This is a genomic window from Streptococcus oricebi (genome assembly GCF_017883985.1).
Taxonomy (GTDB): Bacteria; Bacillota; Bacilli; order Lactobacillales; family Streptococcaceae; genus Streptococcus; species Streptococcus oricebi.
Genome location: NZ_PRDG01000001.1, coordinates 432510 through 488941, shown reverse-complemented (window position 1 = coordinate 488941; position 56432 = coordinate 432510). Strand labels below are relative to the sequence as shown.

Sequence of the window (56432 nt, the reverse complement as noted above, 5' to 3'; positions counted from 1 at the left end):
ATTTAGGTCGTGCTTATCTGGCACGCCCGGCTGCAGAAGGCGACTTTGAGCTCTATAGCGACCTTGACTCACAAATCAAGCAGATTAAGCTAGCACGAACACCGATTTTAGTGTCTACTTATTCGACGGTGGTTTTCCTGCTAATGGTAATCCTCCAGCTTATCGTTTTTATTCCACCATTTAGTCCTGCTTTCTGGGCCTTAGTGGTTAGTAGCCTTATCTTTCTAATCGTTCTCATTCTTAGCATTCGTTTACTAATCGCCTATAGTAGGAGAATGAAAGAACTAAAAGCAGCGCAGGTCTGTGAGGGGTGAGGAAATCAGATGTTAGGAAGATTTTTAAGCTATTTCTTGCTTATATTAAAGAGGAAGACTGGTTGAATGAATTAGGAGCGCAAGGTTTCAAATTGATTGATTGTAAGAATAGCTATTATTATTTTGAGCAAGATGAGCAATCCTATCAGTATAAAGTCGACTTTCCTAGCAATCCTTGGAAAAGTCTGTTCAGTCAGTAGGAGCGGCAAGAATTTTTGAATTTTCTGCAAGATTTGGATGTTGATTTGGTTGCGCAGCCTCAAGGAAAAGCCTATCTTCGGCGGCCAGCTAAAGCGGATGAGTTCAAGATTTACACAGACCTGCCCTCACAAATCCAGCAATTAAAACCAATCTATTATACTCATTTGTTATTTACTTTTGCTCCGCTACCGCTTGCTTTCGTTTCTTATTTTAAAGGACTACAGTTTTTGAGCTATAATGGCCTTGCGGCTGCTGTCATGTTTGTAACTGCTAGCTATCTCATGTTTTTCGTCTTCTTTTTTGGACGTTTTGCTTGGGCTTATAGGCAAAGGATTGCTCAACTGAAGAAAAGTAGCTTTGAATAAAGAAAAACGCAGGAAACTGCGTTTTTTTGATTTTTATTTATGGATATTTATTGGCTTCCTTTTTTGATAGAAGTTAGATAGGAAATCGCTGGTCAAAACAACAAAAATGAGTAAAAGAAGGAATGGAGATAAATTGAGGTTGGCACTGGAGCTAGGGAAGAACACTTCAAACCAGGCGAGAATAATCCAATGAATGAAATAAATAGTGGTTACGTTTCTGCTCCAACGAATGATAGTCGAATGAAGGAAGTGAGGAAGGTAGCTAGCTAGAAAATGGAGCAGGGCCAGCTCGATTAGAACCATGCTAGTAAAAACCAGATTATCTGCCAAATGGTGATGATAGTAAGCATAGTCGCTAGATAATCCATGCTGGAGTTTCAGAACATTGTAAAAAAGATAAGAAGCTAGGAAATAGAAGAGAATAGAAGAGAATAGAAGATGCTGCGACTAGCCTATAAAAGCGATTTTTATTGGTGCAACGGATGAGGAGGTTGCCAAAAAGGTAACCGACTAAAGGGTAAAAAATCCAGCTCAGAAAGGGGAAATAAGATAAGGAATTGGTTCCCCAAAAGAGACCGAGAAAGGTTGCAAGAATAGGATTTGAAGGAACAAGTGGTGAAATAAGGAAATTTAAAAGACCAAATCCCAAAGCTAAGAAAGCAACATGGTAATTTTTTAGATTAAATTGCTTGATAAGCCCAAACGTTATCATGGCAAGACCTGCAAAGGGCAAAATATCTATTTCAAATAAATTCATGATAGCTTGTGTGAGAAAGGTTTGGGAGGATTGTGGGGACAGAAAGGCTTGAACGAGATTTGGTAAAAATCCGCAGAGAACATTGAGAATAAAACCCGATAGAAATAAAAGAGCCCCACGCTTGTAGTAGGTGGCGGGGTCGTTTTTTCGAGAATAGACAATTCCTAGACCCATTAAAAACATAAAAACGGGTGCAGCTGGTACTGTTCCAACGAAATCATTGAATTGTCCAAACAGGCTTTCTTGGACGGCTTGATTAGCCAAGTTTTCTTGAGCGTGAATAAAAATCATAAACAAAACTGCTAGTCCGCGAGCAATGTCTAGCTCCACTTGTCTACCTGTATTTACTTTTTCACTTGAAAACATAGTTCTCCTTTTTGGTCTGGTAAGCAGTACCTACAAGGGTCTTTTATTGGGCAGGCCGGCTTTTCTGGGATACTTGTTGGGGGTTTCTTTTTTCTTGATGACGACTGTTATGTAGCGAGGATCGCCGTTGGGCAGCTGATAGCTGATATTGTCCTCGACCTTGCTAAAGAGGAGGGTGAGGGCATTTTTGGCTTCTAGTAATTCCTCGGGGGCGTTACTAGCCTTGAGGGCCAGGAGCTGGCCACCGACTTTTAGATAGGGAATGGTCAATTCAGCTAGCACCTGCATGCGGGCTACAGCGCGGGCCGTGACCAAATCAAACTGGGCCCGAAAGGCCTTGTCCTGGGCAAAATCTTCTGCGCGACCATGATGAAAATGGACCTTTTCCAACCCCAGTTCTTCTGCCAGAAGATTGAGAAAGTTGATACGCTTGTTGAGCGAATCGATAATGGTGACGTCTAGCTCGGGAAAAAGGATTTTCATGGGAAGGCTGGGAAAGCCTGCCCCTGCTCCAATATCAAGCAGTTTGACCTTTTCGTTTTTTATCAGTCCCTGCAAAATCGGCGCCAAGGAATCGTAAAAATGCTTGAGATAAACCTCATTTTTTTCGGTGATGGCGGTCAGATTGATTTTTTGATTCCACTCGACCAAGAGCTCAAAATAGCGTTCAAATTGCGCTTTTTGCTGGTCGGTCAAGGGGAGGCCCTGCTCCTCTAAGGTCTGGTAAAATTCTTGGGGTGTCATAATTTGTCCTTGCTAGTAGATTTCTATTTTTGACTATTATACCACAGAATGCTTTTTTTGAGCCAGTCCGATCCGAGGCTTTTCTACTAGCAAGTTTTGCTTTTAAATCCCTAGAGCGACTAGTTGAGCCCTTAAAGTGTCTTGCCTTTCTTCTAGGTTTGCCTTGGCTTCAAAGAGAACCTCTTTTTGAATTTGGCCATCGACAATCAAAAGGACCTTTTGAGCATAGCTAGCAACGTGAGCATCGTGGGTAACCAGAAAGACACTACTTCCTTGTTGGTGGAAGTGCCTCATCAATTTCATAGCATCTTGACTAGCTTGGGAGTTGAGGGCACCAGTCGGCTCATCCGCAAAGATCAGTTGGGGTTGGTTGATAAGGGCTCGACAGATTCCTGCTCTTTGCAGTTGTCCGCCAGAGACCTGATGAATTTGCCTCTGGGCTACTTCCTTGATACCTGTAATTTCCATCAGTTCCAGGGCCTTTTGATAGCTAGCCTGCCTCTCCTTTTTACTGCTACCAATTAGGCTTGGCAGGCAGATATTGTCCAGGATATTTAGGTGCTTGAGAAAGGTCGCCTCTTGAAAGACAAAGCCAAATTCCCGTCGGCGTAATTGGTCTAAGCGACTAGCTGGCATCTGCTGGATGGCTTGCCCTTGATAGAGAATCTCTCCCGAGTCGGGCTGGTCAATGGTTGATAAGAGATTGAGCAGGGTGGATTTTCCACAGCCAGAAGGCCCCATGATAGCAAGAAATTCACCTTGGTCAATTTGGAGCGACAAATCTTTGATGATTGTTTGTTCTTGATTTTGGTCATAACTTTTGAATAAGTGTCTAGCTTCAATCAGCATAATTACTCCTTTAAATAACGAGGGATTTCCAGTTTTTGGATAAGGGACAGACTGAAATAGGCAGCCAATAGTCCACTTGCCAAAAGGGCCAGAGGAATCATGAGGAAGGTTTGAGATGGATTGAGCAAAAGCTCTAGCTGACTAAGACCAAATCCGCTGAAAAGTAGGTTGCAAAGGCCCTGTCCCAGACTGATTAAGGCTAGGAAAGAGCAGCCCAAAGCCAGCAGAATAATCAGTCCCAAAGCCAGTAGGTAGTGGGATTTGATTCTAGCTTGAGGAAAGCCTAGCATGCGCAAGAGAGCAATATCTGTCCGGTCCTTGGTCATAATCATATAGACAAAGAGGGTCATGAGAATAAAGAGGATAAGGATTCCGACCCAGAAGAGTCCCTGTTGAATATTTTGGATAGTGGTGATGGTGCTACCCAGTGTTTGCTCGATAAAACCGTCAATATCGGTTATTCGATAGTTAGGGTAGGTCTTTTTCAGCTCTTTTAGGATTTGCTTTTTATAAGTAGCAGACTTGACGGTCAGGGTGATAACGCTATTGAGGCTTTCAGCCTCTTTGGTCTTAAAAGTGGCCTTGGCAGTCTTGCCACCATAGGTTAGGTCAGAATAAACCCCGACCAAGGTCAGTTTTTTAAGCTGGCCATCAATTTTTAGGGATAGTTGGTCGCCGACCTTGACCTTCAAGTCTTCTGCATTTAACCTAGATAGGGCAATTTGCTTGGCCTGGACGGGAGCCTGACCTTCTATGTATTTGATAGGAAAGGTACTGTGGTCACCTAGGCTAACCCTCAGCTTTTCTTCCTTTCCCTTGCTGTCTTGGGCCAGGATATTTTTACTAGAGCTGCTACTAATTTTATCAACTCTTTCGTCCCCTTCGAGTTTTTGGACCAGCTCCTGAGCCTTTTGTTCTATCTGGCTAGTCTGGGAAATATCGAGTCGGATATGAGCCTGGCCCACTCCTAAGTGTTGGACAAAGGACTTATGGCCCAGTGTGTGAGCTAGATTGGCCGGTAGTAGTACCAGAAATCCCGTCAGACTGACAATAAGAAACATGGTCAAATACATTTTTTTGTGACTAAAAATCATTTTTAGACTGAAAAAAATCTGATCCAAGTAAGGATTTTTAGGTAGGGACAGGTAGTTCTTAGATTTTTTCTTTCTTGCTTGACCTGCCTTGGCCAGAGTCAAGACCTGGGCAGGGGTCATTTTCTTGAAAACCTTGAGTGGTCGTCCTGCCAGCCAGACTACAATCAAGCAAAGCAGGCTAGCCAGGCCAATTTCTAAGAAGCTACTGTAAAGAGGTATTTGGCTAACCCCTGTCGAGAGAAAGATATTTTGGCTGAGTGGTTGACTGATGAGAAAGGACAGTCCCCAGGCCAGGATAATACTTGCTAGGCAGAGGAAATAGTACTTGGCCAGATAAATCTTTTTTATAAAGGAATAGGGCAGGCCCATGACCTTCATAATGGCAATCTGTTGCAAGTCTTCCTCGATTTTGGTTAAGAGGGCAAAGTGCATGCAGAGAAAAGTAATGAAAATAAGGGCCAGGCACAGACCGACCAGTACTAGGATAAGCAGGGCATCGTTAATCCCGTTGATAATTTGGATGGTCGCAAAAGAAATCATAGGTGGCCCATTGCTTTCAAGACCAGCCTTGATATAGGCCTGCTCCACAGCCTTGGTTTGAGTTAGCTTTTTTACCTGAAACTCAATCAAATATTCCAGGGAAGCAGCAGGAAGTGTCTTTAATTTTTCAAGGTCGGCTGGATGAAGCAAAAAGCGCTTGGAGGAAACCAAACCAGCATTCATTTGCGGATCGCGGACAAAGCCCTTGACCTTGAAAGTCAAGCCCTTAATCGAAATATCATCACCCAGTCGGATAATATGATTACTATAGTAAAAGAGGGGAATATAAATCTCCCCCTTTTGGACTTGAGCAGGCTGATTATGCTCATTTAAAAGCAGGTCAAAAGCTCGATTTTGGCTGGAAAATCCATTGTCTTGAACGCTGTCTTGCAGCTTTTTTTGGCCGTTAACCTTAATATCGGCATTTTCGATATTGACAAAGTCCACGATTTGATAGTGGCTGATAGCAGTCTGCTTTTTGACAAAGTCGGCCAGGCGCTTGCGGTCAATCTCCCCCTTGTGCATTTGCAGCAGGTGGGGACTTTTGCTGACTTGGAGGAAGTGACTGATAGAGCTAGTTAGGCCTGTTGTTAAGCGTGTAGCAGTCAGGCTAAAAGTCATGCTTAAGAGTAGAAAGATAGCGATGACAGAGACAGTCACCTTGTTATAGGCTAGGTCATTTTTGATTAGTCGTTGAAACATCTTTTTCGAGCTCCTTGACAGAAGTTTGCCTTGAAAGAATGAGTGCGCTGAAACTGAGGCCTAGACCGGCTAGGATAATCAATAGGGCATAGCCCCGACCATTACCTACCCCAATCAAGCGACCGACCGAGTTTGCTAAATTACCGCCCTTTATCAGTAGGGGTTTAAAGACTTGATCCCCAATCCAGCCCATGCTGGCATAGGCAATCAGATAGCCCAACTGGGAGATGATACCAATGGTGCCCCAGGCCTTGCCCTGGACCTCCTTGGCAATATGGAGGCGGACTAGACAGTCCGAAGCCGTGTTGACAAAGGGCAGCATGGCAAAGAGCAGAAAGCCCCAGACATACATCCAGATAAGGTTTTCCCTCATACTCATTAGGGCCATAAAGATACCCAGAAGAAAGAGGGCGACAGACAGGACCAGGTGCAGGTGTTTTTTTAAGGGGAAAAAGCCTAAAACCAAGCCCGCAACCAGCATGCCGCTGCTAGAAATGGTCATGACAAGCCCAACTTCCTTACTGCCTGAAAAGCCTAGAATCATAGGAGAAAGGAGAATTTCGGCCGAACCGATGATAAAGGAAACAACTGTCCCCATCAAAACCAGTAGCCAAATCCCCCTTTTTTCTCTAACCAGACGAAAACCAAAGAGAAATTCAGTCCAAAAATGATTATTCTGCTTGATAGGAGGAGTCTGAATGTAATGTCTAGCAATCAAGCTAGTCGCTACGGTGACAAAAATCGTTGAAAAATCTAGCAAGAGAATGGTCGAAATCGAACTATTGGCCAGGATAAGACCAGCTAGGGCGGGAGAAATCAGATAGCGGGCAATCCCATTGATTTGCGAGAGACCGCTAGCCTTGGAAATCTCCTCTTCATCGACCAAGTCAGAAATAGTTGCCCGAAAGGCTGGGTGGACCAGGGCAGAAAAGAGGGAACTGATAGCTGCCCCTAGGCAAATCAAGGCCAGGGAAGGTTGAGGGCTCTTAAGGGTAAAATAGATCCAGAGAACTCCCAATCCAGAAAGCCCATCGCCAATGGCCATTAAGAGTCTACGATCGTGGCGGTCAGCCAGAACCCCAGCCCAAGGATTGGCTAAGAGCCCTGGCAGGAAGGCACAGAGGGCAATGAGGGAGGAGGCACTGGCCTGGCCTGTCAGTTGATAGATATAGATAGCTAGGGCAAAGGAAGTCATGCCTGACCCAATTTCTGAAATCAGGCTACCAAGCCAAATGAGTAAAAAAGTTTTAAAACCGGTCTGCTTCATAGTATTTCTCCATTTATCTAGTAAAGTATTTGCTTTAAGCCGTCAAAGCAGCCTTTTTGGCTTTGAAAGACCCGCTCCACGAGGTAGATAAAAGCCTCAACTCTCTCTTCTTGCTCCTTGGAGCTCAGTCTTTGGAAATCTTGATTAAAGACCTGCAAGGAATAAGTCAGCAACATCTCCAAGCTTTCAAGAGGATAGTCGGTTTCCATCAGCTTGGAAGTGATTGCGTCCTCAATGATAGGGAGCAGAATGAGGGGAGCCCGCTCCAGTAAAATTCGATTGCTCTTTTCATAGAGTAGGGCATTTTGAGGTGCCTCTAAATGGGCCATGATTTCAGGTCCCTGGTAGCGACTGAGGTTAAGGGCCAAGAGACCTCCGAACAGCCGATCGAAAATCCCTAAACTCTTGTTTTGAGCAAATTCGCTGGATTTTTGGAAGGCCTGTTCAAGAGAGCGCTCGATAATGGCGTCCATAATTTCTTCCTTGGAGGTGAAATAATAGTAGAGGGTCCCTCTGGCAATGCCAGTCGCCTCTAGGATATTAACGATTGATGTTTTATCAAAGCCTTGTTGAACAAATAAATCTTGAGCCTTGTCTAAAATAAATTCTTTCTTATTAGCCATGATATTTTTCCTTTTCCTTCATCATAAACCGACCGTCGGTCGAATATTTCTAAATATAGGATAACGCTTTCAGTTGAAAATGTCAAGCAATACACTTTTTCATATTTTTTGTTATAATAGGTCTAATAAGATGTAAAGGAGATAACTTAGATGAACATTTTGATTATTATTGCTATCCTCGTAGTCTTAGTCTTGTTTGTCATTGCAGCTTATAATGGACTAGTTAGAAGTCGCATGCAAACTCAAGAGGCTTGGAGCCAGATTGATGTGCAACTCAAAAGACGTAATGACCTCCTGCCCAATTTGATTGAAACGGTCAAAGGCTATGGTAAGTATGAGCAGGCTACCCTAGAAAAGGTGACCCAGTTGCGGAGTCAAGTAGCCAATGCAGCCTCACCAGCCCAAGCCATGAAGGCCAGCGATGACCTCAGTCGACAAATTTCAGGAATTTTTGCCGTGGCTGAAAGTTATCCAGACCTCAAGGCCAATACCAACTACTTACAACTGCAAGAGGAGTTGACCAATACGGAGAATAAAATTTCCTATTCTCGTCAGCTGTATAATTCAGTAACCGGTAATTACAATGTCAAACTTCAAGCCTTTCCAAGCAACATCATCGCTGGTCTCTTTGGCTTTAAAGCAGCCGACTTCTTGAGCACACCAGAAGAAGAAAAGGCTGTACCCAAAGTTGATTTTGGTAGCAATGGCCTAGGTGACTAAGATGCTATTTGAACAGATTGCTAGCAATAAAAGAAGAACCTGGCTCCTCCTTTTTGCCTTCTTTGTCCTTCTTGGTTTGCTGGGAGCAGCAGTTGGTTATCTATGGTTGCGCTCTCCTATCGGAGGCTTGGTTCTAGCCTTGATTATCGGAGCCATCTATGCCTTTAGTATGATTTTTCAATCAACTGAGGTGGTTATGGCCATGAATGGAGCCCGACAAGTAGGAGAGGAAGAGGCGCCAGAACTCTATCATATCGTCGAGGATATGGCCTTGGTTGCCCAAGTACCCATGCCTCGGGTCTATATCGTAGAAGATACTTCTCCCAATGCCTTTGCTACCGGTTCAAAGCCTGAAAATGCGGCTGTTGCGGCAACCACAGGTCTACTTGCTATGATGAATCGTGAGGAGTTAGAAGGTGTGATGGGGCATGAGATTAGCCATATTCGCAACTACGATATTCGGATTTCAACCATAGCCGTGGCGCTGGCTAGCGCTATTACCATGCTGTCTAGTCTTGCTGGACGGATGATGTGGTTTGGCGGCGGAGGTCGCAGGCGTGATAGTCGTGATAATGACGGTGGTCTGGGCGTGATTATGCTAGTTTTATCGCTCCTAGCGATTATGTTAGCTCCCCTAGCAGCGACCCTGGTTCAGTTGGCTATTTCTCGCCAACGGGAATTTTTAGCCGATGCTTCTAGCGTTGAGCTGACGCGTAATCCGCAAGGTATGATTAACGCACTCTCAAAACTGGACAATAGTGAGCCCATGCAGCACAAGGTAGACGATGCCAGCGCGGCCCTCTATATCAGTGATCCTAAAAAGTCAGGTGGTCTGCAAAAATTATTTTACACCCACCCTCCAATTTCGGAGCGGATAGAGCGTTTAAGACAAATGTAAAAAGCCGACTGGTTCGGCTTTTTATTTTGACTTTTAAAGTTATCTAAATTATGTTATAATGCAAATAATTACTAATTAACGATAAATACCTGCTCGCTTTGGGTCCGAAAGGAGGACAAGCATGGAAAAGTCTCATTCATCCCGCAATGTCTTACTGGCTTTTTTACTCAATTTCTGTTTCGCCATTATTGAGTTTATTTTTGGAGTCATCCTTAATTCTAGCGCGGTTTTAGCTGATGCTGTTCATGATACAGGAGATGCTATCGCCATCGGTTTATCAGCCTACCTAGAAAAAGTTTCTAACAAGAAGACCGACCTGCACTATACCTTGGGCTATAAACGCTTTAGTCTTCTTGGAGCCATGATTACCTCGACCATCTTGATTACAGGTTCTAGCATGGTTATCTTTGAAAATATAGGCAAGGTCTTTCGCCCTGAGCCCGTCAACTATAATGGTATGCTGGTTTTGGGAATCCTGGCCATCATCATTAACTTGCTGGCTGCCCGCCTGGTCCACCATGGTCATACGGCCAATGAGTCCATGCTCAGTCTTCATTTCCTAGAGGATATTCTAGGTTGGCTCGCAGTTATCCTAGTAGCCTTTATCTTACGCTTTACCGACTGGTACTTTCTGGACCCCCTGCTTTCGCTTGCCATTTCTATTTTTATCCTAAGTAAGGCTCTGCCTAAGTTTTTTGCAAACTTGCAAATTTTTCTAGAAAAGGCTCCGGAAGATTTGGACTTAAAAGCCTTAGAAACTGAGATTTTATCCCTGCCTAAGGTCAAGCAGGTCTGCCAGCTCAATGTCTGGTCCATGGACGGCCTAAAGAATGTTGCCATGGTCCATGTCCTGGTCGATAAGGGAGCCGATGAGCCCTTCATCAAGGACTCTGTCCACCATATTTTGGAAAAGTATGCCATCATCGAAAGTGCAGTCGAAATAGACGAAAGTCTTTTGGAGCACTACCACCATTCAGAAGAACCCTGATAAAACAAAAATGAAACCGCCCAGCCGATAATAAAAGGGGAGAATATTATCAAACTGAACGATTTCATAGGGTTAGTATAAAATATATTAAATAGGAAGTCTACTTAATATAATTGACAAGATTGTGGGATTACACCATAAGGATGAAAGTGTTTGGGCCTGCTACAAGACCCATACCGCATTTCTTTTCCAAATTTATCTTGCTTAACTATATTATAATGCAAATCATTTAAACAAAAATATTTGTTACATATCTGCAATTTGAGGTCAAAAATGGAACAACTGCCCGGGAAAATCTTTAAAGTAATCCGAGAATCAAAAAATATGTCCCTAAAAGAGGTGGCTGACGAAGATATTTCAGTTGCTCAATTGTCGCGTTATGAACGGGGCATCAGTGGCATGACTGTTGATGCTTTCTATCGTTGTTTAAAGACCATGAGTGTCTCTCTGGACGAATTTGAATACGTTTTTAACAATTACAGCCAGCCCGATGACTTGGTCTTTTCAACCAGCCTGGCTGACGCTTACCTATCCAATAATGTCTTGAAGCTGGAAAAGATGTTTAAGACCTGTCAGAAGTTGGAAAAAGAGCATCCCAATAAGAAAAATTACCGGCTCAATCGGATTGTTGTCAGGGCCGTCTTATCCTACTGTGAGGACAGTATCAAGGTTTCTAAAAAGGACATTGAATTTCTAACCGACTACCTTTTTTCTGTGGAGGAGTGGGGACGCTACGAGCTCTGGCTCTTTACCAACAGTGTGGGCTTATTGACGGTGGCTACCCTGGAGACCTTTGCCAGTGAGATGATTAGTCGGACCCAGTTCTACCATAAGCTACCGGAGAATCGCAAGCGGATTTTACAGATGTTACTGGATGTTGTCAATGTTTGTATCGAACAGGACCACCTGCAGGTGGCCATGAAGTTTCTCAATTACATTGATAATACAAACATTCCCGAAACAGATCTCTATGAGCGCATTCTAACCAAGTATCACAAGGCCTACTATCTCTTTAAGGCAGGGAAGTCTACGGCCCTAGAAGACATGAAGGAATGCTTGAATATTTTAGAGTATCTGGAATGTTATGGAGCTGGTCAAAAATTAAAAAGGCAGATTGCAGACTTGGAAGTTCAAGTTGCAGATTCGCAAAAAAAATAAACTTTTTTTGGAAATGAATTAAAATGATGTTGTTATTTTAATTTATTTCGGAAGGAGTTTTTTTATTATGAATGAAAAAGTTCATTTTAAAATGCACAAGGTGAAGAAGAAATGGGTGACGATTGGTGTAACAGCTCTCTCCCTAATTGTTTCTTCTAAAGGCTTTGCTTCAGGAGAGGCAGTTGTTCAAGCAGATGAACAAAAGAATCCGACTGAGGCGGTTGGTCAGGGACAGTTAGAGGAGAAAAAGTCCTCAGAACAGGTCACCCCAGCAGCGCCAGTAGCAGCAAATGCTCAAGAAGAGAAGGCTCTTCAAGCTCCAGCTCAGGCTGAAGCCAAAGAAGGACAGCTTCCTGCTAAGGAAGAAGCCAAGGAAAAGACTCCTGCCCAAGCAGAAGAAAAACCAGCTCCGGCAGCTACTGACAAGGAAGCTAAGGAGGCTCCAGCAGTCCCTCAAGCTAACCCACAGGCTAAACCTCAAGCAGCAGCGGCCAAGGAAGAAGGAGTTATTGAAGAAACCGAGGACAAGGCTGTTGACCACATCAAGACTATTGATGGTAAGCAGTACTATGTCGAAAACGACGGGACTATTCGGAAAAACTTTGCCCTTGATTTAGGTGGCAAGACCCTTTATTTCGATGCTGAAACAGGGGCTCTGACCAATGCCAATGAATACAAATTCAAACAAGGTTTGACCAGTTTGAATACCGAATATAGCAAGAAGAATCAATTTAATGGAACCAGCGAAAAGGATGTTGAAACAGTTGATAACTTCTTGACGGCTGACACCTGGTACCGTCCTAAGGAAATTCTCAAGGGAGGAAAGGACTGGACTCCGTCTACGGAGACTGATTTGCGTCCCCTCTTGATGGCATGGTGGCCAGACAAGCAAACTCAAATCAACTACCTCAACTATATGAACAAGCAAGGCCTGGGAACAGGAACTGTCTTTGCTAGCGATGCAGAGCAAGCTATTTTAAACCTTGCTGCTCAGGAAGTTCAAAAGAAGATTGAGGAAAAAATCGCGCGTGAGGGCAATAGCAACTGGCTGCGGACAACTATTAGTCAGTTTGTCTCTACCCAGCCCAACTGGAATATCTCCAGTGAGTCAGAAACCTTTGGTGACAATAAGGACCATCTCCAAGGAGGAGCCCTACTTTACACCAACAACAAGGAAACTGCTCATGCAGACTCTCGCTACCGTCTCTTGAACCGGACCCCAACCAATCAAACCGGTAAACGCAAGTACTTTACTGATAATTCCAATGGGGGCTATGAGTTCCTCTTGGCCAACGATATTGACAACTCCCACCCTGCTGTTCAGGCCGAACAGCTCAACTGGCTCCACTTTATGATGAATTTCGGTTCCATTGTGGCCAATGACCCAACTGCTAACTTTGATGGTGTGCGGGTCGATGCAGTAGATAATGTCAATGCCGACCTCCTCCAAATCGCTTCAGACTACTTTAAGTCCTACTATGGAGTGGGTGAGAGTGAAGAAAAAGCCATCAAGCACTTATCTATCCTGGAAGCTTGGTCTGATAATGACCCAGAATACAACAAGGATACCAAGGGAGCCCAACTGCCAATCGACAACAAGCTTCGTCTTTCCCTCCTCTTCTCACTCATGCGTCCTCTTGACATTCGGAGTGGTATGGACCCAATCATTACCAACAGCTTGAATGACCGTTCCAGCCAAGGTAAAAATAAGGAAAGAATGGCTAACTATGTCTTTGTTCGGGCCCATGATAGTGAAGTACAGACGGTTATTGCGGATATCATCAAGAAGAATATCAATCCAAATACAGATGGTTTGACCTTTACCATGGATGAGCTCAAGCAAGCCTTCAAGATTTACAATCAAGACATGAGGCAGGCTGATAAGAAATATACCCAATTCAATATTCCTGCTGCCTATGCCCTCATGCTCTCTAACAAGGACTCCATCACTCGGGTCTACTACGGAGACCTCTATACAGATGACGGTCAGTACATGGCTGAAAAATCTCCTTACTACGATGCCCTAGACGCTCTGATGCGGGCTCGGATTAAGTATGCAGCCGGTGGTCAGGATATGAACTTGACCAATGGTCTCTTGACCTCTGTTCGTTATGGTACAGGTGCTAATGAAGCAACAGATGCAGGTACTGCAGCTACCCGTACCCAAGGGATGGCTGTGGTTGTCGGCAACGACCCTAAACTCAAACTAGCTGATGATGCCAAGGTTGTCATCAACATGGGGGCAGCCCATAAGAATCAAGCCTATCGTCCTCTACTTTTGACAACCAAGGACGGGGTGAGCCGCTATCTGACAGACAAGGAAGTCCCAGCCAACCTCCTTCGCTATACAGATGCCAATGGAAACCTGACCTTGACTTCTAAGGATATTGCTGGTTACAGTAATGTGCAGGTATCTGGTTACCTAGGTGTTTGGGTGCCAGTTGGGGCAGCTGATAATCAAGATGTCCGCGTGGCAGCAAGCCAAACAAAGAGCAAGGACGGTCAGGTTTATACCTCAAGTGCAGCTCTCGACTCACAATTGATTTATGAAGGATTTTCAAACTTCCAAGACTTTGTAGAAAAAGACGAGCAATACACCAATAAGGTCATTGCTAAGAATGTTAAACTCTTCAAAGAGTGGGGAGTGACTTCCTTTGAATTGCCACCACAATACGTTTCCAGTCAAGACGGTAGCTTCCTAGACTCAATCATTGAAAATGGTTATGCCTTCGAGGACCGTTATGACATGGCCATGAGTAAGAACAATAAATACGGTTCCCTCAAGGATCTCTTGGACGTTTTACGGGCCCTTCATGGGGAAGGCATTCAAGCCATTGCTGACTGGGTGCCAGACCAAATCTACAACTTACCAGGCAAGGAAGTAGTAACTGCTACTCGGGTCAACAACTATGGTGTTTATCGCCAAGGGTCAGAAATCAAGGAAAAACTCTATGTTGCCAAGACCAAGACCGACGGTAAGGACTATCAAGGTAAATATGGTGGGGCCTTCCTAGACGAACTCAAGGCTAAACACCCAGAAATCTTTGAACGGGTACAAATCTCTAACGGTCAAAAGATGACCACCGATGAAAAGATTAAACAATGGTCAGCCAAATACTTTAACGGAACCAATATCCTGGGGCGCGGAGCCTACTATGTCATCAAGGACTGGGCTAGCAACAAGTACTTCAAGCTATCCAAGGATGCCAACTTCCTGCCTAAGCAACTGCAGGGTCAGGCAGCGGGTACAGGTTTTGTTCGAGATGTTAATGGAATGACCTACTACTCAACCAGCGGTTACCAAGCCAAGGATAGCTTTATCCAAGATGCCAAGGGAAATTGGTACTACTTTGATAGCCGAGGTTACATGGTAACGGGTAGTCGTGAGATTGAGGGTAAGAGATATTACTTCTTAGGTAACGGTATCAATCTCCGCGGGGCTATTCGTGAGGACGAGCAAGGAAATCAATACTATTACAATAAATTGGGTGAACAATATTTAAACAACTACTATTCAGAAGACGGTAAGAACTGGCGCTACTTTGATAAGAATGGTGTCATGGCTAGAGGTTTGACCACCATCAATGGTAAGGTTCAATTCTTTGACCAAAACGGCTTCCAAGTCAAGGGCAAGGTAGTCAAGACCAAAGATGGCAAACTTCGTTACTTTGATGGTGACTCTGGTGAGATGGTTGTCAATAAATTTGGTAAGGATCTCACAACCGACAAGTGGTACTATTTCGGTAGTGACGGAATTGCGGTTACTGGCCAGCAAAAGATTGGCAATCAAACTCTCTACTTTGACAGTGAAGGAGCCCAAGTCAAGGGACAAATCATTGAGGATCAAAGCAAGGCCAAGCACTATTACGATGCTGACTCTGGTGAGCTAGCAGTTAATAAGTTTGTCGGTCAACCAGAAAACAAATGGTACTATTTCAACCAGACTGGAACAGCTGTAACTGGCCTGCAAGTAATCAACAATCAGACCCTCTACTTCAATGCCGATGGTGTACAGGTTAAGGGGCAGTTGGTTGTAGATGCTCAAGGGAAACGTCGTTACTTTGATGCCGACTCAGGAGCTATGGCAGTCAGCAAGTTTGTTGAGCTATCACCAAATGTTTGGTACTACTTCGGTAGTGACGGAGTTGCGGTGACCGGCCAGCAAAAGATTGGCAATCAGACCCTCTACTTTGGCGCTGATGGCGTTCAAGTCAAGGGTAAATTAGTCACTGAAGCAGGTAAAACTTACTATTACGATGCCGACTCAGGGGCTATGGCGGTCAATAAGTTTGTCGAATTAAAACCAAATGTTTGGTACTATTTCGGAGCTGCAGGTGCTGCTGTAACTGGTGCTCAAGAAATCAATGGCCAAAGCCTCTACTTTAATGAGGACGGTAGCCAAGTCAAGGGTAAACTAGTCACCCTTAACGGAGTAAAACGTTACTATGATGTTCGCTCTGGTGAGTTGGCTAGAAACAGATGGGTCCAATTAGATGATGGAACCTGGATGTACTTTGACCAATCAGGTAAGGGACACTCTTTCGGAGCCTAATCCCTTCTTAGATAAATTTTTAAAGGCTGAGCATACTGCTCAGCCTTTTTACGGTTTAAGAGCCTGCCCCAGCTGTCGTCCTTACTTGCCTTAGAGGTCAGGTCAATCCTTCTTTGGATAGTTTTTCCTCCAGATAAATGGTATAATAGGCAAAGAGAAGAAATAAAAGTAGGTTAAAAGATGTTAAAAATTCAAGAAATTCGTAAAAATCCAGCTGGTCTGTCTTTTGAGCAGTCTTTTGATTTGTTGTCTGACTTGCAGGAGCGTAATAGGGAGATATTAGACTTGAAAGAAGTCTTGGCTACGGGGAAGGCTGGTTATGAGGATGGCCTTTATCTCCTAGATTATCAGTTGTCCTATGTCATTACGCTGGCTTCTAGCCGGAGCATGGAGCCTGTTGAGCTTAAGGAAAGCTATCTAGTCCAAGAAGTCTTTGTTGAAGAAGGAAATCAAAAGTCCCAGGACTTGCTTGATGAAGAGCTGGTTATGCCTCTAACCGGAGATGAGATTGACTTGCAGGAAAGTGTGGCTGATAATATCTTGCTACAAATTCCCCTGAAAGTTCTGACTGCCCAGGAAGAGGCGGAAGAGAGCTTGCCGTCTGGTCAGGACTGGCAGGTCCTGTCCGAGGAAGATTACCAAAGGCAACAGGCAGCGGCTAGGGAGGAAAATAACCCCTTTGCAGGTCTTAAGGGGCTGCTGGATGATTAGTCATCAGTAATCTTGAAATATTTTTGTAAAATTATTGTAATGATTCTGAAAATCTGTTATACTTTTTAGTAGCAGATTTTTTATCTGACCAAAAATATTTTTTATCAGAGAGGTGGATTTATGGAAGCTGAAGTTTTTCCAACTTGGATTTTTCCAGTGATTATTGGTTTTGTGGTCTTGATTATTCTTTTAGTCAAGGGTTATGTCAATGCCAAGCCTAATGAGGTAGTTGTGATTACAGGTCTGCGTAAGCAGCGGCATTTGCGAGGCAAGGCAGGTTTTATGATTCCCTTTGTGGAACAGCGCTCTTATCTGGATATTGAGCAATTCTCAACAGATGTTCGGACCTCAGAGTCAGTACCAACTTTGGACTTTATCAATGTCCGGGCCGATGCAGCGGTCAAGCTAAAAATCGGGACAACCGATGAGATGATTGCTAGGGCGGCGGAAAACTTCCTTAACTGGAAAACAGAAGATATTTCTAACTCGGTCCAAGATGTCCTGGAAGGAAATCTTCGGGAAGTGATTGGGCAGATGGAGCTGCGCAAGATGGTTAACGACCGGCAGGAATTTGCCTCTAAGGTCCAGGATAATGTGGCACCCGACTTGGCCAAGATGGGACTCGAAGTCATCGCCTTTACCGTCCAATCTTTCTCAGATGAGGGGGGTGTCATTGATAATCTGGGGATTGAAAATGTTGAAACCATTAAAAAGGATGCCCTGATTGCCAAGGCCAAGGCCGAACGTGAACGCAAGGAAGTAGAGGCTGAACAGGACAAGCTGGCCAATGATAAGCGGGTAGCAGCCGATTTGGAAATTGCCCAAAAGCAAAATGAGCTGAAACTTAAACAGGCTTCCTTGAAGCAGGAGGCGGATATTGCCCAAGCCAAGGCAGATGCGGCCATGGGTATCGAAGCGGAGATTCAAAGACGGGAGCAAGAACGGGTAGCGGCGGAAGCCAATATCATGAAACAAGAAAAAGAAGCCGAAGTCAAGGAGCGCGAGGTTAAGGTTCGTGAGCAAGAGCTGGACGCCAATATCCGTAAGCAGGCCGAAGCTGAAAAGTATTCACGTCAACAAGCGGCAGAAGCCCAGTTGATTGAGCGCCAACGTCAGGCTGAGGCCGAACTCTTTGAAAGTCAGAAAGAGGCCGAAGCACGTAAAGCTCAAGCTGAGGCTGAGAAATACGCCCAGTTGCAAGAAGCTGAAGCTATTGCAGCCAAGGGGCGGGCAGAGGCAGAAGCAATCCGCTTGAAATTAGAGGCTGAGGCCAAGGGTCTGGACCAAAAGGCCGAGGCGATGAAGAAGATGCAAGAAGCAGCCATTACTGAAATGGTGGTGGACAAGCTGCCAGAAATTGCAAGGGCTGTTGCTGAACCTCTGACCAAGGTAGACAAGATTACCATGTACGGTGAGGGCAATACAGCCAAGATGGTGGGCGACATCATGCAAAGCATCGACCAGGTTTCCCAGGGGGCAGGATTTGATATTCGTCAACTTCTAACCGGAGCCCTAGGAGTCAACCTAGCAGTCAATAAGGCCAAGGAAGAAGAAAGCCCAGTCATTGAAGCCCAAGATGACTAAAGTCAAAGAACTCCCTAGCGGAGTTTTTTTGACTTAGAGCGATTACAAAATACTTTCATTTGTGCCTATAAAATGATAAAATAAAACAAAATAGATAGGAGTATGACATGACACAAGCAAACTTTGGCGTCGTGGGTATGGCCGTTATGGGTCGTAACCTCGCCCTCAATATTGAATCTCGTGGCTATCGTGTAGCCATTTTTAACCGCAGCAAGGAAAAGACAGAAGACGTAATCGCTTCTCACCCTGATAAGAATTTTCTGCCTAGCTATGACATCGAGTCTTTTGTAAAGTCAATCGAAAAGCCTAGACGGATTATGCTCATGGTCCAAGCCGGTCCTGGTACAGATGCGACTATTCAAGCCCTCCTTCCTTATCTGGATAAGGGAGATATTCTGATTGATGGTGGAAATACCTTCTTTGAGGACACCATTCGTCGGAATGAAGAGTTGGCAAACTCAGGGATTAACTTTATCGGAACAGGGGTGTCCGGTGGTGAAAAAGGAGCGCTTGAAGGGCCTTCTATCATGCCTGGTGGACAAAAAGAAGCCTACGAATTGGTGGCAGATGTCTTGGAAGAAATTTCAGCCAAGGCACCTGAGGATGGGGCTCCTTGTGTGACCTATATCGGTCCAAATGGGGCAGGCCACTATGTCAAAATGGTCCACAATGGGATTGAATATGGGGATATGCAGCTTATCGCCGAAAGTTATGACTTGATGAAAAACCTTCTAGGTCTATCAGCTCAAGAAATGGCTGAAATCTTTACCGAGTGGAACCAGGGTGAGCTTGACAGCTACTTGATTGAAATTACCTCTGATATCCTTACTCGCAAGGACGATGAAGGCCAAGAAGGTCCAATTGTAGATTATATCTTGGACGCTGCTGGAAATAAGGGGACAGGTAAGTGGACTAGCCAGTCTGCCCTAGATTTGGGAGTTCCTTTGTCTCTGATTACCGAGTCTGTCTTTGCCCGCTATATCTCAACCTATAAGGAAGAACGTCTCCATGCGGCCAAGGTCTTGCCTCAGGCTAACTACAAGTTTGAAGGAGACAAGGCAGAATTGATTGAAAAGATTCGCCAGGCCCTCTACTTCTCAAAAATTATCTCTTATGCTCAAGGTTTTGCCCAACTGCGCGTGGCTTCCAAGGAAAATAATTGGGACCTTCCATTTGCTGATATTGCTTCAATCTGGCGGGCTGGCTGTATCATCCGTTCGCGCTTCCTGCAAAAGATTACGGATGCCTACAATCGGGATGCGGACCTTCCTAACCTTCTCTTAGATCAATACTTCTTAGATGTAACTAGCAAATATCAACAAGCCGTTCGTGATATTGTTGCTTTGGCTGTTCAAGCAGGAGTGCCAGTACCAACCTTCTCAGCTGCCATTACTTACTATGACAGCTACCGCTCAGCTGATTTGCCAGCCAACCTTATTCAGGCTCAAAGAGACTATTTTGGAGCGCATACCTACCAACGTAAGGATAAGGAAGGAACCTTCCACTATTCTTGGTATGACGAAAAATAAGCTCTAAGTAAGGCTTAAGATAAAAAGCAAGGACTTTTAAAGCTAGGCTTAAAAGTCCTTGGTTTCTAGTTTGATAGCGAGTAAGAGAAAGACTATGGCAAAGCGAATTTTATTGATTGAAAACGAGAAAAATCTGGCACGATTTGTCAGTCTAGAATTGCAAAAGGAAGGTTTCTTGGTTGATTTAGTGGAGTCAGCCCAGGCTGGGCTCGACTTGGCTAGTGAAAATGATTATGACCTCCTTCTTTTGAACTATGACTTAAAAGATTGGACAGCGGCTGAATTTGCTGAGCGACTGGGAGTCATTAAACCGGCCTCGGTCATCATTGTCATGGCCAGTCGAGAAGAGATTGAATCTTCGGCCGAGCGGATTCAGCGTTTCGCAGTTTCTTATATGGTTAAGCCCTTCATCATCAATGATTTGATTGAAAAGGTCTCAACGATTTTTCGGGGGCGGGATTTTATCGACCAGCATTGTAGTCAGATGAAGGTGCCGACTTCTTATCGCAATCTGCGAATTGATGTTAAAAACCATATCGTCTATCGTGGGGAAGAGGTCATTGTCCTGACTAGGCGGGAATATGACCTTCTCGCAACCCTGATGGGAAGTAAAACGGTACTTAGTCGTGAGCAGCTACTGGATCGGGTCTGGAAATATGAGACCAGCATGGAGACCAATGTGGTGGATGTCTATATCCGCTATATCCGCAGCAAGATTGATGTAGCAGGACAGCCCAGCTACATCAAGACAGTACGCGGTGTAGGCTATGCCATGCAGGATTAGGGCTGATTTTATCTAGGAAAAAAAGAAAGATCTAGACTGGCTTGCTGGTCTAGGTCTCTTTTCTGTCTGGGGCTATTTAGTTGCCTAGAATTGAAAAAGTTTTGGTAAAAGGGCCTATCCAGCCAATTTTATAGTATAATAGAGGAGTTAGATTAGAACGAGGAAAGAGAATCTTATGCGTAAAGAAATTGCAGCTGAATTATACAATTATAATAAATTTCCTGGACCAGAATTTAAACAAGTCGGTAGTCAAATCATGACTGACAAAATCGAATTGCAGTTGGTTGATAACTACCGTGAGGGCTTTGATTTGACAGCCTTTAACCAGCGTTTTTCAGAAATTTTGACCAAGTTTGACTATATTGTCGGAGACTGGGGGAATGAGCAACTCCGCCTGCGTGGTTTTTATAAGGATGAGAGGGAGCAAGCGACTAGCAACAGGATTAGCCGTCTAGAAGACTACCTGCTGGAGTATTGCAACTATGGTTGTGCCTACTTTGTCCTGAAAAATCCTAATCCGAGACGGGCTAGCTTTGATAAGAAGTCGCCAGCCAAAAGGGAGCGTGAGGCCAAGCCCAAACGGAATAGACAGCCCCGCTTTAACCGAGAGAAAGACTGGGACAATCGGCGGGAGCAAAAGAAGGCAGGCAAGCAAACCAAAAAGCAGGGAAGAAATCAAAAGCCTAAGCAGCCCAAGGCCAAGGAGGGCAATCGCCATTTTGTCATCCGACAAAAATAAGAAGGAGAAGCGCTTAGTTTAGGCGCTCTTGTCCTACTCTGACTTTACGGAGTCAGGCCTGGACTAGAAAGGAGGAGCGATGAAAAAAGTAGACTGGAACTTGGAGGAAGATGCTCAGTTAACTAGCAAGGCTGGCCTCCTTTTAAGAGGGGGGATTATTCTTTACTTGGTGTTGCTAGCTCTGATGTGCTTCTTGCCGCAAGTATCAGATGGTATGGAAACACCAGGTATCCAGCACTTTGGCCGGTTGGTGGTCCTTTTAGTCCCCTTTAATTCCCTGGTTAATCTGGGCCAGGTCACGACGGGTCTCCAACTCTTTAAAATCATCATTCAAAACTTGATGAATATCTTTTTGCTTTTCCCCCTAATCCTCCAGCTCCTCTGGATCTATCCGGCCCTCAGGAGGCTCAAAAGAGTTCTAGTTCTCAGCTTTTCCATCAGCCTTTTTATTGAATGTAGTCAGCTGCTTTTGGACTTTTTCCTGGATGCCAATCGAGTCTTTGAGTTGGACGACCTTTGGACCAATACCCTGGGAGGCTATCTGGCCTGGCTGGTCTTTCAAAAGAGCTATGCTTGCTGGCAAAAAACAAAAAAATCTTCCTAATAATCGATAAAAGTTCGGATTTTGCTTGGATTTCATCTTTAAAAGGCTCCTTTTACAGAAAACTATTGACAAATAAGGAATAAGGTTCTATAATAGAGGAAATCATCAGAAAAGTAATAGATTTCTTATTTTCAGGGAGCTTGTGGTTGCTGCGAACAAGTAATAGGAATCTAGGAAATGGGCTGATGGAATGAAGATGAATTTGAAACAATAAGAATTCGGTGAGCACACCTTACAGTGCAGCTTGTTGCTCGACAAGACAAAGAGATGGAATTTTCCATGAATGAGGTGGCACCGCGTTGCTTATCAGACGCCCTCGCACAGTTTTTCTGTGTGTGGGCTTTTTTGTAGCCTGGTGGGGAGCCTCTTGCTTAGTAGTTGACGCTAGTGACAAGGTAGAGAGATGGAGTTTCTCCATAAATGAGGTGGCACCGCGGCTATCGCCCTCACACAGTTTATTTGTGTGTGGGCTTTTTGCTTGGCCTGCTCCTTGGCTTGATAGAAAGGAAGAAAGATGCAGAAAGTTTTACCAGCAGATATTTTAACCCCGATTCTTGCTTATATGCGAATCAAGGGAGAGCATAAGGTGATTTTGGAGAGTATTCCTCGCGATAAGGAGAATGCCCGCTTTTCCATTTTAGCCTATAATCCCGTCTTTGAAATCAAGTATGAGGATGGCCAGCTCTGGAAAAATGGCCAAGTCCTTGAGGCGGATCCCTTGGACTATCTCCACCAACTGACGGTTAAAAAGAAGGAGGCTAGTCAGCTTCCCTTTAGTGGTGGGGCTATCGGCTTTGTGGGCTATGATATGATTGCCCTCTATGAGGATATCGGAGAGCTTCCACCAGATATTATCGGAACACCAGATATGCACTTTTTTGTCTATGAGAGTTATCTCATCTTTGACCATAAGAAGGAGAGGATTTATCTGGTAGAGGAGTCTCTTTATAGCCAACGGACAGAAGCCGACTTAAAGGCGAGTTTAGAGGCTGTTTTGGAACAATTAAAGGAGCCTAGTTCTGCGGAATTTTCAGAGCAAGACTTGGAAAGTCTCCACTTTAAAAATCATCTGGAGGCCCAGGCTTTTGAGGAGATGGTTGATCAGGCTAAGGCCTTGATTCGGCAAGGGGATATGTTCCAGTGCGTATTGAGTCAGCGCTTTTCAGCCGATTTTAGCGGTCAGCCCTTGGATTATTACCGCAATTTAAGGGTGACCAATCCTTCCAACTACCTTTACTTCTATGATTTTGGTGATTACCAGGTTATCGGAGCCAGTCCAGAGAGCTTGGTTTCCGTCAAGGATGGTCTGGTGACGACCAATCCCATTGCGGGAACTAGACCTAGGGGAAAGGACGAGCAGGAAGATCGCCTGCTGGCTGAGGATCTCTTGGCAGACGAGAAGGAAGTGGCTGAACACCGGATGTTGGTGGACTTGGGTCGCAATGATTTGGGTAAGATTTCCCAAATCAATAGTGTTCAAATCAGCAAGTATATGGAGGTGGAGCATTTTCGCTATGTCATGCACTTGACCAGTGTCGTTCAGGGCCAGCTCCTGCCTGATTTGACGGCCATGGATGCCCTCAAATCAACCCTGCCTGCGGGGACAGTCTCTGGAGCACCCAAGATTCGGGCCATGAAACGAATCTATGAATTAGAAAAGGAGAAAAGAGGTATTTACGCTGGGGCTATCGGTTATCTGTCTGCTACTGGAGACATGGATTTGGCCATTGCCATCCGGACCATGATTTTAAAGGCTGGCCGGGCCTATGTCCAAGCTGGGGCTGGTATTGTCTATGATTCCCTTCCAGCCAATGAATACCAAGAAACGATAAATAAGGCCAAGGCTATGACCAAGATAGGAGACCGTTTATGATATTATTGATTGACAACTATGATTCTTTTACCTATAATTTGGCCCAATATATCGGGACCTTTGCTGAGGTCAAGGTTTTGCGCAATGATGATCCGGCCCTTTATCAAGCGGCCCAAGAGGCTAAGGCCCTGGTCTTTTCACCCGGTCCAGGCTGGCCAGCCGACGCGGGGGAAATGGAGCAGATGATTAGAGATTTTGCGGAGAAAAAACCGATTTTAGGGATCTGTCTGGGCCACCAGGCTATTGCTGAAGTTTTTGGGGGTAGGCTGGGTCTGGCTCCCAAGGTTATGCATGGAAAGCAAAGTAAAATTCAATTTGAAGCGGAATCCCCTCTTTATCGCGGTCTAAGCGACCAACAGGAGGTCATGCGCTACCACAGTCTCTTGGTGGAGGAGCCGCCGGCTGACTTTGAAGTGACAGCCCGCTCGATGGATGATGGGGCTATTATGGCGATTCAACACTCTAGCTTGCCCATCTATGGTTTTCAATACCATCCAGAAAGCATTGGAACGCCAGATGGTCTGGCCTCCATTAAGAATTTTATCGACCTAGTAAAGGAAGGGTAGGCTTATGAAAGAAATCATTGGAAAATTAGCCAACTTTGAAGATTTGACAGGGTTGGAAATGAGGGCAGTTATCGAGAAAATCGTAACTGGCCAAGTCAGCGAATCCCAGATTACGGCCCTCTTGCTGGGCTTGAAGATGAAGGGAGAGACGGTTGAGGAGCGGACTGCCCTAGCCCAGGTGATGAAAGAGCATGCCCTGTCTATTCCTACGACAGTAGAAGGGGTCATGGATAATTGCGGGACGGGCGGAGATCAGTCTGGTAGCTTTAATGTCTCAACCACAGCAGCCTTTGTCCTTTCGGGTGGAGGAATTCAGATGGCCAAGCATGGCAATCGCTCCATCTCTTCCAAGTCTGGTTCGGCCGATGTTCTAGAGGCTCTGGGTATCAACATCAATATGTCGCCCCAAGAATTAGGAGAGATTTTTGCCAAAACTGGCCTCATCTTTCTCTTTGCTAAAAACATGCACCCAGCCATGAAGTACATTATGCCAGCCCGTCTAGCCTTGGGTATCCCAACTATCATGAACTTGACTGGCCCCCTGATTCACCCTATGAATCTGGATAGTCAGCTTCTGGGTCTCAGTCGGCCGGACTTGCTGGAGAGTACCGCCCAGGTCTTGAATAATATGGGCCGGAGGCGGGCCCTGGTTCTGACTGGTCCTCAAGGGATGGATGAAGCTGGCCTGCATGGGAGGACCCAGCTGGCCCTCCTTGAGGCAGGAGAAATTCATCTCCAGAGCTTTGAGCCAGAGGATTTGGGAATGGAGCGCCAGTCCTTGGAGGCGATTCGAGGAGGAGATGCTAGGGAAAATGCTGAAATATTAGAGGCGGTTCTCAAAAATCAGGCTAGTCCCTATCTAGAAATGACGGTCCTCAATGCTGGTCTTGGCTTTTACGCCAATGGTAAGGCTAGCACAATCAAAGAAGGCCTTGCTCTGGCTCGTGAGGTGATTGCAGACGGTCGGGCCTATGAGAAATTAAGACGCTTACAGGAGTACCAAAGATGACAAAAGATTTCCTAGAGACCATTATCCAGCAAAAAAAATTGGAACTGGCCCAAATGCCGACCGAAAGACTAAAGCCCCTCAGGCAGACCTATTCCTTTTATGACTATGTAAAGAGTCATCCAGAAAAATTACAAGTCATAGCCGAGGTAAAAAAGGCTAGTCCTAGTATGGGAGACATCAATCTTGATTTGGACTTGGTCCAGCAGGCCAAGCTCTATGAAGGAGCCGGGGCAGCCATGATTTCTGTCTTAACCGATGAACTTTTCTTTAAGGGCCATCTGGATTATCTGCGGGAAATTTCTGCTCAAATCAAGATTCCGACTCTCAATAAGGACTTTATCATTGATGAAAAACAGATTATCCGAGCAAGAAATGCAGGAGCTAGCGTGATTCTCTTGATTGTGGCGGCTCTGACTTTTGAGCGGCTCAAGACCCTCTATGATTTTGCCTGTGGTCTGGGCTTAGAGGTTCTGGTGGAGACCCACAACCTGGCCGAATTAGAGCAGGCCCATCGTTTGGGAGCTAAGATTATCGGGGTTAATAACCGCAATTTAATCAGCTTTGAGACCGATATCAATACCGGTCTCGGGCTATCGCCCCACTTCCAGTCTGAACCTATTTACATCTCGGAGTCAGCCATCTTTGACCGAGAAGATGCTGCCCTAGTCGCCCCTTATTTCCAAGGGATTCTAGTGGGAACGGCCCTGATGCAGGCAGGAGATGTCCCAGCCAAGGTAAAGGAGTTAAGGATTGACAAAGGTTAAGATTTGTGGTCTCAAAGACCCCCTAGCCCTTGAGGCAGCTCTCCAAGCAGGAGCAGACTATGTTGGCTTTGTCTTTGCTAAAAGCAAGCGCCAAATCAGTCCGCAAGAGGCTAAGGACTTGGTCCGCCAGGTTCCTAGCCAGATTAAAAAGGTTGGAGTCTTTGCTTCTCCTAGCCTGGACCAGATAGAAGCGGTCTTGAAAGAGGTAGAGCTGGATTTTATCCAGATACATGGTGACTTTTCCAACCAGCATTTAGCCAAGTTGCCTTTGCCAGTCATTCGGGCCTATCAAATCGGTAAGGAAATGGAGGAGGTCGGCCATAGTCCGGCAGCTTATCTCCTCTTTGATGCCCCTCTAGCTGGAAGTGGCCAGACCTTTGATTGGCAAAAGCTGGATAGCAAGGCAGTGACCAAACCCTTTTTTATCGCAGGTGGTCTAAATGTAGACAATGTTCTAGAGGCGATTGAGCATTTTTCGCCCTATGCGGTAGATGTGTCAAGCGGAGTCGAAACAAGGGGGCAAAAAGACCCTCTCAAGATAAAAGAATTTATAGAAAGAGTGAAATATGGCCTATAATCAACCAAATCAAGAAGGATTTTACGGTGATTTTGGTGGACGCTTTGTCCCCGAAACCCTGATGACTGCTGTTTTAGAGCTGGAAGAAGCCTATCGGGAGAGTCAGAAAGACCCGGCCTTCCAAGCGGAGTTAGCAGACCTACTCAAGCAATATGTGGGGCGGGAAACTCCCCTCTATTTTGCCAAAAACCTGACGGCCTATGCAGGTGGGGCCAAGATTTACCTTAAACGCGAGGACCTCAATCATACCGGGGCCCACAAGATTAACAATGCCCTAGGCCAGGTGCTTTTGGCCAAGCGAATGGGTAAGAAGAATATTATTGCTGAAACTGGGGCTGGCCAGCATGGAGTGGCCACAGCTACAGCTGCTGCTCTTTTTAATATGGAATGCACTATCTATATGGGAGCAGAAGATGTCAAGCGCCAGGCTCTCAATGTCTTTCGGATGGAGCTTTTAGGAGCCAAGGTTGAGGCAGTTTCTGATGGCTCAAAAGTCCTTAAAGATGCGGTTAATGCTGCCCTAAGAGCCTGGGTTGCTAAGGTGGAGGATACCCACTATGTCATGGGCTCTGTCCTAGGTCCCCATCCCTTCCCTGAAATCGTAAGGGATTTTCAAAGTGTCATTGGTCGGGAGGCCAAGGAACAATTTGCCCACTTGCATCAAGGGGCCCTACCAGATGCCCTCTTGGCCTGTGTAGGTGGTGGTTCCAATGCTATTGGTCTCTTTTATCCCTTCGTTAATGATTCCTCTGTGGCCATGTACGGGGCTGAGGCAGCCGGTCTGGGTCTAGACACCCAGGAGCATGCAGCTACCCTAACCAAGGGGCGGCCAGGCGTCCTTCATGGAGCCCTGATGGATGTTTTGCAGGATGAGCAAGGTCAGATTTTAGAAGCCTTTTCTATCTCAGCGGGGCTAGACTATCCAGGAATTGGTCCTGAACATTCCCACTTTAAGGCGATTGAAAGAGCCCAGTATGTGCCAGTGACTGATGAGGAGGCCCTTGAAGGCTTTCAAATCCTCTCACGAACAGAAGGCATTATTCCTGCCCTTGAGTCCAGCCATGCGATTGCCTATGCAGTCAAGCTAGCCAAGGAGCTAGGACCGGACAAGAACTTAATTGTTTGTCTATCGGGTCGTGGAGACAAGGATGTGGTACAGGTCAAGGAACGCTTAGAGCGTCAAAATGAAAATAAGTAGGAGGGCCAGATGACAAGTAAAACATTGACAGAGACACTAGCGAAAATCAAGGCAGACAAAAAGGGGATTTTTGTCCCCTATATTATGGCGGGTGATCATGAGCAAGGCTTGGCTGGCCTAGCCGCAACGATTGAGCACCTAGCTGACTTAGGTGTTTCAGCAATCGAGCTGGGGCTCCCTTTTTCGGATCCAGTCGCAGACGGCCCGGTCATTGAGGCAGCTGGTCTAAGAAGTTTGGCCCAAGGAACCTCGGTCAAGGACTTGCTTAGGACCTTAAAAACTATCAAGAGTCGGGTTCCTTTGATTATCATGACCTATTTTAATCCCATTTACCAGTATGGCTTGGAGCAGTTCTTTAGCGATTTGCAAGAGACTGCAGTCAAGGGCTTGATTATTCCCGATTTACCCCATGAGCATGAAGATTTGGTCCAACCCTTCTTAGAAAATCGTGATTTGGCCCTGATTCGTCTCATCAGCCTAACCACTGGCCTTGAGCGCCAGCAAAAGTTGTTAGAAGGGGCGGAAGGCTTTGTCTATGCCGTTGCGGTCAATGGGGTGACCGGTAAGTCAGCGGCCTATGGCCAGGATTTGGACCAGCATTTGAGGAAACTGAGAGACCTGGCCGAGATTCCTGTTTTAACCGGCTTTGGGGTCTCTAGCCTAGCTGATGTGGAACGTTTTAACCGAGTTTCAGACGGAGTTATTGTCGGTTCCAAAATTGTCCAGGCCCTGACAGAAAAAGATGCCACCATTGATGATTTTATCCGGCAAGCAGTTGCCCAGAAAAAATGAGCAGAAAGCTAGCCAGAAAGAGGCAGGGAACAAAGGGAATCCTGTCTCTTTTTCTTTGGAGAAAAAAGTAGACGAAACCAAGACAGCTGGCTATTTGAATCAGCCAGAGAATTTGAAGGAGGGAAAAGATTAGCGAGTAGGAGGCTAGAAGAAAGAAGTCCCCCGTTCCAATCCCTAAGGGAAAGAAATAAGCCAAAAGGCCCAGACAGAGAAAGACCAGGGTCAGGGGATTAAGACTGGTCACAAAGAGCAAGGGAAGCTGAAAAAAGAGCCAGACCAGGAAGGGATAGCTGAGCGATTTGAAGTCATAGATGGCTAGGACCAGGCCCAAGGTTAAGAGGAGGAGCTGGCTGAAACTTAAACTTCCTAGGGAGTAGAGATAGAAGAAAGTGGCTAGGACCAGCTCAAAAAGGGAGTAGAAGGGGGAAATCTTTTGCTGACAAAAACGGCAACGAAAGCGATTGATTATCAGCGAAAAGATGGGAACCAAGTCACGCCAGGCCAACCTATGACCGCAGGCTTCACAATGACTGCCTGGTCTAATGATAGAGCGGTGGGGGAAGCGGTCGATAACCAGGCCCAAAAAGGAGGCCAGGCTAGCGCCCAGAATAAAGAAATATAGTTCAATCATATCTATTTATTCGTAGAAAAGTCTGAAATTTTGCAACTTTTCTAATCTAAGTTCAATCAGTTGATTTTCTTATTTAGAATCGTTATAATTTATTTAGAATAAAGAAAAGAGGAAATAGATAATGACTCAAAAGAAAAATGAAGCAGCTAAGGATGTTGCAAACTTTGCTACCGTAAAGAGCATCCATGGTTCCCTACCAAAGACCAAGGCCTTGTTAAACCAAGCAGTGGCAGACCTCTATACCGCCCATGTGGCCCTGCACCAAGTGCACTGGTATATGCGGGGACGGGGCTTTATGGTTTGGCATCCAAAAATGGATGAGTATATGGAAGCCTTGGATGGCCACCTAGATGAAATCAGCGAACGCTTGATTACCCTTGGAGGAGCCCCTTACTCTAGCCTAGCAGAATTTAGCCAACACACAAAAATCCAGGAAACAGTTGGTAGCTTTGATAAGACTATGGAAGAAAACTTAGAGCGCGTGTTGTCTATCTACCGTTACCTAGCAGGTCTTTTCCAAGAAGGTTTGGATGTGACTGATGAAGAAGGCGACGATGTGACCAACGATATCTTCAACGGTGCCAAGACCGAGGCAGAAAAAACCATCTGGATGTTGGCAGCCGAGCTTGGACAAGCTCCTAATTTATAAGCCGCAAAAAGAAGGAAAGTTAAATTTAACTTTCCTTCTTTTTTGTATTGAAAATGGGCTGAAAATCTGATAGAATAAGCTCATGAAAACACTTTACGATGTCCAGCAATTCCTCAAGGGTTTTGGAATTATCATCTATATGGGCAAGCGCCTCTACGATATTGAGATGATGAAGATTGAGCTTGAAAGGATTTATGAGGCCGGCCTCATGGACAAGCTCCTCTACTTGGAGGCAGAACTAATCCTTAGACGGGAACATCGCTTAGAGTTAGAATATTTAAAGAAAAAAGAAGGAGAATAAATGTCTTTATTAGTTAGTGCAGGAATCGTAATAGGAGTGGCGGCGGCTTGGATGGGCTTCAACTACTGGCGGTTGCGTCGGGCAGCCAAGTTGGTTGACAATGAAGAGTTTGCAGTTTTGATTCGTCAGGGGCAGCTAGTCGACTTGCGTGAGCCCAGTGAATTTCGTCGCAAGCATATTTTAGGAGCGCGCAATATCCCAGCTAACCAGCTCAAGGAAAGCCTTCAAGCCCTGCGCAAGGATAAGCCAGTCCTGCTCTATGAAAACAGTCGCGGTCAAGCGGTCATGAATGCGGCCATTGCCCTAAAAAAAGCAGGCTTTACCCAACTCTATATCCTCTCTTTCGGTCTGGATAGTTGGGACGGAAAAGTAAAGATAAGATAGGCCCCAGGGCTTATTTTTTTAGCTAAAAAGTTCTGGTAAAGACCGTCGAAATGGAGGGGGATGTCTAAAAAATCGCTTTCAGGTAGATATAAAATAGAGTATAATAGAAAAAGAATAGGAGTTTATGTATATGAATAAGAAAATGAAATTACTAGCATTATTATTAGGAGTGATGGTTATGATGTTGGGTTTGTCAGGTTGCCGTTATTTAGGGGAGAGGAAGTTTTCGGATTTGGAAAAGGTTTATCCAACTCGGAATGCCTACGATTTGTTTAAAGTCTTTCCGAAAGGATTTCATATTTTGAATACTCAGGAATTTGACGAAAAAACAATTTATTATTTAAGTTTAGATGGAAATGCTTCTGCGCAATCAATTTCTGGGGAGCTAGAAATTACTGAAGATAATCAAAAGGTAGAAGAGGTAGAGATTGAAGTAAAGAAAACAGGGGAATTAGTTGCTAATAAACCACTATCAGAAAAATACCAGGATTTTTTAGATAAATTTCAATTCTTATTTCAATTATTTGACTTAAAACAGAATCAATTGGGTTCTTTTAGAAGTAATGATACTTGGGATAATGCCAACGGAGACTATATCCGATTTTATAAAATAAATGATGTAAAGGTTGCCAACTACTTGGAAACTGGAGGACAAGAGCTCAGCTTAGGGGTTCAAGGAAATACAAGCGATGATAAAGAACATGATTATTCTAGAATAGTAGATATTGGATGGAATAATAAAAATATTAGAGAATTTATTTTTGATAAAGGAGAAAAATAATGACCAGTGAAAAACGGCTTATGCCGCAAGGTTTGTATTATGAAAATAAATAGGAGGTTGATATGAGCAAGAAAATGAAATTACTAGCATTATTATTAGGAGTGATGGTTATGATGTTAGGTTTGTCAGGTTGTCGTTATTTAGGGGAGAGGAAGTTTGCGGATTTGGAAAAGGTTTACCCAACTCAGAATGCCTACGATTTGTTTAAAGTCTTTCCGAAAGGATTTCATATTTTGAATGTTGCCAGTTATAATAGCACGTCATATTATTTAGATTTAGAAGGGGATTATGCCAATAAGTTAATTACTGGTACTTTAGAAGTGAATGAAAATGATCAGATGGTAAAAAGAGTTGATGTAGAGTTGAAAGAAAGTGGAGAATTTATTGTCCATCAACAATTAGAAGAAAAATATCAGGATTATTTAGAACAATTTCAATTTTTATTTCAGCTCCTAAATTTAAGTCAAGACCAGTTACATTCCTTAAAAAGTAAGAAAACTTGGGATAATGCCAATGGGGACTATATCCGATTTTATGAAATGGATAATAAAATTGTCGCAAATTATTTGAAAATAAAAGGAACAAATTTTGGCATAAATATTCAAGGGAATTTGGAAGAAGATAAAAGATTTGGTTATTCTAGAGAGGTAGAAATTGGTCGAGATGATAGTTCAATCAGTGAATCAATTTTTAGTAGAGGTGAAAAATAATGACTAGTGAAGAACAGCTGCTGCAAGGTTCGTGTTAGGAAAAAGAATAGGAGTTTATGTATATGAATAAGAAAATGAAATTACTAGCATTATTATTAGGAGTGATGGTTATGATGTTAGGTTTGTCGGGTTGTAATAAAAATAGTCGAGCGCATGTCGAAAAACAATTTGCGGATTTAGGCAAAATCTATCCAACGAAAAATGTTGAGGACTTGTTTAAAGTATTTCCTGAGGGGTTTCAAATTATATATACTCATTCAAAAGATTCAGACGGGAAAGATATATCGTATTTTATAAATGTCTCAGGTAATCCAGAAAATAAGAGGATAAAAGGGATCGTAGAGAAAAAAATAACAGTTGTAAATAATGGTATTTCTGATATGAAAATGCTATACAAACATAACATCGAATTAACAAAAGAGGGATGGAAAAGCTTAGATAAAGACTATACCTTAGATGATATAGTTAAGGAAACACAATTTTTATTTCAAAAAAATACTTTTAATAAAAATATACTATCTAGTTATAAAATAATAGAAAGTAATTATAATTCAAATATTTCAGCTTATCATATTGCTTATTATCTGAACAATGATTTATTATCATTAAACAACTTGGATATTTCTAAAAAAGATGAAGCAAAGAATTTTATCCTTTCTTTCACCAGAAACAATGAATCAAATAAATATATTGAAATAAATATGTCTACCCCCCTTTCTTTTAAATCAGAAACTATAATAGAAAAATTTAAGGAGTAAAACTATGAAAAAATCAAAATCAATCATATTACTCGTTATATTTTCCATATTGATACTAATCGGAGGTCTAATCGTGACAAGAGTAATTCAGCAAGTGACTAGCGGAGGCTTTGACCGTGCGAAGATTGAAAAGCAACTTGACTATATGTCGGAGGTCTACCCAACACCTAAGGTGTCGGACTTATTTAAAAAGTTTCCGAAGGGGTTTGAGATAAAATATGTCTTATCAGACCATTCAAAGGCAGCTTATACTGGAGGAAAAGATATAGACCATTTCATTATTCTAACTGGTAAGTCAGAGACAAAAGAAATTCAAGGAGTTTATTATCAAGAAGAAAGAAAAGTGGACGACGAAGTTAGGACAGAAGAGATCTCTATCCGCTATACTGAGGATGGAGGGATAGTAAAACTTGATGGAACGCCTGTAAATGAAAAGGTGTCGCAGATAAAGTTTTTATTTACAAATCTAACTTTAAATAAGGAAATTTTATCAACATTTAAAATTAGAAGTTATTTTAAAAATCCAGTTTCTGGAGATGATGAAATTACATATATATTCAAAGACTCTTGGGTTAGTAAGCAACTTAGCGCTTCAAAGGAAACAGAGTTAGATATAAATTTTACATATTTACAGCCTTCGTCTCCCTATTTGAGTATGATATCACTTTCGAGTGGCGATGAATCTTTATTTGAAATTATTGATGCGAAATGACGAATGATAACAATATAAAGAGAAGGAGTCGCTATGGATTACACAACTTATGTCATGATAACTAGTTACTTGATTGAAAACTTATTGATAGATGGTAAGAAGAAAAATTTGAGGAGATAAGTACTCATGATTAGCGAAGAACGGCTTATGCCGCAAGGTTATTTAAGCATTCTCCTGTTTCCTCCTTGCTAGCAAGCTATTTTTACCGGGTCTTTTCTAGTAGGAGCTTGATTGTTTCTAGCTCTTGCGAGTGAAAGGGGCGATAGCTCCCTTCGGCTAGCTCAGGGTCCAGTTCAAAGGGACCAAAATGGGTCCTCTGGAGGTAGATTACCTTGACTCCGACCGAGAGAAACATTTTTTTGACCTGGTGAAATTTTCCCTGACTGAGACAGACCGAGGCGCTACTTTTATGGTGCTGACTCTGATGAATGGTGAGTTGAGCGCTTTGACAGACCGTTCCGTCGTGAAAGATAATGCCCCGCTCAAAGGCCTCAATGGCACTATTATTTAAGGGGCCATTGACCTCAACATAATAGGTCTTTTGGACATGGTACTGGGGGTGGAGGAGCTGAAAGCCCAAAGGTCCATTGTCGGTCAGGATAAGTAGGCCCCTCGTATCACGATCCAGCCGACCGATAGCGTAGAGGTCAGAAGAGTAGTCACTGGGGGCAAGTAGGTCCATAACGGTCCTTTTTTCAGCATCTTTATTGGCCGTAAGAACTCCTGCTGGTTTATTGAGCAGGTAGTAGCGGTGGCTGGGAGCCTGGAGGCTTTTTTGCTCTAGGCTGATTTCTTGTAGGCCCGTATCAACATTTTGACTCAACTTGCGGGCTGCTTGTTTATCGACTAGGATTTGCTGGCGCAGGAGGGCCTGCTTCATCTTTTTTCGGCTGATTTGATTGAGGGCCAGTAGCTTATCGAGGCGCATGGTTTCTCCTTTTTTTCTTCTTCTATCATAGCACAAGCGGACTGGAAAAAAACAGGTCCTTGTCATTTTTTTACTGAAAACATTTACATCAGGCTCCTTTGTGCTTTTTGGTCTAAACTGTGGTATAATCAATCAGTTAGAATAAAATTTGAATGAATTAGAGGAAAGCATGACAAAATTAAGAGAAGATATCCGCAATATTGCCATTATTGCCCACGTTGACCATGGAAAGACAACCTTGGTTGACGAGCTGCTTAAGCAGTCTGAAACCCTAGATGCACGGACTGAGTTATCAGAGCGGGCCATGGACTCCAACGACCTGGAAAAGGAGCGGGGAATTACCATTTTGGCCAAGAATACAGCCGTAGCCTACAAGGGAGTTCGGGTCAATATCATGGACACCCCAGGACACGCCGACTTCGGTGGAGAAGTGGAGCGGATCATGAAAATGGTAGACGGGGTGGTCCTAGTGGTGGACGCCTATGAGGGAACCATGCCTCAGACTCGTTTCGTCTTGAAAAAGGCTCTGGAGCAAAACCTGATTCCAATCGTGGTTGTTAACAAGATTGACAAGCCTTCTGCCCGGCCGGCCGAGGTAGTAGATGAGGTCTTGGAACTCTTTATCGAGTTGGGAGCTGATGATGACCAGCTGGACTTCCCAGTAGTCTATGCTTCTGCAATCAATGGAACTTCTTCTCTATCAGACAATCCAGCCGAGCAAGAGCATACCATGGCACCGGTCTTTGATACTATTATCGAGCATATCCCAGCGCCAGTTGATAATTCAGATGAGCCTTTGCAGTTCCAAGTTTCTCTCTTGGACTACAATGATTTCGTTGGTCGAATCGGGATTGGACGGGTCTTTCGTGGTAGCGTTAAGGTAGGAGACCAGGTTACCCTTTCTAAGCTAGACGGGACAAGCAAGAATTTCCGCGTAACCAAGCTCTTTGGTTTCTTCGGTTTGGAAAGACGGGAAATCACTGAGGCCAAGGCTGGTGATCTGATTGCTGTTTCTGGTATGGAGGACATCTTTGTCGGGGAAACCATTACACCGACAGATGCGGTAGAGGCCCTGCCGGTCCTTCATATCGATGAGCCAACCTTGCAGATGACCTTCCTGGTTAATAACTCTCCTTTTGCCGGTCGCGAAGGAAAATGGGTGACTTCTCGTAAGGTGGAAGAGCGCCTCCAGGCCGAGCTACAAACGGACGTTTCCCTGCGGGTAGATCCGACAGACTCTCCTGACAAATGGACCGTTTCAGGTCGGGGAGAATTGCATCTCTCTATCCTGATTGAAACCATGCGTCGGGAAGGCTATGAACTGCAAGTATCTCGGCCAGAGGTTATCGTCAAGGAGATTGACGGAGTGAAAATGGAGCCTTTCGAGCGTGTGCAAATCGATACGCCAGAGGAATATCAGGGTTCCGTTATCCAAAGTTTGTCTGAACGCAAGGGTGAAATGCTGGACATGGTGGCGACTGGTAACGGTCAGACCCGCCTAGTCTTTCTGGTACCTGCTCGTGGTCTGATTGGTTACTCTACTGAATTCCTATCCATGACGCGCGGTTATGGGATTATGAACCATACCTTTGACCAATACCTACCGCTTATTCCAGGGGAAATCGGTGGCCGCCACCGCGGAGCCTTGGTGTCTATTGACGCTGGTAAGGCAACCACCTACTCCATCATGTCCATCGAGGAGCGGGGAACTATCTTTGTCAATCCTGGAACAGAAGTATATGAGGGAATGATTATCGGTGAAAACTCTCGGGAAAATGACCTGACAGTCAACATCACCAAGGCCAAGCAGATGACCAATGTCCGCTCGGCAACCAAGGACCAAACAGCGGTTATCAAAACACCACGGATTTTGACCTTGGAGGAGTCGCTGGAGTTCCTCAACGATGATGAATACATGGAAGTGACACCGGAGTCTATCCGTCTGCGCAAGCAAATCCTTAACAAGGCTGAACGTGAAAAGGCTAATAAAAAGAAAAAATCTGCTGAATAAGTTTGTGCTAGGGAGAGTTTGACAAAACAAGTCCTCCCTCTAGCATGCTGCAAGCTTGATTGGGTCCTTGGCGAGTTGGGAGGGGCCTAGCTAGGAGCTAGTCAACTATTGCACGAATACTTATAGATAAATTTTAATTTCAGGGAGGAGGGCTTATGTTTTATTTGATTGTGGGAATTCTCATTCTCTTGTTTTACATTTTTGCTGCTCCTCCTAGTATTCGGGGGACGCTCAATGTGGTGACGTTGGTTTTAATCTTGGTTGTTTTGCTCATTCTCTTGACTTTGGCGGCTTTCAAGATTTTCCAACTACCTAGTGAACTCTTTGTGACGATAGGAATGCTGACCCTGGCTTTCTTTGCCTTGCGTGACCTTTCCCGAATGCCCGTCAAGAAAAAAAGAAATAAAAGCGATAAGAGTAGTTAATCACTCTTATCGCTTTTTAATATCGAAATGCTGGTGTAAAATGGGGAAGAAATCCTGCGGGTTATGGAGAAAGGGGGAGTGGCTGCTATTTTTTATCCTAAATAGGTGGGCGCTAGGATAGCGGTCGCTGACAAAGTGCATGCTATCTCCGAAAATATCATTGTCTCCAAAGGTTATAGTGATAGGAAAAAGGGGAGTCTCAAGGCGAGTTAAGATGGGATAGGTGCGGACTGCCTTGCTGGTTTGACTGTTGGCCTTGACCGAGGCATTGCTGACATCTGAAACCTGGCCCCGAAATTCGGGATAGTCGGCATTGTAGTTGAGGTCGACTTGACGAAAGAGCGCCTGGGAAGCCTTGGAGCTACCAAGACTACCGAGCAGAGAGTTGATGCCCATTTTTAACCATTGGGCAGAAGAACAATGATTTTTATTGTAAGTCATCATTTCTTCTTCCATTTGTTGCCACTGAGAGCCCGTTCCTGTCCCGGGTGAGCAGAGAAAGAGACTGAGTAGGCGTTTAGGGTATTTGCTGGCGTAGATTTGAGCGTAAAGACCGCCCCAGGAATGTCCGAAAAGATGAAATTTTTTTAGTCCGAAGTAGTTACTGATTTTATTGAGGTCATTCATATAGGCTTCTATACTATAATCACCGCTGGGGCAGGGAGATTTTTTGGTCCCCCGCTGGTGAAAAGTGATGATTTGGAAGTCGTTTTTAAATTCTTCAGCAAACCAAGGGAAATCGTCAGGAGCTCCTGGTCCTCCATGAAGTAAAATAATGGTTTCTTTCTGGGGCTTGGGATAGCAGATAGTATAGAGGCGGTCGGGACCGTTTTCTATTATCTCTTCAATTTTTGTATCTTTCATCATCGTTTTCCTTTCCTTGAAAATTGCTAGGAGAGTGGGGAGACTAAAGGACTTATCCTCTTTAGTGTTCTCCTCACTTACATCAACTAAGCTGGCGCAACAATCGAACAATCTCAATCAGCGGATAAAAACTAGTTTGCATGGCTCTAGATGAACCAAAGTTAATGGCAATTTCAGCATCATGCTCAGCATCATACCATAGATGGACGGCAGTTAAGCCCAGGTGGCCAACGGGACGGGGGAAATTCCAAAGCCAGGGAACAAAGCCGGAAAATTTGACATTCATGCTTCCGGCTCCATAGTAAAGTCCACTACGATATTTATGGCGGGATCTGGTCATCCATTCCCAAGATTCTTGACTAATTAGCTGGCCTGTATGGAGGGCGTGAATAAAGGTTAAATAGTCATCCAGCGTGGCTGCGAGTCCGCCGCCAGCCCAGTCCATGGTCAGGGACTGAGCTGTATCTACTCTTGTTTTTCCTAGATAAAGGGGAGCGATTGTATCATCTCCCACAGTAGGCTTGGTTCGCAAGGGCATAAAACTGCGGGTCATTCCCAGAGGGTCAAAGATTTTTTCGTGCACAAGCTGGGAGTAGGCTCTTCCTGTAACCTCCTCAAGTAGGAGTCCCAGGATAGTAAAGCCTGTGTCGCTATAAAAGAATTTTTGGCCGGGCGCTCCGATAGGTTTCTGGTATTCTCTAGCATAGTCCAGTAAGCTAGCTGGCGTCCAGCGACGGTCCAGGTCGGTCACTGTCAGTTCAGCCAGTGTGTCCCCCTTAGTTGGTCCATTGAGGTAATCATTTGCTCCAGAAGTATGGGTCAAAAGTTGCTCAATGGTGACATCATCTATCTTGCCTTCCATGAAAATCCCTTGTAAAATCTCCCTGTCTAGTATCGAAGCGACAGGGGTATCCAGACTAATTAGCTTTTGTTCGACTAGTTGCAGGGTGAGAGCTGCGGGAGCTAGCTTACCTACACTTGCTGAATGATAGGGTAAATCCTGGGCGCCATAGCGATAGTCTATACCAAACTTGGGTGAACGAACGGCAACTTGGGCTTGCCATTTTTTCCGATACTTATCTAAATTCTGGGTCAGTTTACTGTTAAAGTCGTCTAATATTAGGGACATGATTTTTCTCCTTTTTGCCTTTATTTTAGCAAATGAAAGGCAGGAAATCTCAATATTTTTGATAAGTGGTTATTTTTGGGGAACAAGTGGTCAAAAAAGAGGGATGAAGAACTAGAAAAGGACTAGGTCAAGAATCCTTTTTGACCAGGAACTGCTCTAACCTAGCTGAATCTAAGATGTTTGCTATATTTTTAGACCTAGATAAAAGAAGTAGAACTTGCAAACTAAAAAGGCCAAGCTAGGGGTTTAAGGCTAGCTTGGTCTGGCTATATTTTAGAGGAATAGGGCTCTCCTTAGCTTTCTTTTTCCTAGTTTTTAAAATGCTGCTGCAAGATAGCGAAGTAGTGGTCTGGATTTTGAAAGAATGGGAAATGGCCACTGTTTTTGATGAAAAAGATTTGGGCGCTGGGATAGCGTTTCTCGATAAAACGTTTGCTGTCGCCAAAAATATCATTGTCTCCGAAAGTTACGGTAATGGGAAAGCTAGGATTTTCTAAAGGAGCTAGGGGCGGGTAGGCCATAATGGCCTTTCTGGTCCGATTGCCGGCTTGAACTGAAACATTGCTCATGTCAAAAGTCCTATCACGAAATGCTGGATAATCGGCATTGTAATTGCGCGCAACTTGCCTAAAAAGAGCCTGGGAAGCCTTGGAACTACCAAGATTGCCGAGCAGAGAAAAGATGCCCATTTTGATCCAGTCCAAGCGGGAACAATGGTTTTTATTATAGGTCATCATTTCCTTCTCCATGATTTTCCACTCTTTACCTGTCCCCGTTCCCGGTGAGGAGAGAAAGAGGCTGAGGAGGCGTTCGGGGTGTTTACTAGCATAGATTTGCGCGTAGAGGCCACCCCAGGAATGCCCTAAAAGGTGGAATTTATCTACCTTGAAGTGGTTAGCGATTGTATCGATGTCTGCAATGTAAGCTTCTATACTGAAGTCACCACTGGGGCAGGGCGATTGTTTAGTTCCTCGTTGATGAAAGTTGATGATTTGGAAGTCTTGTTCAAATTCTGCTAGAAACCAGAGGAAGTCATCTGGTGTCCCTGGCCCTCCATGCAAGAGAATAATCGTCTCCTTGCCGGGGTTGGGATAGCAGACTGTATAGAGCTGGTCGGCGCCGTTTGGGATGAGCGTTTGAATTTTTTGAGTACGAGTCATAATGTTTCCTCCTTAAGTTCTAGCTTAGCAGAAACCTAGCGCCAAATCTACCCTTTCTGGCTAAGTGGTAAGTTTTCCTAAGTGAGTGGTAGAAAAGGTGAGGGGAAATGACAAAGAAACCAGCATTGCTATCATAGCAATGCTGGTTTATATTTGGAATCTTATTCTAGGATAATCTCAGCAAGCTGTCGTCTGGCTTCTTTGGCCTCTGGAATGGGAAAAAGTGGATAGACATGGTTCATTTTTTCTTTGACGATAAATTGATGCGGAATCTTTTCTTGCGTCAGTTGCTCTGCTAACAACCTTATGTCTGGATAAAGAATTTCATGACTGCCACTAAAGAGGCTGATAGGCGCCATTTGGGCAAAGTAGGGACTGTTAATGGGACTGACCAAGGGATTTGCTCCGTTTTCCTTGCCCGCACTCCAGAGTTGACCAACCTTGAGCGAATACCAAAAGTCAACGATAGGATCCAGAGCTTGATAGTCTTTTATTTCTGGATTTTTCATTTCAATATCCAGCCAAGGTGAGATTCCAATCAAATGTCGGGGTTGCTTTAAGTCTTTTTCAACTAACAAATGAGCCAAGCCAAAGACTAGGCCACCGCCTGCACTATCTCCAGCAATCGTAATGAGCGAGGGGCTATCAACTGCAGTTAGTAGCAGTTGGTAGAGTTCTACTAACTTAGGATAGGTGTCTCGATAGTTGTATTTGGGCGCCTTAGGATAAATCGGAAGGACAACTTTGACATTTGTCAAACTAACAATCTGGCGCAGCATCTGATAATGAAAAGAAAGAGGCTGGCTAACATAGGCTCCGCCATGCAGGTAGAGCAGCACTTTTTGGTCAGAAGTCTGCTGGTCATTCCAGATAAAGGTTTGCATCCCGGCGATGATTTTATCTTCTACGGGCATGCCGACCATTTTGCTGGGATTAGCCACTAAGCGAGCACTCTTTTCTTCCGCTTTTTTTAAATGTTTGGCTAGGGCTGGGTCATCTTTAGGAACAAAGCCCAGTTTTACTCCCGTTAGTAGCATTTTTTCAAGTGACCAGCTAGTCAGAGAACGCTTCAATCTCTTTTCCTCCTTTGGGCTTTTACTTAAAGTAGGTCAGCAATCTGATTTAGGGCGGCCCGGCGTTGTTCAGGGGTTTTACGGGCAATACGGCCGACATTGAACCATTTGCGGGATTTCTTACCAATGCCGACTGCCTTAAGTGTAGAACTAAGTACCGCTTTTTGAACGACATTGCCACCAAAAAGCTTCAGGTACCAGGTGGGACTAGCAGCAGTGGTCAAGACCAGAGCTTCTTCAATCTGGCTTAAAAGCCCAGTTAGAAGGCCACTTTTTTCTTCTTGGTAGGCATAGGTTTTGAGAAAGACCTTGTCGAAAAATCCCTTGACGATAGCAGGCACATCATACCACCAAATCGGAAAGATGAAAATCAAGCGATTGGTTTTGTCTAGCACCTTTTGATAGTGTTGCACCAAGGGGTCAACCGCCTCGCCTTTTGAAAAGAGGGCTAATTCTTCTGCCTTGTAAACGGGATTAAAATTGTCTGCGTACAAGTCCAGCACTTGATAGGCTTGACCTTGTTTTTTTAATTTTTGAGTAACGGTTTCTAAAATAGCATGGTTGAAGCTCTTGTCGTAAGGATGAGCATAAATAATGGTTGTAAGCATGGTTTTACCTCCTACTGATAAAAGTCCAGAATCTCTTCGATGAGTTGGGCTAGGACCTGGTCTGGGGCTGGATAAAGTTTCTGCCGCACCAAGAGGCTAAGCCCAAAGATAAAGCCCCAAAGGTGCATAAAGGTCTGGTTAAAATCATAGGAACCAGCTAGAGAATCGATAAACTCCTGGATTCTCTTTCGGCTGTGCTCAAAGCAGTCCATCTCTCTTTCTAAGCCCAGCTGGCCATTTTCATCGGTCTGGGTGGCTAGCGCGTACTTGCTGAGAAAGAGAAAGTCAAAATAATGAGCATGTTCTTGGGAGTAAAGGATAAAGCGTTGGGCTAGATGACAAATCCTCTGTCTGGGACTATTTGCCTCCTCCTCGCCTTCCTGTAAGAAGAGGACAAAATGGTGAGAGACTAGCGGAATTAAGGCCCAGATAAAATCGTCCTTGTTTTTAAAATGACGATAACTGGCGACATGACTGACCTGGCAGGCTCGGCTTAGTTTACGGAGGGAAAGTTGCTCCCAGCCTTCCTGGCCGATTTTTTCCAGTCCCTCTTCTAGCAGCCTTTCTCTCAGGCTTTCCTTAGTTTCTTTCAGCTTGTATCACTTCCTTTCACCATCTAGTTACCAGCGGTAACTTTATCTACCTTTAGTATAACGCTTTCATAGATAAAAAGCAAGTCAAAGGTCAAAAATTCTATTACCATATATTGCAAATTTTTCAAAACTTGATAACAAGGAGAAGAAAATAGAGCTGGGCCTTTTTTATTTTCCCAAAAAAGGGTAAAATAGAAGGTACTAGAAATAAAGAGGTTGATGATGAAGTACATTTCAAACTTTAGAAATAAAAAAGTTCTTGTTTTAGGTTTGGCCAAGTCAGGAGAGTCTGCGGCTCGTCTCCTGGATAAGTTGGGAGCTATCGTGACAGTCAATGATGGCAAGCCCTTTGAGGAAAACCCTGCGGCCCAGTCCCTTTTAGAAGAAGGGATTAAGGTGGTGACTGGAGGCCACCCCTTGGAGCTCCTAGATGAGGACTTTGAGTTGATGGTTAAAAATCCAGGGATTCCCTACGACAATCCCATGGTTGAAAAGGCTCTGGCCAAGGGGATTCCAGTTTTGACCGAGGTGGAGTTGGCCTATTTGATTTCAGATGCGCCCATTATCGGTATTACTGGTTCAAACGGCAAGACCACGACGACAACAATGATTGCTGAGGTCCTATCGGCTGGAGGGCAAAAGGGCATTCTGGCCGGCAATATCGGCTTTCCAGCTAGTCAGGTTGCCCAAGAAGCGACCGACAAGGACAGGCTAGTCATGGAACTTTCCAGCTTTCAGCTGATGGGGATTGAAGCCTTTCACCCCCAAATGGCCGTCATCACCAACCTTATGCCAACCCACTTGGACTATCATGGCTCTTTTGAGGACTATGTGGCAGCCAAGTGGAATATCCAAAAGAATATGACAGCTCAGGATTTTTTGATTCTCAACTTTAATCAAGACCTGGCTAAGGATTTGGCTCAAAAGACCCAGGCCCAGGTCCTGCCTTTCTCGACCAAGGAAGTGGTCGATGGGGCCTACCTCAAGGATGATGTCCTTTATTTTCGGGGGGAGGCCGTTATGGCCGCTCAGGATTTAGGAGTGCCGGGTAGTCATAATATCGAAAATGCCCTGGCTACAATTGCGGTGGCTAAACTTTCAGGCATTAGCAACCGGACGATTCAGGAAAGCCTAGCTAACTTTGGTGGGGTCAAGCACCGCCTCCAATACGCTGGTCAAGTGGCAGGTGTCAAGTTTTATAACGATAGCAAGTCAACCAATATCCTAGCAACCCAAAAAGCCTTATCTGGTTTTGATAACCAAAAGGTGATTTTGATTGCAGGGGGCTTGGACCGAGGAAATGAATTTGATGAATTGGTACCCGACCTCAAGGGCCTAAAAAGAATGGTTCTTTTAGGTCAAGCAGCGGACAGGCTCAAACGAGCAGCCGACCAGGCTGGGGTCAGCTATCTAGAAGCCACTGATGTGGCAGATGCGACCCGCAAGGCCTTCGATCAAGCAGGGCCAGGAGATATTGTCCTGCTCAGTCCAGCCAATGCTAGTTGGGATATGTATGCAAATTTCGAGGTGCGCGGAGATGAATTTTTAGCGACCTTGGCAGAATTAAAGGGCTAATATGAAAAAAATAATCTTTACTGGGGGAGGAACGGTAGGGCATGTGACCCTCAACCTCCTCTTGATTCCTAAATTTATTGAAGGGGGCTGGGAGGTCCACTACATCGGTGATAAAAAGGGGATTGAATATCAGGAAATTCAAAAGGCAAATCTAGCTATCCAGTTTCATTCGATTGCAACGGGTAAGCTGAGACGTTACTTTTCTTGGCAGAACCTGCTGGATGGCTTTAAGGTGGTCTGGGGGATTTTTCAGTCCCTCCTTATCCTTTGGCGTCTGCGACCACAGGTCCTCTTTTCAAAGGGAGGCTTTGTTTCGGTGCCGCCAGTGATTGCAGCCAAGCTTTCAGGGGTCCCTGTCTATGTCCATGAGTCTGACTTATCGATTGGTCTGGCCAATAAAATTGCCTATAAATGTGCGCGCAAGATGTATTCAACCTTTGAGCAGGCTGCTAGCTTGACCAAGGTGGAGCACCTAGGAGCAGTGACCAAGATTGCTGACGCTGGGGTTGAAAATAAGGAGAAACTTGCAGAGATTTGTGCTCATTTTGACAGCCGACTCAAGACCCTCTTGTTTGTCGGAGGCTCTGCTGGTGCGCGTGTCTTTAATGACTTTATTAGTCAGCACCAGCAAGCCCTAACCGAAAGCTACAATATCATCAATCTGACGGGTCAGGCGGACCTACAGGAGCTTTCCAAAAATCTCTATCGGGTAGACTATGTGAGCGACCTCTACCAGCCCTTGATGCAAGTGGCTGATGTGGTTGTAACTAGAGGGGGCTCCAATACCCTCTTTGAACTATTAGCCCTAAAAAAACTTCAACTAATCATCCCGCTAGGTCGCGAGGCCAGTCGGGGAGACCAGCTGGAAAATGCAGCTTACTTCGTTAAAAAAGGCTATGCCCAAGAGTTGCTGGAAGAGAACTTGACTTTGAACAGCCTAGAAGGGGCAGTTCAGGACTTGCTCCAGCATCGGGAAAAATATGAGCAAGCAATGGAAAATTCTCAGGAAATCAAGACCCTGGATGAATTTTACGCCTTGTTAAAAGCGGATATTGCAAAGGAAGAAAATGACAAGAAAAGATAAAGATGAGAAACAAGAAAACCAGGAAGAACTATCTGAATGGCAAAAGAGAAATAAGGAATATCTAGAAAAAAAGGCCCAGGAGCAGGCTGAGGCAGAAGAAAAAATCGAGGAAGAAAGGCGAGCCCACTTCCCCCAAGAATTTGAGGAGGAAGAAGAGGAGGTCCAGGACCAAGAAGTCGAGCTGGAAGCAGAAGCGGACTCCGACTCCCAGGAGGAGCCAGAAGAAGAGCTTGAGCTAGAAGATGACCAGGAAGTCCAACTAGAAGAAGAGTTAGAGGAGCTGGATCCTAAGGAGGCTAAAAAGTTGGCCAAGGCCCAACTCAAGGCTGAAAAAAAAGCAGCCATACCTCCCCTATCCAGACGCCATATTTTTCGGGCCAGTCCGGTCCTCTTTCTTAGTGTCTGCCTGGTCTTGGGTGCCATCTATTGTCTGACTCCCCTATCTAAGGCTAGACAGTTAGAGGTTGTCGGTAATAAAGAGGTGGCCAAGGAAGCCATCATCAAGGCCTCCTTGATTGATGAGCGGGACTATACTCTAACGACCTGGCTCAACCGACCGGCCTATGCTAGAAACATCAAGGAGTCTAATCCCTGGATTAAGGCTGTTGAGCTAGACTATCGTTTTCCTAGCCGCTTTACGATTAAGGTGACAGAGTATGATATTTTTGCCTACGAGACCAGTAGTGGAAATATCTATCCAATCTTAAGCAATGGCCAGCTGATTAAGCAGAATGTGGCCGAGGACAAGTTGCCAGAAAAGTACATCAGTCTAAGCTTTTCTGATCCAAAAATGATAAAAAAATTTGTGGAGGAATCGGGCCAGCTTGCTAGCTCCATCAAGAATGATTTAGCCAAGGTGACCCTGACACCAACTGCGGCAACCAAGGATCTCTTGACCCTTGAATTTTACAGTGGTCATAAGGTCTTGGTTCCCTTGTCTGAACTGGGGAAAAAACTTCCCTACTATGAAAAGATTAAGTCCCAGTTGACCCTAGGTTTTGTTCTCGATATGGAGGCAGGAATCTTTAGCCGGCCCGATATTGTGGAGGAGCCTAAGACAGAGAATCAGGAAAAATCAGAAGAAGAAAAACAGGCGGAAGAACAGGGAAATCAAGAGACAAATAGCGATGTGAACCCTGAAAATAATAGTGAAAATAATGAATAAAATCTGCCCACTTTTACTTTTTTTATGTTATAATAGGCGTTGGATAGCTATATTTTTTAGAGCTATTAGTTAAAGTGAGGAACTCGGAAGATAGAGAGGAATGATGTAATGGCTAGAAATGGCTTCTTTACGGGATTAGATATAGGAACTAGCTCCATTAAAGTGTTGGTGGCAGAGCATGTCAATGATGAAATGAATGTGATTGGTGTGAGCAATGCCAAGAGTGCCGGTGTCAAGGATGGAATCATTGTTGATATTGAGGCTGCAGCAACTGCGATTAAGTCAGCAATTGCCCAAGCCGAAGAAAAAGCAGGGATTTCCATCAAGGTAGTCAATGTTGGCCTCCCTGCCAACCTGCTCCAAATTGAGCCAACCCAAGGGATGATTCCAGTAACCAGTGATTCAAAAGAAATCACAGATATTGATGTAGAAAATGTTGTTAAATCAGCCCTAACCAAGAGCATGACTCCAGATCGTGAAGTGATTACCTTTATCCCAGAGGAGTTTGTGGTCGATGGTTTCCAAGGAATTCGTGATCCGCGTGGGATGATGGGGATTCGTCTGGAAATGCGTGGTCTTCTCTACACAGGTCCTAGGACTATCCTTCATAATTTAAGAAAGACTGTTGAGCGGGCAGGTGTCCAAGTAGAGAATATTATCATCTCTCCACTTGCCATGACCAAGTCAGTTCTAAATGAGGGAGAACGTGAGTTTGGAGCAACCGTTATTGATATGGGTGGCGGACAAACAACCGTCGCTTCCGTTAAGGGACAAGAACTACAATATACCAACATCTACCAAGAAGGTGGAGACTATGTAACCAAGGATATTTCCAAGGTTTTAAAAACCTCTCAAAAGCTGGCTGAAAGCTTGAAATTTAACTACGGTGAGGCCTATGTGCCAGCTGCTAGTAATGAGAGCTTCCAGGTCGAGGTGATTGGTGAGATTGAACCGGTTGAAGTAACCGAGTCTTACTTGGCAGAAATCATTTCTGCTCGGATTAAGCACATCTTTGAACAGGTCAAGCAAGACTTGGACAGACGCCATCTGCTCGATTTACCAGGAGGTATTATCATCATTGGTGGCGGAGCTATCATGCCGGGTGTGATTGAACTGGCCCAAGAAATTTTTGCAGTTCCAGTCAAGCTTTATGTTCCTAACCAAATCGGAATTAGAAACCCAGCCTTTGCCCATGTAATCAGCCTATCTGAATATGCTGGTAACTTGACCGATGTGGACGTTTTGGCCCAGGCTGCTGTCCGGGGTGACGAGGCTCTACGTCGTCAACCAATCGACTTTGCTCGTCCACTGCAAAATCAGCAAATCATCAGTCCTTCACGTTTCGTTTCCCAAAATGAGCCAGCTCCTGCTGAGCCAGAAAGAATCGAAGTTCCAAGTGAAATCCCTCTTCCTCAACAGGAAGTAGAAGAAGAGGAAAAACCTGCTAAGTTTACAGATCGTGTGCGGAATCTACTTGGCAATATGTTTGATTAAAGGAGAAGGTAATAAAATATGACATTTTCATTTGATACAGCTGCTGCTCAGGGAGCAGTCATTAAAGTTATCGGTGTCGGTGGCGGTGGTGGTAATGCCATCAATCGCATGATTGACGAAGGTGTTTCCGGAGTTGAGTTTATCGCTGCAAACACAGATGTTCAAGCCCTAAGCAGCGCCAAGGCAGAAACCGTTATTCAGCTCGGTCCTAAGTTGACTCGCGGACTGGGTGCCGGAGGTCAGCCTGAGGTTGGTCGTAAGGCAGCCGAGGAAAGCGAAGAGGTCTTGACCGACGCCTTGAGCGGTGCGGACATGGTCTTTATCACTGCTGGTATGGGGGGAGGCTCTGGTACTGGAGCAGCTCCTGTTATCGCTCGGATTGCTAAGGGCTTGGGAGCCTTGACCGTTGCGGTGGTTACTCGTCCTTTCGGCTTTGAAGGAAGCAAGCGGAGCAACTTTGCTATTGAGGGAATCAATGAGCTCAGAGAGCATGTCGATACTCTGCTGATTATCTCCAACAATAACCTCCTAGAGATTGTGGACAAGAAGACTCCACTTCTGGAAGCCTTGAGCGAGGCAGACAATGTTCTGCGTCAGGGTGTCCAAGGGATTACCGACTTGATTACCAGTCCAGGTCTTATCAACCTTGACTTTGCAGATGTGAAGACAGTTATGGCCAACAAGGGGAATGCCCTGATGGGAATCGGTCTTGGTAGCGGGGAAGAAAGAGTGGTCGAGGCAGCTCGTCGCGCTATCTACTCTCCTCTGCTTGAAACAACCATCGATGGAGCAGAGGACGTTATCGTCAACGTTACCGGTGGTTTGGACATGACCTTGATTGAAGCAGAAGAAGCTTCTGAATTGGTCAACCAAGCAGCAGGTCATGGAGTGAACATCTGGTTGGGTACAGCCATTGACGAAAGCATGAAGGATGAAATTCGCGTCACCGTTGTTGCGACTGGTGTTCGACCAGATCGGGTAGAGCAGGTCAGCGGTATCCGGACTCCCCAAGCTAGTCGTCCTCGTCCAACAGGGGACCAACATCGGGAAAGTTTGACAGACCGTGCCTATGAGCGCAACTTTGACTTGACCGAAAAGGTTGAAGTGCCAAAACCTAGCCGGCGCCGTCAAGAAAAACCACAAACTTCTGCTTTTGGTGAGTGGGACCTTCGTCGAGACAGCATTGCTCGTCAGACAGAGCCTAGCTCAAGCCCAACTGTTGAACGCTATACAGAAAGTTCAACAGACGATGATGAACTAGAAACACCACCATTTTTCAGAAACCGTTAAAATGGATTTAGAAAAAAATAAAAAGGAAGTCTTTGCCTCTGTTGAGGAGGCTTGCCGTAAGGCGGGACGACCAGAAAATTCGGTAAATGTTGTAGCTGTCACCAAATATGTTGACAGCTCTACTGCTAAGAGGCTAGTTGCGACAGGAATCCAACATATCGGGGAAAACCGAGTGGATAAATTCCTGGATAAGTATCAGGTCTTGGCCGCAGAAAATCTAACCTGGCATTTGATTGGTAGCCTTCAAAGAAGGAAGGTCAAGGAGGTCATCAACTATGTGGATTACTTTCATGCCCTAGACTCCATCAAGCTAGCCAAGGAGATTGACAAACGAGCAGACCATGTGATTAACTGCTTTTTACAGGTAAATATTTCCCGCGAGGCAAGTAAGCATGGTTTTTTAGTGGAAGAGTTAAACCAAGTTTTACCAGAATTGGAAAAACTAGAAAAGATAAGGATAGTAGGTCTGATGACCATGGCACCGATTGATGCCGGTCCCCAGGATTTAAGTGAGATTTTCCAAGGAGCCAAGGACCTACAAAAAGAATTACAAAGGAAACAGTTAATAAATATGCCCTTTTCTGAAATCAGTATGGGGATGAGCCGAGATTACAAGGAAGCAATTGCCCATGGCTCAACTTTTGTCAGAATTGGGACAGCATTTTTTAAATAGGAAAGAACCATGTCATTAAAAGATAGATTCGATAGATTTATAGAGTATTTTACAGAGGACGGTGATGGACCTGAGACGCAGGTTACCAACAATCAGCCGCCAAAAATTCAGGAAGAAGTAAAGCAACCAGTAGCTGCCAGAGAAGGCAAGCCTAGTCAGCTAGCAAGAGAGCCACGTCCATCTGCCGCAAGCAATGAGAACATCACTCGTCTCCATGCTCGGCAACAGGAATTGGCCCGCCACCGGACAACTACGGATGAGAAGATTACCATCGATGTACGCTACCCTAAAAAATACGAGGAAGCGACCGAGATTGTCGATCTCCTGATTGCCAATGAGAGTATCCTGATTGATTTCCAATATATGACTGAAATTCAAGCCCGTCGTTGTTTGGATTATCTTGATGGTGCCCGCTATGTCTTGGCTGGTAATCTGAAAAAGGTTGCCAATACCATGTATCTCCTGACTCCAATCAATGTAGTCGTTAATATTGAAGACATCAAATTGCCGGATGACCATCAGGCCAGCGAATTTGATTTCGACATGAAGCGTAGGTAAGATGTTTTTTATCATTCAACTTTGTTATAATCTACTTCGTCTTTACTCGCTGCTTTTTCTGGTCTACGCCCTTTTATCCTGGTTCCCAGGAGCCTATCAGACCGGCTTTGGACGCTTTGTGTCCTCTTTGACCGAGCCTGTCCTTAGACCCTTTAGGCGCTTGAACTTACAGTTTGGAGGCTTGGACTTTACAGTTCTAGCAGTGATGTTCTTTCTTAATATTTTAGGCGAGTTTTTAATTCGTCTACTCTATCTATTCCTGTTCTGATGGACGAAAATAAGAGACTCTATCAACATTTTTCCCAGCAGGATGCAGCCTTTGTGGACCAGGCCTTGGAAATGCTAGGACGGGTAGAGGAGCGTTACAGTTTGGAAGTAAGCTCCTTTATCAATCCTCATCAGGCCCAGATATTAGTCAGTTTGGCCAATAAGCAAGGTCTAAAGTCCTTTGTCAGCAGTGACTATTTCCCTAGTGAATTAGTCAAAGTTCTGGTGGCTCCTAGCTATTATGAGCTGGATTTGACTGATTTTGATATTAGCCTGCTGGAGATTATTTATGCCAATAAGTTCCAGCAGCTGACTCATTCACAAATCTTGGGGACCCTGATTAACCAGTTGGGAATTGAACGGCGCGTCTTTGGAGATATCTTAGTCAATCAGGGCCGGGCCCAGATTTTCGTTGATCGGAAGTTTAGCCAATTTTTTATTGACCAGGTCCAAAAAATTGCCAAGACTTCGGTCAGACTCAAGGAAGTAGACTTAAAAAATCAGCTAGTCTTGGTTAGGAAAAGCGTGACCAGAGACATTCTGGTTTCTAGTCTGCGTTTGGACAAGCTCCTTGCTAGTAGCTTTAAGCTGTCTCGCAAGTTGGCTAGTCAACTAATCGCTGCCAAGGAGGTCAAGCATAATTATGTGGTAGCCACCAATCCCAGCCTGCTCGTTGGCCTGGATGACTTGGTTAGCGTAAGGAGATATGGAAGATTTAAAGTTATAAAGGAAAATGGCTTCTCAAAAAGCGGGAAGCATAAATTAACTGTTGAAATATTATCTAGTAAATAAGGAGAAAATATGGCCATTTCATCATTAGAAATCAAGGATAAATCTTTCGGTGTCAAATTCAGAGGATATGATGTTGAAGAAGTAGATGAATTCTTGGATATTATTGTTCGTGATTATGAGGACCTTGTCCGCAGTAATCATGAGAAGGAAGCGCGAATCAAAAACTTGGAAGAGCGCTTGACCTACTTTGACGAGATGAAGGACTCTTTGAGTCAATCAGTCTTGATTGCCCAAGATACGGCTGAAAAAGTGAAGCAGGCAGCAACTGACCGCTCTGAAAATATCGTGCGTCAGGCTGAGCAGGACGCCCAGCACTTGCTGGATGAAGCCAAGTATAAGGCTAATGAAATCCTGCGTCAAGCAACGGATAATGCCAAACGAGTGGCTATTGAGACAGAGGAGTTGAAGAACAAGACTCGGGTCTTCCATCAACGCCTCAAATCAACGATTGAAAGCCAGTTGAGCATTGTGGATTCTTCTGATTGGGAAGAAATTCTTCGTCCGACAGCAACCTATCTTCAAACCAGCGATGAAGCCTTCAAGGAAGTTATCCAAGAGGCTCTGGGTGAGGCTGCTATGGCTCCTGAGGATGACCAGGTGGATATGACCCGTCAATTCTCACCAGAGGAGATGGAAGAGTTGCAACAAAGAATCGAGGCAGCTAATCGTGAACTAGCTGAAACCCAGGCCTTTGAGCGTCTGGATCAGGCTGTTTTGGCAGAAGCGGCTGCTCAAGCCCAGGCCGAATTTGAAGCAGCACCTGCTGTTGATTCTTCAGACCATGAAAACAAGGAATCAGTTGATATTCTATAAGCTGTAAAAACAAGAGCTTGGTAAAATATTTCTAGCGAGTAGGTGATGGTGGAAGACCTGCAATCCCTTTTAGCAAGCTTATCCTTTTGCAGTAACTGAGACTCTGAAAAAGAGTAGGAGTCGACGGTTGACTACCGTTACCAGTCTAGAGGGGAAAATATATTTTTCCTAAACAAAGGTGGTACCACGAGTTTTCGTCCTTTTTGGAGCTCGGGTACTTTTTTGTTAGTAAAAAATTGTGAGGATAAAGATGAAATTAAAAGAGACACTCAATCTAGGTAAGACGGCCTTTCCCATGCGGGCAGGCCTTCCCAATAAGGAGCCAATCTGGCAAAAAGAGTGGGACGAGGCTAAACTCTATCAAAGGCGGCAGGAGTTAAATGAAGGGAAACCTCATTTTGTCCTGCATGACGGCCCTCCCTATGCCAATGGAAATATCCATGTTGGCCATGCCATGAATAAGATTTCTAAGGATATTATTGTCCGGTCCAAGTCCATGTCTGGCTACCAGGCTCCCTATATCCCAGGTTGGGATACTCATGGTCTGCCAATTGAGCAAGTCCTGGCTAAAAAGGGTGTCAAACGCAAGGAGCTAGATTTGGTCCAATACCTAGAGATGTGTCGGGACTACGCCCTGTCTCAGGTAGACAAGCAAAGAGAGGACTTTAAGCGTTTGGGGATTTCAGGTGATTGGGAAAATCCTTACATCACCTTGAAACCAGCCTATGAGGCAGCTCAAATCCGAGTCTTTGGAGAAATGGCCAAGAAGGGCTATATCTATCGGGGAGCCAAACCAGTCTACTGGTCTTGGTCATCTGAATCAGCCCTAGCTGAGGCGGAAATCGAATACCATGACTTGGTCTCTACCTCCCTCTACTATGCCAACAAGGTCAAGGATGGTAAGGGAGTCCTGGATACCGACACTTACATCGTTGTTTGGACGACCACCCCATTCACAATTACAGCTTCACGCGGTTTGACCATGGGACCTGATTTTGAATACCTAGTGGTCGAACCAGCAGGAGACGACCGTAAGTTTGTGGTAGCTGCGGCTCTCCTTGCTAGCCTAGCAGAACGCTTTGGCTGGGAATCGTATCAAGTGCTTGCTAGCCACCTTGGTAAGGAACTCAACCATATCGTGACCGAGCACCCATGGGATAGTGAGGTAGACGAGTTAGTCATCTTGGGTGACCACGTTACTCTTGATTCTGGTACTGGTATCGTCCATACCGCGCCTGGTTTTGGTGAGGATGACTATAATGTTGGAGTTGCCAATGGTCTAGAGGTTGCAGTCACCGTTAATGAGCGGGGAATCATGATGGACAATGCCGGTCCTGACTTTGCCGGTCAATTCTATGACAAGGTGGCACCGACCGTTATTGAGAAACTAGGAGACCTACTCCTGGCCACTGATGAAATCACTCACTCCTACCCCTTTGACTGGCGGACGAAAAAGCCAATCATCTGGCGGGCTGTTCCCCAGTGGTTTGCCTCCGTATCTAAGTTTCGTCAAGACATTCTAGATGAGATTGACCAGGTCAAGTTCCATTCAGAATGGGGTCGGGTTCGTCTTTACAATATGATTCGTGACCGGGGCGATTGGGTCATTTCCCGCCAGCGGGCCTGGGGAGTTCCTCTGCCAATCTTTTATGCAGAAGATGGTAGTCCCATTATGACTGAGGAGACAATCGAGCATGTAGCCCAGCTCTTTGAAGAGCATGGTTCTGTTGTTTGGTGGCAGAAAGAGGCCAAAGAACTCTTGCCTTCAGGCTTTAGCCATCCAGGCTCCCCCAATGGCGAATTTAGCAAAGAAACAGATATCATGGACGTCTGGTTTGACTCAGGTTCCTCCTGGAATGGGGTAGTCAAGACTCGGCCAGAATTGACCTATCCAGCTGACCTCTATTTGGAAGGGTCAGACCAGTATCGGGGTTGGTTCAACTCTTCCCTGATTACCTCGGTTGCTGCTAATGGCATCGCCCCTTATAAGCAAATTCTCTCCCAAGGCTTCGTCCTAGATGGTAAGGGAGAAAAGATGTCCAAGTCACTGGGCAATACCATCCTACCTTCTGATGTAGAAAAACAATTTGGAGCAGAAATTCTCCGTCTTTGGGTAACTTCTGTCGACTCAAGCAATGATGTCCGGATTTCCATGGATATCTTATCCCAAGTTTCGGAAACCTACCGGAAGATTAGAAATACCCTGCGTTTCCTGATTGCCAATACAGCAGATTTCAACCCTGCTGAGGACAAGGTGGATTTTGAGGACTTGCGGCCTGTAGATAAGTATATGACCATTCGCTTCAACCAGCTAGTAGCGACCATTCGTCAAGCTTATAAAGACTTTGATTTCCTAAGTATTTATAAGGCCCTGGTTAACTTTATCAATGTAGACTTATCCGCCTTTTACCTAGACTTTGCCAAGGATGTTGTCTACATCGAAGCAGCCAAGTCCCTAGAGCGGCGGCAGATGCAAACTGTTTTCTATGATATTTTAGTAAAAATTACGAAATTGTTGACGCCAATTCTGCCACATACAGCAGAGGAAATCTGGTCCTACTTGGAGCATGAGCCGGAGGACTTTGTCCAGCTATCTGAATTGCCAGGAGCGGAAAAGTTTGCTGGTCAAGAGGAAATCTTGGATGCTTGGTCTGCCTTTATGGACTTCCGCGACCAGGCTCAAAAGGCCCTGGAAGAAGCCCGCAATGCCAAGCTAATCGGGAAATCCCTGGAGGCTCACCTACTGGTTTATCCTAAGGAAGTAGTCAGGACCCTATTGGGGGCTCTTGATAGCAATATCGCACAGCTTTTGATTGTCTCTGAGCTGACCATTGTGAATGAGCCCGCAGCAGCAGATGCTCTGGTCTTTGATGAGGTTGCCTTTAAGGTAGAAAGGGCCCAAGGAGAGGTCTGCGACCGTTGTCGTCGAATCGACCCAACAAGTAGCCAGCGGACCTATCAGGCCCATATCTGTGATAACTGTGCCGCCATTGTGGAAGAAAATTTCCCTCAAGCGGTTGCTCAAGGCTTTGAAGAAAAATAAGCTTTAAAATTCTAGCCTAGTTGATACAAAAACAAAAACTCCCTCTTTTAGAATGGGCTCTCCTAAAAATATATATTTTGAGAGCTAAAAGTTGGGAGTTTTCCTTATAATAAATAGTTGGCTACTTGCTTAGCCAAGCTTAATAAGCAAGAAAGTCTAAAAAGGAGCAAGTCATGTGGTATGTAAAAAAACTAGAGCAGCTGACTAGTCGAGAATTTTATGACCTCTTAAAGTTACGCATTGAGACCTTTATTGTCGAGCAGGAGCGAATTTATCAGGAGTTAGATGAGCAAGACCTGCTGGCTCTTCATATTTTTCATAGGGATGAGGCAGGCAAGCTCGATGCTTATGGCCGTCTTTTTGAAGATGGGGAGGACCTGGTTTTTGGTCGTGTCCTAACCAGTCTAACTAGCCGGGGGCAGGGTCTCGGTGGCCAGTTGGTGGAAAAAATTCTGACTGAGGCAGAAAGGAGATGGCCAGGCAGACAAATTCGGATTAAGGCCCAAGAACAGGTAGTAGGTCTCTATCAAAAATATGGTTTTGAGATTAGCGGTCCTTCCTTGATTCTTGAGGGGACGCCCCACCTGCCCATGATCTATAAAATAAAAAATAAGCCTTAGAGCTTATTTTTTTACTTTATAGGAATAGAAATCTCAATCAGTTTATCTGCATAAATGGTCTTGATTCCAGCCGCATCAATTTCCTTGGTATCTACTTTTCTTTTGAGGAAAAATTCACGAATTTTTTCGATTTCTTGTTCACGAATAGCCCGGTGCTTATTGGCAATCAATATTTCATAGTGGCGCGGGGCCTGGGTGAAAATCACATCGGTATTCCCAGCCGAATAGGTCTCAACTAAGGAAGCATCGGTACTTTCTAACTGGCTTTGAACGAGTCGAGCATGGCTATTGGTCGTGTTGATGAGCTTCATATCATTTCCTCCTCTATATAGGCTACTTCTATTATAGCATTTCTAGGCTTATTTGTGCAATTCTTCTGGCAGAGAATGTTGTTTTTTCCACATTTGAATGCCCCATTTATGGCTATCTCTCTTGAGCTGGTCGATGGCTTGGTCGATTGGAAACCAGGCTAG

Annotated in this window: 58 protein-coding genes, 1 pseudogene and 1 other annotated feature (2 of these 60 cut by a window edge); of the genes and pseudogenes, 42 read left to right on the top strand and 17 right to left on the bottom strand. The window is 44.7% G+C overall.

Annotation, left to right across the window (positions count from 1 at the left end; all coding sequences use genetic code 11):
• The 3 genes in view from C4K46_RS02275 to C4K46_RS02265 are tightly spaced (at most 15 nt apart) and all read left to right on the top strand, a layout consistent with a single transcriptional unit that may run on beyond the window.
• Positions 1 to 314 carry the 3' portion of a DUF2812 domain-containing protein gene (locus C4K46_RS02275; protein ID WP_209626941.1) on the top strand. It extends 238 nt beyond the left edge of the window, so 314 of the gene's 552 nt are visible here — the last part of the coding sequence; its start codon lies beyond the left edge, outside the window; it ends in the stop codon at positions 312 to 314.
• Positions 311 to 514 (top strand): DUF2812 domain-containing protein, encoded by a 204-nt coding sequence (locus tag C4K46_RS10695; protein WP_420853764.1) that lies wholly within the window; start codon positions 311 to 313, stop codon positions 512 to 514. The genes C4K46_RS02275 and C4K46_RS10695 overlap by 4 nt, the downstream gene beginning before the upstream one ends.
• A 15-nt stretch (positions 515 to 529) precedes the next feature.
• Positions 530 to 880, top strand: coding sequence for a hypothetical protein (locus C4K46_RS02265; protein ID WP_209626934.1), 351 nt, complete (start codon positions 530 to 532; stop codon positions 878 to 880).
• A gap of 355 nt (positions 881 to 1235) precedes the next feature.
• On the opposite strand, the gene C4K46_RS02260 is transcribed toward C4K46_RS02265, so the two are convergent.
• The 6 genes from C4K46_RS02260 to C4K46_RS02235 all read right to left on the bottom strand — a co-directional run bounded on the left by C4K46_RS02260 (position 1236) and on the right by C4K46_RS02235 (position 7822).
• On the bottom strand, positions 1236 to 2003 hold the full coding sequence (locus C4K46_RS02260) for a heparan-alpha-glucosaminide N-acetyltransferase domain-containing protein (protein ID WP_209626932.1): 768 nt from the start codon (positions 2001 to 2003) through the stop codon (positions 1236 to 1238).
• A gap of 30 nt (positions 2004 to 2033) precedes the next feature.
• A complete protein-coding gene (rsmG, locus tag C4K46_RS02255; protein ID WP_209626930.1) occupies positions 2034 to 2747 on the bottom strand; it encodes a 16S rRNA (guanine(527)-N(7))-methyltransferase RsmG in 714 nt (237 codons plus the stop codon).
• Positions 2748 to 2849: 102 nt separating this feature from the next.
• Positions 2850 to 3596 (bottom strand): ABC transporter ATP-binding protein, encoded by a 747-nt coding sequence (locus tag C4K46_RS02250; RefSeq protein WP_209626928.1) that lies wholly within the window; start codon positions 3594 to 3596, stop codon positions 2850 to 2852.
• 2 nt (positions 3597 to 3598) lie between these two features.
• Positions 3599 to 5932, bottom strand: coding sequence for an ABC transporter permease (locus C4K46_RS02245; protein WP_209626926.1), 2334 nt, complete (start codon positions 5930 to 5932; stop codon positions 3599 to 3601).
• The gene (locus tag C4K46_RS02240) at positions 5907 to 7199 is read right to left on the bottom strand and encodes an MFS transporter (RefSeq protein ID WP_209626924.1); all 1293 of its coding nucleotides are present in this window, start codon (positions 7197 to 7199) and stop codon (positions 5907 to 5909) included. Before C4K46_RS02240 ends, C4K46_RS02245 begins: the two co-directional genes overlap by 26 nt.
• 17 nt (positions 7200 to 7216) lie before the next feature.
• Positions 7217 to 7822 carry a TetR/AcrR family transcriptional regulator gene (locus C4K46_RS02235; RefSeq protein WP_209626922.1) on the bottom strand — a complete coding sequence of 202 codons (606 nt, stop codon included), beginning with the start codon at positions 7820 to 7822 and terminating at the stop codon, positions 7217 to 7219.
• 150 nt (positions 7823 to 7972) lie between these two features.
• On the opposite strand from C4K46_RS02235, the gene C4K46_RS02230 reads away from it, so the two are divergent.
• From C4K46_RS02230 to trpA, 18 genes are all read left to right on the top strand, one after another.
• Positions 7973 to 8542, top strand: coding sequence for a LemA family protein (locus C4K46_RS02230; protein ID WP_209626920.1), 570 nt, complete (start codon positions 7973 to 7975; stop codon positions 8540 to 8542).
• A 1-nt stretch (position 8543) separates the two neighbouring features.
• A complete protein-coding gene (htpX, locus tag C4K46_RS02225) occupies positions 8544 to 9440 on the top strand; it encodes a zinc metalloprotease HtpX (RefSeq protein WP_209626918.1) in 897 nt (298 codons plus the stop codon).
• A gap of 121 nt (positions 9441 to 9561) precedes the next feature.
• Complete coding sequence (locus tag C4K46_RS02220) at positions 9562 to 10428, top strand: cation diffusion facilitator family transporter (protein ID WP_209626916.1); 867 nt, start codon at positions 9562 to 9564, stop codon at positions 10426 to 10428.
• Positions 10429 to 10701: 273 nt separating this feature from the next.
• Entirely contained in the window at positions 10702 to 11586 is an 885-nt protein-coding gene (locus C4K46_RS02215) for an Rgg/GadR/MutR family transcriptional regulator (protein WP_209626914.1), read from the top strand.
• Positions 11587 to 11650: 64 nt separating this feature from the next.
• Positions 11651 to 16138, top strand: a complete 4488-nt coding sequence (locus C4K46_RS02210; protein ID WP_209627126.1) for a glycoside hydrolase family 70 protein — start codon at positions 11651 to 11653, stop codon at positions 16136 to 16138.
• Between the two features lie 180 nt (positions 16139 to 16318).
• Entirely contained in the window at positions 16319 to 16849 is a 531-nt protein-coding gene (locus tag C4K46_RS02205) for a DUF177 domain-containing protein (protein WP_209626913.1), read from the top strand.
• Between the two features lie 120 nt (positions 16850 to 16969).
• On the top strand, positions 16970 to 18433 hold the full coding sequence (locus C4K46_RS02200; protein WP_209626911.1) for a flotillin family protein: 1464 nt from the start codon (positions 16970 to 16972) through the stop codon (positions 18431 to 18433).
• 107 nt (positions 18434 to 18540) lie between these two features.
• Complete coding sequence (gndA, locus tag C4K46_RS02195; RefSeq protein WP_209626909.1) at positions 18541 to 19962, top strand: NADP-dependent phosphogluconate dehydrogenase; 1422 nt, start codon at positions 18541 to 18543, stop codon at positions 19960 to 19962.
• A gap of 94 nt (positions 19963 to 20056) precedes the next feature.
• Positions 20057 to 20746, top strand: a complete 690-nt coding sequence (locus C4K46_RS02190) for a response regulator transcription factor (RefSeq protein WP_209626907.1) — start codon at positions 20057 to 20059, stop codon at positions 20744 to 20746.
• 175 nt (positions 20747 to 20921) lie between these two features.
• A complete protein-coding gene (locus tag C4K46_RS02185) occupies positions 20922 to 21485 on the top strand; it encodes a YutD family protein (RefSeq protein WP_209626905.1) in 564 nt (187 codons plus the stop codon).
• A gap of 79 nt (positions 21486 to 21564) precedes the next feature.
• A complete protein-coding gene (locus C4K46_RS02180; protein WP_209626903.1) occupies positions 21565 to 22089 on the top strand; it encodes a VanZ family protein in 525 nt (174 codons plus the stop codon).
• Between the two features lie 96 nt (positions 22090 to 22185).
• Positions 22186 to 22410, top strand: a binding site (T-box leader).
• A 193-nt stretch (positions 22411 to 22603) separates the two neighbouring features.
• Complete coding sequence (gene trpE / locus C4K46_RS02175; protein ID WP_209626901.1) at positions 22604 to 23962, top strand: anthranilate synthase component I; 1359 nt, start codon at positions 22604 to 22606, stop codon at positions 23960 to 23962.
• Complete coding sequence (locus C4K46_RS02170) at positions 23959 to 24528, top strand: aminodeoxychorismate/anthranilate synthase component II (protein WP_209626899.1); 570 nt, start codon at positions 23959 to 23961, stop codon at positions 24526 to 24528. The genes trpE and C4K46_RS02170 overlap by 4 nt, the downstream gene beginning before the upstream one ends.
• 4 nt (positions 24529 to 24532) lie before the next feature.
• Complete coding sequence (trpD, locus tag C4K46_RS02165) at positions 24533 to 25537, top strand: anthranilate phosphoribosyltransferase (protein ID WP_209626897.1); 1005 nt, start codon at positions 24533 to 24535, stop codon at positions 25535 to 25537.
• Positions 25534 to 26301, top strand: coding sequence for an indole-3-glycerol phosphate synthase TrpC (trpC, locus tag C4K46_RS02160; RefSeq protein WP_209626895.1), 768 nt, complete (start codon positions 25534 to 25536; stop codon positions 26299 to 26301). Before trpD ends, trpC begins: the two co-directional genes overlap by 4 nt.
• Entirely contained in the window at positions 26288 to 26878 is a 591-nt protein-coding gene (locus C4K46_RS02155) for a phosphoribosylanthranilate isomerase (RefSeq protein ID WP_209626893.1), read from the top strand. The genes trpC and C4K46_RS02155 overlap by 14 nt, the downstream gene beginning before the upstream one ends.
• Positions 26868 to 28076 carry a tryptophan synthase subunit beta gene (gene trpB / locus C4K46_RS02150; RefSeq protein WP_209626891.1) on the top strand — a complete coding sequence of 403 codons (1209 nt, stop codon included), beginning with the start codon at positions 26868 to 26870 and terminating at the stop codon, positions 28074 to 28076. Before C4K46_RS02155 ends, trpB begins: the two co-directional genes overlap by 11 nt.
• 9 nt (positions 28077 to 28085) lie before the next feature.
• Positions 28086 to 28868, top strand: coding sequence for a tryptophan synthase subunit alpha (gene trpA, locus C4K46_RS02145; protein ID WP_209626889.1), 783 nt, complete (start codon positions 28086 to 28088; stop codon positions 28866 to 28868).
• On the opposite strand, the gene C4K46_RS02140 is transcribed toward trpA, so the two are convergent.
• Positions 28837 to 29499: a prepilin peptidase gene (locus C4K46_RS02140; RefSeq protein ID WP_209626887.1), complete on the bottom strand. Its 663-nt coding sequence runs from the start codon at positions 29497 to 29499 to the stop codon at positions 28837 to 28839. The two genes, trpA and C4K46_RS02140, sit on opposite strands and share 32 nt — an antisense overlap.
• 121 nt (positions 29500 to 29620) lie before the next feature.
• Here C4K46_RS02140 and C4K46_RS02135 point away from each other — a divergent pair, with 121 nt between their 5' ends.
• The 7 genes from C4K46_RS02135 to C4K46_RS02105 all read left to right on the top strand — a co-directional run bounded on the left by C4K46_RS02135 (position 29621) and on the right by C4K46_RS02105 (position 33794).
• Entirely contained in the window at positions 29621 to 30148 is a 528-nt protein-coding gene (locus C4K46_RS02135) for a Dps family protein (RefSeq protein WP_209626885.1), read from the top strand.
• 82 nt (positions 30149 to 30230) lie between these two features.
• Complete coding sequence (locus C4K46_RS02130) at positions 30231 to 30449, top strand: YqgQ family protein (protein ID WP_209626883.1); 219 nt, start codon at positions 30231 to 30233, stop codon at positions 30447 to 30449.
• Positions 30450 to 30833, top strand: coding sequence for a rhodanese-like domain-containing protein (locus C4K46_RS02125; protein WP_209626881.1), 384 nt, complete (start codon positions 30450 to 30452; stop codon positions 30831 to 30833). It abuts the gene before it with no gap.
• Positions 30834 to 30963: 130 nt separating this feature from the next.
• The gene (locus C4K46_RS02120; protein ID WP_209626879.1) at positions 30964 to 31614 is read left to right on the top strand and encodes a hypothetical protein; all 651 of its coding nucleotides are present in this window, start codon (positions 30964 to 30966) and stop codon (positions 31612 to 31614) included.
• A 62-nt stretch (positions 31615 to 31676) separates the two neighbouring features.
• On the top strand, positions 31677 to 32324 hold the full coding sequence (locus C4K46_RS02115) for a hypothetical protein (protein ID WP_209626877.1): 648 nt from the start codon (positions 31677 to 31679) through the stop codon (positions 32322 to 32324).
• Positions 32325 to 32386: 62 nt separating this feature from the next.
• On the top strand, positions 32387 to 33082 hold the full coding sequence (locus C4K46_RS02110) for a hypothetical protein (protein ID WP_245335103.1): 696 nt from the start codon (positions 32387 to 32389) through the stop codon (positions 33080 to 33082).
• A 4-nt stretch (positions 33083 to 33086) separates the two neighbouring features.
• Positions 33087 to 33794, top strand: coding sequence for a hypothetical protein (locus C4K46_RS02105; RefSeq protein ID WP_209626873.1), 708 nt, complete (start codon positions 33087 to 33089; stop codon positions 33792 to 33794).
• Between the two features lie 202 nt (positions 33795 to 33996).
• On the opposite strand, the gene C4K46_RS02100 is transcribed toward C4K46_RS02105, so the two are convergent.
• The gene (locus tag C4K46_RS02100) at positions 33997 to 34722 is read right to left on the bottom strand and encodes a 16S rRNA pseudouridine(516) synthase (protein ID WP_209626871.1); all 726 of its coding nucleotides are present in this window, start codon (positions 34720 to 34722) and stop codon (positions 33997 to 33999) included.
• A 169-nt stretch (positions 34723 to 34891) separates the two neighbouring features.
• On the opposite strand from C4K46_RS02100, the gene typA reads away from it, so the two are divergent.
• Both typA and C4K46_RS02090 read left to right on the top strand, forming a co-directional pair.
• On the top strand, positions 34892 to 36733 hold the full coding sequence (typA, locus tag C4K46_RS02095; protein ID WP_209626869.1) for a translational GTPase TypA: 1842 nt from the start codon (positions 34892 to 34894) through the stop codon (positions 36731 to 36733).
• A 155-nt stretch (positions 36734 to 36888) separates the two neighbouring features.
• Complete coding sequence (locus C4K46_RS02090) at positions 36889 to 37158, top strand: DUF3165 family protein (RefSeq protein WP_209626867.1); 270 nt, start codon at positions 36889 to 36891, stop codon at positions 37156 to 37158.
• 6 nt (positions 37159 to 37164) lie between these two features.
• On the opposite strand, the gene C4K46_RS02085 is transcribed toward C4K46_RS02090, so the two are convergent.
• From C4K46_RS02085 to C4K46_RS10690, 7 genes and pseudogenes are all read right to left on the bottom strand, one after another.
• Positions 37165 to 38025 carry an alpha/beta fold hydrolase gene (locus C4K46_RS02085; protein WP_209626865.1) on the bottom strand — a complete coding sequence of 287 codons (861 nt, stop codon included), beginning with the start codon at positions 38023 to 38025 and terminating at the stop codon, positions 37165 to 37167.
• Positions 38026 to 38104: 79 nt separating this feature from the next.
• Positions 38105 to 39151, bottom strand: a complete 1047-nt coding sequence (locus C4K46_RS02080; protein ID WP_209626864.1) for a serine hydrolase domain-containing protein — start codon at positions 39149 to 39151, stop codon at positions 38105 to 38107.
• Between the two features lie 308 nt (positions 39152 to 39459).
• Positions 39460 to 40311 (bottom strand): alpha/beta fold hydrolase, encoded by an 852-nt coding sequence (locus C4K46_RS02075; RefSeq protein ID WP_209626862.1) that lies wholly within the window; start codon positions 40309 to 40311, stop codon positions 39460 to 39462.
• Positions 40312 to 40472: 161 nt separating this feature from the next.
• Positions 40473 to 41384 (bottom strand): alpha/beta hydrolase, encoded by a 912-nt coding sequence (locus C4K46_RS02070; RefSeq protein ID WP_209626860.1) that lies wholly within the window; start codon positions 41382 to 41384, stop codon positions 40473 to 40475.
• Positions 41385 to 41410: 26 nt separating this feature from the next.
• On the bottom strand, positions 41411 to 41992 hold the full coding sequence (locus C4K46_RS02065) for an NAD(P)H-dependent oxidoreductase (RefSeq protein WP_209626859.1): 582 nt from the start codon (positions 41990 to 41992) through the stop codon (positions 41411 to 41413).
• Positions 41993 to 42003: 11 nt separating this feature from the next.
• Positions 42004 to 42204 carry a hypothetical protein gene (locus C4K46_RS10535; protein ID WP_245335102.1) on the bottom strand — a complete coding sequence of 67 codons (201 nt, stop codon included), beginning with the start codon at positions 42202 to 42204 and terminating at the stop codon, positions 42004 to 42006.
• Between the two features lie 228 nt (positions 42205 to 42432).
• Positions 42433 to 42552 (bottom strand): annotated as a pseudogene (locus C4K46_RS10690) (helix-turn-helix domain-containing protein); the annotation flags it as partial.
• A 255-nt stretch (positions 42553 to 42807) separates the two neighbouring features.
• Here C4K46_RS10690 and murD point away from each other — a divergent pair.
• The 12 genes from murD to C4K46_RS02000 all read left to right on the top strand — a co-directional run bounded on the left by murD (position 42808) and on the right by C4K46_RS02000 (position 55959).
• The gene (gene murD / locus C4K46_RS02055; protein WP_209627122.1) at positions 42808 to 44160 is read left to right on the top strand and encodes a UDP-N-acetylmuramoyl-L-alanine--D-glutamate ligase; all 1353 of its coding nucleotides are present in this window, start codon (positions 42808 to 42810) and stop codon (positions 44158 to 44160) included.
• A 1-nt stretch (position 44161) separates the two neighbouring features.
• On the top strand, positions 44162 to 45244 hold the full coding sequence (locus tag C4K46_RS02050) for a UDP-N-acetylglucosamine--N-acetylmuramyl-(pentapeptide) pyrophosphoryl-undecaprenol N-acetylglucosamine transferase (protein WP_209626857.1): 1083 nt from the start codon (positions 44162 to 44164) through the stop codon (positions 45242 to 45244).
• Positions 45228 to 46409 carry a cell division protein FtsQ/DivIB gene (locus tag C4K46_RS02045; protein WP_209626855.1) on the top strand — a complete coding sequence of 394 codons (1182 nt, stop codon included), beginning with the start codon at positions 45228 to 45230 and terminating at the stop codon, positions 46407 to 46409. The genes C4K46_RS02050 and C4K46_RS02045 overlap by 17 nt, the downstream gene beginning before the upstream one ends.
• Before the next feature lie 108 nt (positions 46410 to 46517).
• Complete coding sequence (ftsA, locus tag C4K46_RS02040) at positions 46518 to 47903, top strand: cell division protein FtsA (protein WP_209626853.1); 1386 nt, start codon at positions 46518 to 46520, stop codon at positions 47901 to 47903.
• Between the two features lie 18 nt (positions 47904 to 47921).
• Positions 47922 to 49193 (top strand): cell division protein FtsZ, encoded by a 1272-nt coding sequence (gene ftsZ / locus C4K46_RS02035; RefSeq protein WP_209626851.1) that lies wholly within the window; start codon positions 47922 to 47924, stop codon positions 49191 to 49193.
• Position 49194: 1 nt separating this feature from the next.
• Positions 49195 to 49866 carry a YggS family pyridoxal phosphate-dependent enzyme gene (locus C4K46_RS02030; protein WP_209626849.1) on the top strand — a complete coding sequence of 224 codons (672 nt, stop codon included), beginning with the start codon at positions 49195 to 49197 and terminating at the stop codon, positions 49864 to 49866.
• Positions 49867 to 49875: 9 nt separating this feature from the next.
• Positions 49876 to 50424 (top strand): cell division protein SepF, encoded by a 549-nt coding sequence (locus C4K46_RS02025; protein WP_209626847.1) that lies wholly within the window; start codon positions 49876 to 49878, stop codon positions 50422 to 50424.
• Position 50425: 1 nt separating this feature from the next.
• Positions 50426 to 50692 (top strand): YggT family protein, encoded by a 267-nt coding sequence (locus C4K46_RS02020; protein WP_209626845.1) that lies wholly within the window; start codon positions 50426 to 50428, stop codon positions 50690 to 50692.
• Entirely contained in the window at positions 50692 to 51483 is a 792-nt protein-coding gene (locus C4K46_RS02015) for a YlmH family RNA-binding protein (RefSeq protein WP_209626844.1), read from the top strand. Before C4K46_RS02020 ends, C4K46_RS02015 begins: the two co-directional genes overlap by 1 nt.
• Positions 51484 to 51492: 9 nt before the next feature.
• On the top strand, positions 51493 to 52296 hold the full coding sequence (locus tag C4K46_RS02010; RefSeq protein ID WP_209626842.1) for a DivIVA domain-containing protein: 804 nt from the start codon (positions 51493 to 51495) through the stop codon (positions 52294 to 52296).
• 250 nt (positions 52297 to 52546) lie between these two features.
• Positions 52547 to 55339, top strand: coding sequence for an isoleucine--tRNA ligase (gene ileS / locus C4K46_RS02005; protein WP_209626840.1), 2793 nt, complete (start codon positions 52547 to 52549; stop codon positions 55337 to 55339).
• A gap of 173 nt (positions 55340 to 55512) precedes the next feature.
• Entirely contained in the window at positions 55513 to 55959 is a 447-nt protein-coding gene (locus C4K46_RS02000; protein WP_209626838.1) for a GNAT family N-acetyltransferase, read from the top strand.
• Positions 55960 to 55970: 11 nt separating this feature from the next.
• Here the strand turns inward: C4K46_RS02000 and C4K46_RS01995 are convergent, their stop codons facing one another.
• Together C4K46_RS01995 and C4K46_RS01990 are read right to left on the bottom strand one after the other, a co-directional pair.
• A complete protein-coding gene (locus tag C4K46_RS01995) occupies positions 55971 to 56270 on the bottom strand; it encodes a DUF1827 family protein (RefSeq protein ID WP_209626836.1) in 300 nt (99 codons plus the stop codon).
• A gap of 48 nt (positions 56271 to 56318) precedes the next feature.
• Positions 56319 to 56432, bottom strand: the end of a protein-coding gene (locus C4K46_RS01990) for an NUDIX hydrolase (RefSeq protein ID WP_209626834.1). The gene runs 354 nt beyond the window's last position; the window shows 114 of its 468 coding nt (coding positions 355-468); its start codon lies beyond the right edge, outside the window — the gene reads right to left on this strand; its stop codon occupies positions 56319 to 56321.

What these genes read in the sequence shown, in the direction of transcription:
- C4K46_RS02260 (WP_209626932.1), bottom strand. Translation starts at nt 2,003, where the DNA reads ATGTTTTCAAGTGAAAAAGTAAATACAGGTAGACAAGTGGAGCTAGAC.
- rsmG (WP_209626930.1), bottom strand. Translation starts at nt 2,747, where the DNA reads ATGACACCCCAAGAATTTTACCAGACCTTAGAGGAGCAGGGCCTCCCC.
- C4K46_RS02250 (WP_209626928.1), bottom strand. Translation starts at nt 3,596, where the DNA reads ATGCTGATTGAAGCTAGACACTTATTCAAAAGTTATGACCAAAATCAA.
- C4K46_RS02245 (WP_209626926.1), bottom strand. Translation starts at nt 5,932, where the DNA reads ATGTTTCAACGACTAATCAAAAATGACCTAGCCTATAACAAGGTGACT.
- C4K46_RS02240 (WP_209626924.1), bottom strand. Translation starts at nt 7,199, where the DNA reads ATGAAGCAGACCGGTTTTAAAACTTTTTTACTCATTTGGCTTGGTAGC.
- C4K46_RS02235 (WP_209626922.1), bottom strand. Translation starts at nt 7,822, where the DNA reads ATGGCTAATAAGAAAGAATTTATTTTAGACAAGGCTCAAGATTTATTT.
- C4K46_RS02230 (WP_209626920.1), top strand. Translation starts at nt 7,973, where the DNA reads ATGAACATTTTGATTATTATTGCTATCCTCGTAGTCTTAGTCTTGTTT.
- htpX (WP_209626918.1), top strand. Translation starts at nt 8,544, where the DNA reads ATGCTATTTGAACAGATTGCTAGCAATAAAAGAAGAACCTGGCTCCTC.
- C4K46_RS02220 (WP_209626916.1), top strand. Translation starts at nt 9,562, where the DNA reads ATGGAAAAGTCTCATTCATCCCGCAATGTCTTACTGGCTTTTTTACTC.
- C4K46_RS02215 (WP_209626914.1), top strand. Translation starts at nt 10,702, where the DNA reads ATGGAACAACTGCCCGGGAAAATCTTTAAAGTAATCCGAGAATCAAAA.
- C4K46_RS02205 (WP_209626913.1), top strand. Translation starts at nt 16,319, where the DNA reads ATGTTAAAAATTCAAGAAATTCGTAAAAATCCAGCTGGTCTGTCTTTT.
- C4K46_RS02200 (WP_209626911.1), top strand. Translation starts at nt 16,970, where the DNA reads ATGGAAGCTGAAGTTTTTCCAACTTGGATTTTTCCAGTGATTATTGGT.
- gndA (WP_209626909.1), top strand. Translation starts at nt 18,541, where the DNA reads ATGACACAAGCAAACTTTGGCGTCGTGGGTATGGCCGTTATGGGTCGT.
- C4K46_RS02190 (WP_209626907.1), top strand. Translation starts at nt 20,057, where the DNA reads ATGGCAAAGCGAATTTTATTGATTGAAAACGAGAAAAATCTGGCACGA.
- C4K46_RS02185 (WP_209626905.1), top strand. Translation starts at nt 20,922, where the DNA reads ATGCGTAAAGAAATTGCAGCTGAATTATACAATTATAATAAATTTCCT.
- C4K46_RS02180 (WP_209626903.1), top strand. Translation starts at nt 21,565, where the DNA reads ATGAAAAAAGTAGACTGGAACTTGGAGGAAGATGCTCAGTTAACTAGC.
- trpE (WP_209626901.1), top strand. Translation starts at nt 22,604, where the DNA reads ATGCAGAAAGTTTTACCAGCAGATATTTTAACCCCGATTCTTGCTTAT.
- C4K46_RS02170 (WP_209626899.1), top strand. Translation starts at nt 23,959, where the DNA reads ATGATATTATTGATTGACAACTATGATTCTTTTACCTATAATTTGGCC.
- trpD (WP_209626897.1), top strand. Translation starts at nt 24,533, where the DNA reads ATGAAAGAAATCATTGGAAAATTAGCCAACTTTGAAGATTTGACAGGG.
- trpC (WP_209626895.1), top strand. Translation starts at nt 25,534, where the DNA reads ATGACAAAAGATTTCCTAGAGACCATTATCCAGCAAAAAAAATTGGAA.
- trpB (WP_209626891.1), top strand. Translation starts at nt 26,868, where the DNA reads ATGGCCTATAATCAACCAAATCAAGAAGGATTTTACGGTGATTTTGGT.
- trpA (WP_209626889.1), top strand. Translation starts at nt 28,086, where the DNA reads ATGACAAGTAAAACATTGACAGAGACACTAGCGAAAATCAAGGCAGAC.
- C4K46_RS02140 (WP_209626887.1), bottom strand. Translation starts at nt 29,499, where the DNA reads ATGATTGAACTATATTTCTTTATTCTGGGCGCTAGCCTGGCCTCCTTT.
- C4K46_RS02135 (WP_209626885.1), top strand. Translation starts at nt 29,621, where the DNA reads ATGACTCAAAAGAAAAATGAAGCAGCTAAGGATGTTGCAAACTTTGCT.
- C4K46_RS02130 (WP_209626883.1), top strand. Translation starts at nt 30,231, where the DNA reads ATGAAAACACTTTACGATGTCCAGCAATTCCTCAAGGGTTTTGGAATT.
- C4K46_RS02125 (WP_209626881.1), top strand. Translation starts at nt 30,450, where the DNA reads ATGTCTTTATTAGTTAGTGCAGGAATCGTAATAGGAGTGGCGGCGGCT.
- C4K46_RS02120 (WP_209626879.1), top strand. Translation starts at nt 30,964, where the DNA reads ATGAATAAGAAAATGAAATTACTAGCATTATTATTAGGAGTGATGGTT.
- C4K46_RS02115 (WP_209626877.1), top strand. Translation starts at nt 31,677, where the DNA reads ATGAGCAAGAAAATGAAATTACTAGCATTATTATTAGGAGTGATGGTT.
- C4K46_RS02110 (WP_245335103.1), top strand. Translation starts at nt 32,387, where the DNA reads ATGAATAAGAAAATGAAATTACTAGCATTATTATTAGGAGTGATGGTT.
- C4K46_RS02105 (WP_209626873.1), top strand. Translation starts at nt 33,087, where the DNA reads ATGAAAAAATCAAAATCAATCATATTACTCGTTATATTTTCCATATTG.
- C4K46_RS02100 (WP_209626871.1), bottom strand. Translation starts at nt 34,722, where the DNA reads ATGCGCCTCGATAAGCTACTGGCCCTCAATCAAATCAGCCGAAAAAAG.
- typA (WP_209626869.1), top strand. Translation starts at nt 34,892, where the DNA reads ATGACAAAATTAAGAGAAGATATCCGCAATATTGCCATTATTGCCCAC.
- C4K46_RS02090 (WP_209626867.1), top strand. Translation starts at nt 36,889, where the DNA reads ATGTTTTATTTGATTGTGGGAATTCTCATTCTCTTGTTTTACATTTTT.
- C4K46_RS02085 (WP_209626865.1), bottom strand. Translation starts at nt 38,025, where the DNA reads ATGATGAAAGATACAAAAATTGAAGAGATAATAGAAAACGGTCCCGAC.
- C4K46_RS02080 (WP_209626864.1), bottom strand. Translation starts at nt 39,151, where the DNA reads ATGTCCCTAATATTAGACGACTTTAACAGTAAACTGACCCAGAATTTA.
- C4K46_RS02075 (WP_209626862.1), bottom strand. Translation starts at nt 40,311, where the DNA reads ATGACTCGTACTCAAAAAATTCAAACGCTCATCCCAAACGGCGCCGAC.
- C4K46_RS02065 (WP_209626859.1), bottom strand. Translation starts at nt 41,992, where the DNA reads ATGCTTACAACCATTATTTATGCTCATCCTTACGACAAGAGCTTCAAC.
- C4K46_RS10535 (WP_245335102.1), bottom strand. Translation starts at nt 42,204, where the DNA reads ATGGACTGCTTTGAGCACAGCCGAAAGAGAATCCAGGAGTTTATCGAT.
- murD (WP_209627122.1), top strand. Translation starts at nt 42,808, where the DNA reads ATGAAGTACATTTCAAACTTTAGAAATAAAAAAGTTCTTGTTTTAGGT.
- C4K46_RS02050 (WP_209626857.1), top strand. Translation starts at nt 44,162, where the DNA reads ATGAAAAAAATAATCTTTACTGGGGGAGGAACGGTAGGGCATGTGACC.
- C4K46_RS02045 (WP_209626855.1), top strand. Translation starts at nt 45,228, where the DNA reads ATGACAAGAAAAGATAAAGATGAGAAACAAGAAAACCAGGAAGAACTA.
- ftsA (WP_209626853.1), top strand. Translation starts at nt 46,518, where the DNA reads ATGGCTAGAAATGGCTTCTTTACGGGATTAGATATAGGAACTAGCTCC.
- ftsZ (WP_209626851.1), top strand. Translation starts at nt 47,922, where the DNA reads ATGACATTTTCATTTGATACAGCTGCTGCTCAGGGAGCAGTCATTAAA.
- C4K46_RS02030 (WP_209626849.1), top strand. Translation starts at nt 49,195, where the DNA reads ATGGATTTAGAAAAAAATAAAAAGGAAGTCTTTGCCTCTGTTGAGGAG.
- C4K46_RS02025 (WP_209626847.1), top strand. Translation starts at nt 49,876, where the DNA reads ATGTCATTAAAAGATAGATTCGATAGATTTATAGAGTATTTTACAGAG.
- C4K46_RS02020 (WP_209626845.1), top strand. Translation starts at nt 50,426, where the DNA reads ATGTTTTTTATCATTCAACTTTGTTATAATCTACTTCGTCTTTACTCG.
- C4K46_RS02015 (WP_209626844.1), top strand. Translation starts at nt 50,692, where the DNA reads ATGGACGAAAATAAGAGACTCTATCAACATTTTTCCCAGCAGGATGCA.
- C4K46_RS02010 (WP_209626842.1), top strand. Translation starts at nt 51,493, where the DNA reads ATGGCCATTTCATCATTAGAAATCAAGGATAAATCTTTCGGTGTCAAA.
- ileS (WP_209626840.1), top strand. Translation starts at nt 52,547, where the DNA reads ATGAAATTAAAAGAGACACTCAATCTAGGTAAGACGGCCTTTCCCATG.
- C4K46_RS02000 (WP_209626838.1), top strand. Translation starts at nt 55,513, where the DNA reads ATGTGGTATGTAAAAAAACTAGAGCAGCTGACTAGTCGAGAATTTTAT.
- C4K46_RS01995 (WP_209626836.1), bottom strand. Translation starts at nt 56,270, where the DNA reads ATGAAGCTCATCAACACGACCAATAGCCATGCTCGACTCGTTCAAAGC.